This window comes from Streptomyces sp. XH2 (assembly GCF_049725035.1).
Classification (GTDB): domain Bacteria; phylum Actinomycetota; class Actinomycetes; order Streptomycetales; family Streptomycetaceae; genus Streptomyces; species Streptomyces roseoverticillatus.
Genome location: NZ_JBMMMZ010000011.1, coordinates 124,701 through 180,779, shown reverse-complemented (window position 1 = coordinate 180,779; position 56,079 = coordinate 124,701). Strand labels below are relative to the sequence as shown.

47 protein-coding genes and 2 riboswitches (1 of these 49 cut by a window edge) are annotated in these 56,079 nt (G+C 74.9%); of the genes, 23 read left to right on the top strand and 24 right to left on the bottom strand.

The features are described 5' to 3' along the window. Positions 1–1,519 carry the 3' portion of an FUSC family protein gene (locus tag ACOTKD_RS23130; RefSeq protein ID WP_424890910.1) on the top strand. Its footprint begins 71 nt before the window's first position, so the window shows 1,519 of its 1,590 coding nt (coding positions 72–1,590); its start codon lies beyond the left edge, outside the window; it ends in the stop codon at positions 1,517–1,519. 71 nt (positions 1,520–1,590) lie between these two features. Then, positions 1,591–2,097 (top strand): MarR family winged helix-turn-helix transcriptional regulator, encoded by a 507-nt coding sequence (locus ACOTKD_RS23125; RefSeq protein ID WP_424890909.1) that lies wholly within the window; start codon positions 1,591–1,593, stop codon positions 2,095–2,097. A gap of 190 nt (positions 2,098–2,287) precedes the next feature. Here the strand turns inward: ACOTKD_RS23125 and ACOTKD_RS23120 are convergent, their stop codons facing one another. From ACOTKD_RS23120 to ACOTKD_RS23105, 4 genes are all read right to left on the bottom strand, one after another. Then, complete coding sequence (locus ACOTKD_RS23120) at positions 2,288–2,842, bottom strand: hypothetical protein (RefSeq protein WP_424890908.1); 555 nt, start codon at positions 2,840–2,842, stop codon at positions 2,288–2,290. Continuing rightward, a complete protein-coding gene (locus tag ACOTKD_RS23115) occupies positions 2,839–4,338 on the bottom strand; it encodes an ATP-binding protein (RefSeq protein WP_424890907.1) in 1,500 nt (499 codons plus the stop codon). Before ACOTKD_RS23115 ends, ACOTKD_RS23120 begins: the two co-directional genes overlap by 4 nt. Next, positions 4,335–5,033 carry a response regulator gene (locus ACOTKD_RS23110; protein WP_424890906.1) on the bottom strand — a complete coding sequence of 233 codons (699 nt, stop codon included), beginning with the start codon at positions 5,031–5,033 and terminating at the stop codon, positions 4,335–4,337. The genes ACOTKD_RS23115 and ACOTKD_RS23110 overlap by 4 nt, the downstream gene beginning before the upstream one ends. 144 nt (positions 5,034–5,177) lie before the next feature. After that, complete coding sequence (locus ACOTKD_RS23105) at positions 5,178–5,927, bottom strand: PaaX family transcriptional regulator C-terminal domain-containing protein (protein ID WP_424890905.1); 750 nt, start codon at positions 5,925–5,927, stop codon at positions 5,178–5,180. A 125-nt stretch (positions 5,928–6,052) separates the two neighbouring features. Here ACOTKD_RS23105 and ACOTKD_RS23100 point away from each other — a divergent pair, with 125 nt between their 5' ends. The 4 genes from ACOTKD_RS23100 to ACOTKD_RS23085 all read left to right on the top strand — a co-directional run bounded on the left by ACOTKD_RS23100 (position 6,053) and on the right by ACOTKD_RS23085 (position 10,527). Further along, on the top strand, positions 6,053–7,699 hold the full coding sequence (locus ACOTKD_RS23100; RefSeq protein WP_424890904.1) for an acyl-CoA dehydrogenase family protein: 1,647 nt from the start codon (positions 6,053–6,055) through the stop codon (positions 7,697–7,699). After that, positions 7,696–8,598, top strand: a complete 903-nt coding sequence (locus tag ACOTKD_RS23095; RefSeq protein ID WP_424890903.1) for a crotonase/enoyl-CoA hydratase family protein — start codon at positions 7,696–7,698, stop codon at positions 8,596–8,598. The genes ACOTKD_RS23100 and ACOTKD_RS23095 overlap by 4 nt, the downstream gene beginning before the upstream one ends. An 83-nt stretch (positions 8,599–8,681) precedes the next feature. Continuing rightward, a complete protein-coding gene (locus ACOTKD_RS23090) occupies positions 8,682–9,650 on the top strand; it encodes a hypothetical protein (RefSeq protein ID WP_424890902.1) in 969 nt (322 codons plus the stop codon). Positions 9,651–9,771: 121 nt separating this feature from the next. Continuing rightward, positions 9,772–10,527 (top strand): DUF4239 domain-containing protein, encoded by a 756-nt coding sequence (locus ACOTKD_RS23085; RefSeq protein WP_424890901.1) that lies wholly within the window; start codon positions 9,772–9,774, stop codon positions 10,525–10,527. 16 nt (positions 10,528–10,543) lie between these two features. On the opposite strand, the gene ACOTKD_RS23080 is transcribed toward ACOTKD_RS23085, so the two are convergent. Beyond that, entirely contained in the window at positions 10,544–11,836 is a 1,293-nt protein-coding gene (locus ACOTKD_RS23080; RefSeq protein WP_424890900.1) for a cytochrome P450, read from the bottom strand. A 96-nt stretch (positions 11,837–11,932) separates the two neighbouring features. On the opposite strand from ACOTKD_RS23080, the gene egtA reads away from it, so the two are divergent. Genes egtA through egtD form a run of 4 tightly spaced genes read left to right on the top strand, consistent with a single transcriptional unit; the run spans position 11,933 to position 16,297 of the window. Next, positions 11,933–13,231, top strand: coding sequence for an ergothioneine biosynthesis glutamate--cysteine ligase EgtA (gene egtA / locus ACOTKD_RS23075; RefSeq protein ID WP_424890899.1), 1,299 nt, complete (start codon positions 11,933–11,935; stop codon positions 13,229–13,231). After that, the gene (egtB, locus tag ACOTKD_RS23070; protein ID WP_424890898.1) at positions 13,228–14,553 is read left to right on the top strand and encodes an ergothioneine biosynthesis protein EgtB; all 1,326 of its coding nucleotides are present in this window, start codon (positions 13,228–13,230) and stop codon (positions 14,551–14,553) included. The genes egtA and egtB overlap by 4 nt, the downstream gene beginning before the upstream one ends. Further along, positions 14,553–15,308, top strand: coding sequence for an ergothioneine biosynthesis protein EgtC (egtC, locus tag ACOTKD_RS23065; protein ID WP_424890897.1), 756 nt, complete (start codon positions 14,553–14,555; stop codon positions 15,306–15,308). Before egtB ends, egtC begins: the two co-directional genes overlap by 1 nt. Continuing rightward, a complete protein-coding gene (gene egtD, locus ACOTKD_RS23060; RefSeq protein ID WP_424890896.1) occupies positions 15,305–16,297 on the top strand; it encodes an L-histidine N(alpha)-methyltransferase in 993 nt (330 codons plus the stop codon). Before egtC ends, egtD begins: the two co-directional genes overlap by 4 nt. Here egtD and ACOTKD_RS23055 read toward each other — a convergent pair. Further along, positions 16,294–16,440, bottom strand: coding sequence for a hypothetical protein (locus ACOTKD_RS23055; protein ID WP_424890895.1), 147 nt, complete (start codon positions 16,438–16,440; stop codon positions 16,294–16,296). The two genes, egtD and ACOTKD_RS23055, sit on opposite strands and share 4 nt — an antisense overlap. Positions 16,441–16,469: 29 nt before the next feature. Here ACOTKD_RS23055 and ACOTKD_RS23050 point away from each other — a divergent pair, with 29 nt between their 5' ends. Next, the gene (locus ACOTKD_RS23050) at positions 16,470–16,685 is read left to right on the top strand and encodes a dodecin (protein ID WP_030364930.1); all 216 of its coding nucleotides are present in this window, start codon (positions 16,470–16,472) and stop codon (positions 16,683–16,685) included. A gap of 30 nt (positions 16,686–16,715) precedes the next feature. Here the strand turns inward: ACOTKD_RS23050 and ACOTKD_RS23045 are convergent, their stop codons facing one another. Next, positions 16,716–18,038 (bottom strand): NAD(P)/FAD-dependent oxidoreductase, encoded by a 1,323-nt coding sequence (locus ACOTKD_RS23045; RefSeq protein WP_424890894.1) that lies wholly within the window; start codon positions 18,036–18,038, stop codon positions 16,716–16,718. A 268-nt stretch (positions 18,039–18,306) separates the two neighbouring features. Between ACOTKD_RS23045 and ACOTKD_RS23040 the strand changes: the two genes are divergently transcribed. Beyond that, a complete protein-coding gene (locus ACOTKD_RS23040) occupies positions 18,307–19,008 on the top strand; it encodes a PAS domain-containing protein (RefSeq protein ID WP_397945296.1) in 702 nt (233 codons plus the stop codon). Here the strand turns inward: ACOTKD_RS23040 and ACOTKD_RS23035 are convergent. Then, positions 18,939–19,661, bottom strand: a complete 723-nt coding sequence (locus tag ACOTKD_RS23035; protein WP_424890893.1) for a (2Fe-2S)-binding protein — start codon at positions 19,659–19,661, stop codon at positions 18,939–18,941. The genes ACOTKD_RS23040 and ACOTKD_RS23035 overlap by 70 nt on opposite strands. Before the next feature lie 77 nt (positions 19,662–19,738). Between ACOTKD_RS23035 and ACOTKD_RS23030 the strand changes: the two genes are divergently transcribed. From ACOTKD_RS23030 to ACOTKD_RS23020, 3 genes are all read left to right on the top strand, one after another. After that, a complete protein-coding gene (locus tag ACOTKD_RS23030; protein ID WP_424890892.1) occupies positions 19,739–22,165 on the top strand; it encodes an ABC transporter in 2,427 nt (808 codons plus the stop codon). A gap of 491 nt (positions 22,166–22,656) precedes the next feature. Next, the gene (locus ACOTKD_RS23025; RefSeq protein WP_424890891.1) at positions 22,657–23,820 is read left to right on the top strand and encodes an FAD-dependent monooxygenase; all 1,164 of its coding nucleotides are present in this window, start codon (positions 22,657–22,659) and stop codon (positions 23,818–23,820) included. Between the two features lie 363 nt (positions 23,821–24,183). Then, positions 24,184–25,050 carry an Fpg/Nei family DNA glycosylase gene (locus ACOTKD_RS23020; protein WP_424890890.1) on the top strand — a complete coding sequence of 289 codons (867 nt, stop codon included), beginning with the start codon at positions 24,184–24,186 and terminating at the stop codon, positions 25,048–25,050. A 141-nt stretch (positions 25,051–25,191) separates the two neighbouring features. Here ACOTKD_RS23020 and ACOTKD_RS23015 read toward each other — a convergent pair whose 3' ends face one another. Both ACOTKD_RS23015 and ACOTKD_RS23010 read right to left on the bottom strand, forming a co-directional pair. Next, positions 25,192–26,634 carry an amino acid permease gene (locus ACOTKD_RS23015; protein WP_424890889.1) on the bottom strand — a complete coding sequence of 481 codons (1,443 nt, stop codon included), beginning with the start codon at positions 26,632–26,634 and terminating at the stop codon, positions 25,192–25,194. A 99-nt stretch (positions 26,635–26,733) separates the two neighbouring features. Further along, a complete protein-coding gene (locus ACOTKD_RS23010; protein ID WP_424890888.1) occupies positions 26,734–29,061 on the bottom strand; it encodes a GH92 family glycosyl hydrolase in 2,328 nt (775 codons plus the stop codon). 313 nt (positions 29,062–29,374) lie between these two features. Here ACOTKD_RS23010 and ACOTKD_RS23005 point away from each other — a divergent pair, with 313 nt between their 5' ends. Then, positions 29,375–30,586 carry an MFS transporter gene (locus tag ACOTKD_RS23005; protein WP_424890887.1) on the top strand — a complete coding sequence of 404 codons (1,212 nt, stop codon included), beginning with the start codon at positions 29,375–29,377 and terminating at the stop codon, positions 30,584–30,586. Positions 30,587–30,605: 19 nt separating this feature from the next. Here ACOTKD_RS23005 and ACOTKD_RS23000 read toward each other — a convergent pair whose 3' ends face one another. Both ACOTKD_RS23000 and ACOTKD_RS22995 read right to left on the bottom strand, forming a co-directional pair. Next, a complete protein-coding gene (locus ACOTKD_RS23000) occupies positions 30,606–31,718 on the bottom strand; it encodes a HoxN/HupN/NixA family nickel/cobalt transporter (protein ID WP_424890886.1) in 1,113 nt (370 codons plus the stop codon). 29 nt (positions 31,719–31,747) lie between these two features. After that, a riboswitch (cobalamin riboswitch) is annotated at positions 31,748–31,967 on the bottom strand. A gap of 244 nt (positions 31,968–32,211) precedes the next feature. After that, positions 32,212–33,441 (bottom strand): FAD-dependent monooxygenase, encoded by a 1,230-nt coding sequence (locus ACOTKD_RS22995; RefSeq protein WP_424890885.1) that lies wholly within the window; start codon positions 33,439–33,441, stop codon positions 32,212–32,214. 173 nt (positions 33,442–33,614) lie between these two features. On the opposite strand from ACOTKD_RS22995, the gene ACOTKD_RS22990 reads away from it, so the two are divergent. Both ACOTKD_RS22990 and ACOTKD_RS22985 read left to right on the top strand, forming a co-directional pair. Then, positions 33,615–35,189 (top strand): APC family permease, encoded by a 1,575-nt coding sequence (locus ACOTKD_RS22990; RefSeq protein ID WP_424890884.1) that lies wholly within the window; start codon positions 33,615–33,617, stop codon positions 35,187–35,189. An 11-nt stretch (positions 35,190–35,200) separates the two neighbouring features. Next, positions 35,201–35,800, top strand: coding sequence for a YIP1 family protein (locus ACOTKD_RS22985; protein WP_424890883.1), 600 nt, complete (start codon positions 35,201–35,203; stop codon positions 35,798–35,800). Between the two features lie 133 nt (positions 35,801–35,933). Here ACOTKD_RS22985 and ACOTKD_RS22980 read toward each other — a convergent pair whose 3' ends face one another. The 4 genes from ACOTKD_RS22980 to ACOTKD_RS22965 form a co-directional block, all read right to left on the bottom strand. Then, the gene (locus ACOTKD_RS22980; protein ID WP_424890882.1) at positions 35,934–37,145 is read right to left on the bottom strand and encodes a cytochrome P450 family protein; all 1,212 of its coding nucleotides are present in this window, start codon (positions 37,143–37,145) and stop codon (positions 35,934–35,936) included. 223 nt (positions 37,146–37,368) lie between these two features. Next, a complete protein-coding gene (locus tag ACOTKD_RS22975; protein WP_424891063.1) occupies positions 37,369–38,580 on the bottom strand; it encodes an MAB_1171c family putative transporter in 1,212 nt (403 codons plus the stop codon). Continuing rightward, positions 38,573–39,229 carry a hypothetical protein gene (locus tag ACOTKD_RS22970; RefSeq protein WP_424890881.1) on the bottom strand — a complete coding sequence of 219 codons (657 nt, stop codon included), beginning with the start codon at positions 39,227–39,229 and terminating at the stop codon, positions 38,573–38,575. The genes ACOTKD_RS22975 and ACOTKD_RS22970 overlap by 8 nt, the downstream gene beginning before the upstream one ends. Beyond that, positions 39,226–39,708: a helix-turn-helix domain-containing protein gene (locus tag ACOTKD_RS22965; protein WP_424890880.1), complete on the bottom strand. Its 483-nt coding sequence runs from the start codon at positions 39,706–39,708 to the stop codon at positions 39,226–39,228. The genes ACOTKD_RS22970 and ACOTKD_RS22965 overlap by 4 nt, the downstream gene beginning before the upstream one ends. 408 nt (positions 39,709–40,116) lie before the next feature. Here ACOTKD_RS22965 and ACOTKD_RS22960 point away from each other — a divergent pair, with 408 nt between their 5' ends. Then, a complete protein-coding gene (locus ACOTKD_RS22960; protein ID WP_424890879.1) occupies positions 40,117–41,055 on the top strand; it encodes a trypsin-like serine peptidase in 939 nt (312 codons plus the stop codon). 39 nt (positions 41,056–41,094) lie between these two features. Here the strand turns inward: ACOTKD_RS22960 and ACOTKD_RS22955 are convergent, their stop codons facing one another. The 5 genes from ACOTKD_RS22955 to cobN all read right to left on the bottom strand — a co-directional run bounded on the left by ACOTKD_RS22955 (position 41,095) and on the right by cobN (position 47,825). Further along, entirely contained in the window at positions 41,095–41,865 is a 771-nt protein-coding gene (locus tag ACOTKD_RS22955) for a hypothetical protein (protein ID WP_424890878.1), read from the bottom strand. Continuing rightward, a complete protein-coding gene (locus ACOTKD_RS22950; protein ID WP_424890877.1) occupies positions 41,865–43,136 on the bottom strand; it encodes a VWA domain-containing protein in 1,272 nt (423 codons plus the stop codon). The genes ACOTKD_RS22955 and ACOTKD_RS22950 overlap by 1 nt, the downstream gene beginning before the upstream one ends. Positions 43,137–43,146: 10 nt before the next feature. Next, positions 43,147–43,365, bottom strand: a complete 219-nt coding sequence (locus tag ACOTKD_RS22945; RefSeq protein WP_424890876.1) for a hypothetical protein — start codon at positions 43,363–43,365, stop codon at positions 43,147–43,149. Positions 43,366–43,489: 124 nt separating this feature from the next. Then, positions 43,490–44,206, bottom strand: coding sequence for a Crp/Fnr family transcriptional regulator (locus tag ACOTKD_RS22940; RefSeq protein ID WP_424890875.1), 717 nt, complete (start codon positions 44,204–44,206; stop codon positions 43,490–43,492). 10 nt (positions 44,207–44,216) lie between these two features. Next, positions 44,217–47,825, bottom strand: coding sequence for a cobaltochelatase subunit CobN (cobN, locus tag ACOTKD_RS22935; RefSeq protein WP_424890874.1), 3,609 nt, complete (start codon positions 47,823–47,825; stop codon positions 44,217–44,219). A gap of 112 nt (positions 47,826–47,937) precedes the next feature. Continuing rightward, positions 47,938–48,013, bottom strand: a riboswitch (cobalamin riboswitch). Positions 48,014–48,173: 160 nt separating this feature from the next. Between cobN and ACOTKD_RS22930 the strand changes: the two genes are divergently transcribed. From ACOTKD_RS22930 to ACOTKD_RS22920, 3 genes are read left to right on the top strand one after another with little or no spacing between them, the layout of a single operon-like run. Then, positions 48,174–49,586, top strand: coding sequence for a cobalamin biosynthesis protein CobG (locus ACOTKD_RS22930; protein WP_424890873.1), 1,413 nt, complete (start codon positions 48,174–48,176; stop codon positions 49,584–49,586). Beyond that, the gene (locus ACOTKD_RS22925; protein ID WP_424890872.1) at positions 49,583–50,233 is read left to right on the top strand and encodes a precorrin-8X methylmutase; all 651 of its coding nucleotides are present in this window, start codon (positions 49,583–49,585) and stop codon (positions 50,231–50,233) included. Before ACOTKD_RS22930 ends, ACOTKD_RS22925 begins: the two co-directional genes overlap by 4 nt. Continuing rightward, a complete protein-coding gene (locus tag ACOTKD_RS22920; RefSeq protein ID WP_424890871.1) occupies positions 50,230–51,753 on the top strand; it encodes a precorrin-2 C(20)-methyltransferase in 1,524 nt (507 codons plus the stop codon). Before ACOTKD_RS22925 ends, ACOTKD_RS22920 begins: the two co-directional genes overlap by 4 nt. A 201-nt stretch (positions 51,754–51,954) precedes the next feature. Here the strand turns inward: ACOTKD_RS22920 and ACOTKD_RS22915 are convergent, their stop codons facing one another. After that, entirely contained in the window at positions 51,955–52,713 is a 759-nt protein-coding gene (locus tag ACOTKD_RS22915; protein WP_424890870.1) for a cobalt-precorrin-6A reductase, read from the bottom strand. A gap of 99 nt (positions 52,714–52,812) precedes the next feature. Between ACOTKD_RS22915 and ACOTKD_RS22910 the strand changes: the two genes are divergently transcribed. Beyond that, complete coding sequence (locus ACOTKD_RS22910; RefSeq protein ID WP_424890869.1) at positions 52,813–54,018, top strand: cobalt-precorrin-5B (C(1))-methyltransferase; 1,206 nt, start codon at positions 52,813–52,815, stop codon at positions 54,016–54,018. On the opposite strand, the gene ACOTKD_RS22905 is transcribed toward ACOTKD_RS22910, so the two are convergent. Together ACOTKD_RS22905 and cobM are read right to left on the bottom strand one after the other, a co-directional pair. Continuing rightward, positions 54,002–55,225 carry a serine hydrolase domain-containing protein gene (locus ACOTKD_RS22905; RefSeq protein WP_424890868.1) on the bottom strand — a complete coding sequence of 408 codons (1,224 nt, stop codon included), beginning with the start codon at positions 55,223–55,225 and terminating at the stop codon, positions 54,002–54,004. The two genes, ACOTKD_RS22910 and ACOTKD_RS22905, sit on opposite strands and share 17 nt — an antisense overlap. 41 nt (positions 55,226–55,266) lie before the next feature. Next, positions 55,267–56,028, bottom strand: coding sequence for a precorrin-4 C(11)-methyltransferase (cobM, locus tag ACOTKD_RS22900; RefSeq protein WP_424890867.1), 762 nt, complete (start codon positions 56,026–56,028; stop codon positions 55,267–55,269). Positions 56,029–56,079 lie beyond the last annotated feature (51 nt).

Sequence of the window (56,079 nt, the reverse complement as noted above, 5' to 3'; positions counted from 1 at the left end):
GCACAAGTCGGCCCTCAGCGCCGTCGTGGCCATGGCCGTACCGGACGCCGCCCTGCTCGCGACCGGCCGGCTGGACCTCGCGCTGTACACCTCCGCCGGGGCCCTGTGCGCGCTGTACGGCCACGACCGGCCGTACGCCGACCGCGCCCGGGCCCTCGCCCTCGTGGTGCTCGGCATGACCGCGGGCGTCGGCACGGCCCTGGGCGCCGCGGCCCTCACGCACTCCCCCGCCGTACTCGTCCTGGTCGCCGCGGCGCTCGCGGCCGTGCAGAAGACGGTCTGCGACGCCACCCGTACGGGCCCGCCCGGCAACATCGTGCTCACCTTCGTGTCGGCGTCGGCCTGCTTCGTACCGCAGCGGGCCGCCGACCTGCCGCTCCACCTCGGGCTGACCCTGGCCTGCGGGCTCTGGGCGTGGCTGGTCTGCATGGCGCCGGCCCTCGTCCGGCCGCACGGGCCCGACCGGATCGCCGCCGCCCGCGCCCTGGAGGCCGCGGCGCGCGCGGTCCGCGCGGACGCGGCGGCCGCTCCCCGCGCCCGGCACGCCGCCTGGCAGGCGCTGCTGCGGGCGCCCGCGCAGGTGCGCGCCCACGTGCACGGCGGACTTATCCGCACGGAGCCGGAGGCGCAGGGCGGCCACGGCCGGCCGGTATCCCCGGACGCCGCGTCCGGCCTCGCTCCGGACGCCGGGCGCTGGGAGGCCTGGGCGCGGGACCTGCGCAAGGGCCGCGCCCTGCCCGGGGGCGCCCCCGCCGCACCCGGCCCGGGCGCGCTGCCCCCGCCCCCGCCCCGGCTGCGCCCGCACCTTCCCGCGGGCGCCCGCGTGCTCACCGGCTCCGCCCTCGCCGGCTGGGCGTCGCTCGCCTGCGGCGTCGGGCACCCCTACTGGGCCGTGGTCACGGCCGCCTCCGTCATACAGGCCAACTCCGCGCTGTCCTGGCACCGCGCGCTGCAGCGCACGCTGGGCAACCTCCTCGGCGTCGTGCTCTTCGCCGCGCTCGTGCCGGTGGTCCGCACCGGCGCCGTGGCCATGGTGCTGACCGCACTCGCCCTGCAGGCGGGCGCCGAGGCGCTCATCTCCCGCAACTACTGGCTCGGCACGGTCTGCGTCACCCCGATGGCCCTGCTCCTGACCGAATTCGGCGGCAGCCACCCCGCCCGGGAGCTCGTCGGCGACCGCTGGACCGATACGCTCGTCGGCGCGGCGACCGGCCTGCTCGCCTGCGCGCTGGTCGGCAACCGGCGGGCGGCCGAGCGGGTCGAGGCCGCCGTGGCCCGGGTGGACCGGGCGCGCACCGCGGCCCTCGCCGTGCCCGCCGGTGCGGACCGGGACCGCGAGACCGCCCGCGACCGGCTCGCGGCCGCCCTCGTCGAACTGCGGGAAGCCGCCGACACCGCCGCCGGCGAGTGGCGGCGGACCCCGCCCGGGGACCGGGTGGCGCGCGCCGAGCGCGACGGCCACCGGGCGCTGGCCTCGCTCGTACGGGGGCACGCCCCCGGCGGCGCGGCGGCGTTCTGAGCCTCCCTCCGGACGGGCACCGGCGGGGCGGCAGAATCTACCCGGAGCACCGACTGGAAAGGATCACCACCGTGACCGAGGACATCGTCGCGCGCGTGCTGCGGCAGTGGCAGCAGGTCCACCCCGGACTCGACACCGCGCCGATGGCCGTGATCGGCAGGCTCAACCGCTGCGCGGCGCTGCTCCAGCAGGCCACGGACGCCCCGCTGGTGCGGGAGGGGCTGACGCGCGCGGAGTTCGACATCCTCGGCACCCTGCGGCGCACGGGCCGGGAGCTGACGCCGGGCCAGATCGCCCGGGAGACCTTCGCCTCGGGGGCCGCGGTGACCAAGCGGCTGCGGGTGCTCGAAGCGCGCGAGCTCGTCGCGCGCCGCGCCGACGAGCGGGACCGGCGCGTGGCGCACCTGTCCCTGACGGAGGAGGGCCGGGAGCTCATCGACCGCCTGATCCCGCATCAGCTGAGCTACGAGAACGCGCTGCTGGAAGGGCTCGGCGGGGAGCGCCGGGCCGAGCTGGCGGAGACGCTCGCCGAGCTGCTCGTCCTGCTGGAGGGCCGGCTGGGCGGCCTCCAGCCCTGAGCCCTTCCGGCGGATTGCGCCGCACGCCCGGCCGCTGTGGCCGCACATGCCGCCGGACCCCCGCCGTGGTGGACTTCCCGCCGTGGCGGCTTCTCGCCGTTGCGGCGGGGAACCGTCTCCCGCCGGTGAACCCGGCGATCGCCGGGGCGGCGACGGCCTCGTGAAGGCCTGGGGCCTCCCCCCGCCGCCGTCAGTGCGACGGGGCCGGCGTCGGCAGCTTGGCCGCGGGGAAGGCGTTGTTGCTGTCGCAGACGAGGTCCGAGATCACGAGTCCGCCGCCGCTGAGCTCGACCTTCACGTCGTGGATCTGCCGCCCGCGCGGCACCTCGTTGGCGGCCGCGGTGCACACGAACTGGCTCCGGGCGACCGGCGAGAGCCGCGTGACGTTGTACGGCATCTGGATGCCCACCCGCAGCGTGCCGGTGGTGACGTGGACCTCGCCCTTCATCTTGGGCACGTCGGTGTACAGGCCCCGGATCCGCTGGTCCTCGTCCGGCCCCTCCAGCAGGAGCACGATGGCGTCCTCCGCGCCGAGCTTGGCCTTGGCCTGGCGGGTCACCTGCGTCACGCCGGTGGGCGACATGAAGTAGAGCTTCGCCTCCGCCGCGTTGGCCTCTCCCTGCCGTTTGGCGCCCGTCGCGGGCTGGCCCACGTCGATGACGTCGGTGGTCGTCACGCCGCAGCCCGCGAGGGCGGTCAGCAGCGCGGTGGCCAGGGCGGCGCGCCGCAGTCGCCGTGCCGTCATGCCGTCTCGCCCCCGCCCTGCCGCAGCGGCAGCTCCACCGTGAACACGGCGCCTCCTCCGGGCCGGTTGGCCGCCCGTACGGTCCCGTCGTGCAGGCGTACGTTCTCCAGGGTGATCGCGAGGCCGAGCCCGCTGCCCTCGGAGCGGGCGCGGGAGGAGTCGGCCTTGAAGAACCGCTCGAAGACGTGCGGCAGCACGTCGGGGTCGATGCCCTCGCCGCGGTCGGCGATCTCGATCAGCAGGCGCCGGCCCTCCTCGCCGTGGGCCACCCGGACCGCGACGTCCACCGGTTCGCCGCCGTGCTTGAGGGCGTTGCCCACGAGGTTGGCGACGACGACGTCGATGCGGCGCGGGTCCAGCCGGGCGCGGACGCCCTCGGGCAGGTCCGCGGCGACCTTGTCCTGCCAGCCGCGGGCCTGGACGGTCTTGCGGATCGTCTCGGAGACGTCGACCTCGTCCAGGTGGAGGGCGGCGGCACCCGCGTCGAAGCGGGAGATCTCCATCAGGTCCTCGACCATCCGGGCGAGCTTCCCGGTCTCCTCGCTGATGAGGCGGACGGCGTAGGCGGTGTCGGGGTCGAGGGAGGCGGCGTCCTCGTCGAGGACGTCGACGACGGCGGTCATGGCGGCCAGGGGGGTGCGCAGCTCGTGCGAGACGTCGGCGGCGAAGCGCCGCGAGTTCGCCTCCATGCGGCGCAGTTCGGCGACGTTCTCCTCCAGGGCCTCGGCCATGTCGTTGAAGGTGCGGGAGAGGTCGGCGAGTTCGTCGCGGCCGGTGACCTTGAGGCGGGTGTCGAGCTCGCCGGCGGCGAGCTTGCGGGAGGCGCGGCGCAGCTCGCGCACGGGCCGCAGCACGCCGCGCGCGGCGATCAGGGCGGGCACGGCGGCCAGGGCCACGGCGGGCAGGGCGCCGCTCTGGGCGGCCTTGACCAGGGCCTGGACGTTCGCCTCGTCCTCGCGGAGCGGCATCTGCGCGTACACCTCCAGGCCGGAGGCCTCGCTGGTGCCGCGGTAGGTGACGGGCAGGCCGATGGCGAGCCACGGTTCGCCGCCGCTGTCGAGGCGCTGGAAGGCGGGGATGCCCGCGCGGACCTTGTCCTGGACGCCCTGCGGGATCCGCCCGGGGTTGCCGCCGGGCACGAGCCCGCCGCCCCGGTAGCGCAGGTGGATGGTCCAGCGCTGGGCCCCGCCCGCCGCGTTCAGCCGGTGCTGGAGGTCCTGGAGGGACTGCTGGGACAGCGGGAAGGTGTAGTCGGGGACCTGCGAGTTCACCTGGGAGCGCAGCGCCTCGATGGCCGTGTCCTGGGTGCGCTTGAGGATGGCCGTGCGGGCCTCGCGGAAGGTCAGGGCCGCCGTGGTGAGCGCGCTGAGCGCGGCGACCAGGAGGAACGCGAGCACGAGGCGGGCGCGGAGGCCGGCGGCGACGGCGCGCAGGGACGGGCGGCGGAAGGCGGAGCGGCGCAGGACGGGCCGGCGCAGGAGGGCGGGGCGGGTCACAGGGGTCCGAAGCGGTAGCCGAAGCCGCGGACGGTCTGGATGTACTTCGGCGACCGGGTGGATTCCTCGACCTTGGTGCGCAGCCGCATCACGCACGCGTCCACGAGGCGGGCGTCCCCGTGGTAGCTGTGCTCCCACACGTGCTCCAGGAGCTGCTGGCGGCTGAAGACGCGGCCCGGGGTCGCGGACAGGTAGAGCAGCAGCTTCATCTCGGAGGGGGCGAGCGGCAGGTCCTGGCCGTACTTGGCGACGAGGAGGCCCTTGCGGTCGATGGTCAGGTCGCCGTGGGTCTCCACGGGCTGGAGGGCGGCCGGGTCCGGTCCCCCGTCGCCGGGGGCGGCCCGGCGCAGCACGGCCCGGATCCGGGCCTCCAGGACCTCGCCGCGAGCGGGCTTGACGATGTAGTCGTCGGCGCCGGCCTCCAGCCCGAGGACGACGTCTATGTCGTCGCCGCGCGCGGTGAGCATGATGATCGGGATCTGCTGGGTGGCGCGGATGCGGCGGCACACCTCGAAGCCGCTCTTGTCGGGCAGCATGAGGTCGAGCAGGACGAGGTCGGGACGGAAGGTCTCCATGGCGGCGAGCCCGGCCTCGCCGGTGGCCGCGCCCTCCACCTCGTGGCCGCGGCGGCGCAGGGTGAGGGAGACGCCTTCCCGTACCGCGCGGTCGTCCTCGATCAGCAGCACCCGTGACATGCGGACAGTATCGTTCCCTTCCTCGCGCTCGTGCGCAGCAGGGCCCCCCGATCAGCGGATCTGTCACAGAGTGCTCATATTCCCCTCCCGCACCACCTTCCGGGCTGCTGCCGGACCGCCGCCCGGACCTGCGGCGGCCACCGGTCAGATGCCGAGGTGCCGCCGCAGCAGGGCCCGGAACTCCCGGTCGAACGCCTCGTAGCGGCGCCGCAGCCCCTCCCCCGGCCAGTCCGCGGGCAACAGGGCCGCCGGCAGGACCGGGTCCGCCAGGAGGTGGCGGAGGACGGCGGCCGAGACCGTGAAGCGCCCGGCCAGGTCCGCCGTGCGGTCCTCGCGGAGAGCGGCGTCCAGGGCCCGGGCGCGGGCCGCCCATCCCTCCAGGTCCCACAGGGCCGCCGCGAGGGCCGCCGGATCGCCCTCCGGGGCGCCGGTGAACAGCGCGCACTGGGCCGTGACGACCGGCGGCCGGTCGCGCGGCTCCCGCAGGAGGTTGGCGGGGCGCATCCAGCAGCCCTCGCGGAGCTCGCCGAGCCGGAGCGCGGCCATGGCCTGCCGGAAGGCGGCGCGGTCGGGCGCGGAGCGGCGGTCGGCGGTGACGACGGCGATCTCCCAGTCGCCCTCCCAGTGCAGGGTGCGGGGCGCCCTGCTGTCGTCCTGGCGGGCCTGGCGGGCGACGAGCCGGTCGGTGAGCCGGTAGGTGCCGTCGTGCTGCTCCAGGTCCCCCGCCGCGACCATCCGGGTCAGGGCCGTGCGCACCGTGCCCTCCGCGGTCCCGAAGAGCTCCCCCACGCGGACGAGGGCGCGGACGGGCAGGGCGGGCGGGTGGTGCCCCAGGAGCGTGGAGAGCACGACCGAGCGCGCGGTCAGGGGGCGCAGCGAAAGGGATTCGTCCATGTCCGGCCCCAACCTACCCACCGCCCCGCCTACTGCTTCTTACGGTCTCTCCACTCACGGTCTATCCATTACGGTCTCGGATCACGCATCATGAAAGTGTAATGCCGCCACCGCAGGAGGTCGCCGTGAGCGCCACGCACGAAGTCTTCAACCAGGCCCCGCCCCTGAGCGGCTTCACCACCGCCGACGACCCGGCTTTGCTGGAGGCGCTGCGGCGCGACGGGGGCGCGTGGGGCGAGGCCGGGGTCCGCGAGCTGGGCGCGCGGGCCGGGTCGGAGGAGGTGCAGGACTGGGCGCGCCTGGCCGAGGCGCACCCGCCGGTGCTGCGCACCCACGACCGGTACGGCCACCGCATCGACGAGGTCGAGTTCCACCCCGCCTGGCACCGGCTGATGGCCGCCGCCGTGGAGAGCGGTCAGCACGCCGCCCCCTGGGCCGATCCCCGCCCCGGGGCGCACCTGGTGCGGGCGGCGAAGTTCTACGCGTGGGCCCAGGCCGAGCCCGGCCACGGCTGCCCGGTCTCGATGACGTACGCCGCCGTCCCCGCGCTCCGCGCCCAGCCGGAGCTCGCCGCCGCCTACGAGCCGCTGCTGGCCTCCCGCACGTACGACTACGGGCTGCGCCCCCCGCTCGGCAAGCAGGGCCTGATCGCGGGCATGTCGATGACGGAGAAGCAGGGCGGCTCGGACGTCCGCGCCAACACCACCACGGCCGTGCCCGCGGGCGACGGCTCGTACGTCGTCACCGGCCACAAGTGGTTCACCTCCGCCCCGATGAGCGACGTCTTCCTCGTCCTCGCACAGGCCGGGGAGGGGCTGACCTGCTTCCTGATGCCGCGCGTCCTGCCCGACGGCACCCGCAACGCCATGCGCCTGCAGCGGCTCAAGGACAAGCTCGGCAACCGCTCCAACGCCTCGGCCGAGATCGAGTACGAGCAGGCCGTGGCCTGGCCGGTCGGCGAGCCGGGCCGCGGGGTGCGCACGATCGTCGAGATGGTGAACATGACCCGGCTCGACTGCGTCCTCGGCTCCGCGGCCGGCATGCGCGCGGGCCTGCGGCAGGCCCTGCACCACGCGGCGCACCGCAAGGCGTTCGGGGCGGAGCTGATCGACCAGCCGCTGATGCGCAACGTCCTGGCCGACCTCGCCGTGGAGTCGGAGGCCGCGACGGTCCTCGCGATGCGCCTGGCCGCGGCGGTCGACCGCTCGGTGGCGGGCGACGCCGCCGAGGGCGCGCTGCGCCGGCTCGCGCTCGCCGCCGGCAAGTACTGGGTCTGCAAGCGCGGCAGCACGCACGCCGCCGAGGCGCTGGAGTGCCTGGGCGGCAACGGCTACGTCGAGGAGTCCGGCATGCCGCGGCTCTACCGCGAGGCGCCGCTGCTGTCCATCTGGGAGGGCTCGGGCAACGTCGCCGCCCTCGACGTGCTGCGCGCGCTCGCCAAGGAACCGGCCGCCCTGGACGCCTACTTCGCCGAGGTCGGTGCCGCGGCGGGCGCGGACGCCCGGCTCGACGCCGCGGCCGCGCGCGTACGGGACCTGCTCGGTTCGCTCGGCGATCCCACCCGCGCCCAGCTCCTGGCCAGGCGCCTGGCCGAGCAGCTCACCCTCGTCCTCCAGGGCAGCCTGCTGGTCCGGTACAGCGCCCCGGCCGTGGCCGACGCCTTCTGCGCCTCCCGCCTGGACGGGGAGTGGGGCCACGCCTTCGGCACGCTGCCGCCGGGGGCGGACCTGGGGCAGATCCTCGACCGCGCCGCGCCGAAGGCCGAGCGGTGACGGCGGACGGGGGCGCGGGGCGGAACGGCCCCACGGGGCGGGGCAGTCGCCCGGACGGCGGGCGCGCCCCGGCGGTCCGCACCGAGCGCCGCGGTCCCGTCACCACCGTCATCCTGTCCCGGCCGGACGTCCGCAACGCCGTGGACGGGCCGGCCGCGCGCCTGCTCGCCGACGCCTTCCGCGCCTTCGAGGCCGACGACGAGGCCCTCGTCGCGGTGCTGTGGGGCGAGGGCGGCACGTTCTGCGCCGGGGCCGACCTGAAGGCGTTCGGCACCGAGCGCGGGAACCGGGTGGAGCCCGGCGGCGACGGCCCGATGGGGCCCACGCGGATGCGGCTGTCGAAGCCCGTCGTCGCGGCGGTCAGCGGGCACGCCGTCGCGGGCGGCCTGGAGCTCGCGCTCTGGTGCGACCTGCGGGTGGCCGAGGAGGACGCCGTCTTCGGGGTCTTCTGCCGCCGCTGGGGCGTGCCGCTGATCGACGGCGGCACGGTCCGCCTGCCCCGCCTGGTCGGGACGGGCCGCGCCCTGGACATGGTGCTGACGGGCCGCCCGGTCCCCGCCCCCGAGGCGTACGCCATGGGGCTCGCCGACCGCGTCGTCCCCACGGGCACGGCCCGTGCCGCCGCGGAACGACTGGCCGCGGAGATCGCCCGCTTCCCCCAGGACTGCCTGCGCGGCGACCGGGCCTCCGTCCTCGGCCAGGAAGGCCTCACCGAGGAAGCGGCGATGGCCGCCGAATTCGCCTGCGGCAAGGCGTCGTTGGCCGGAGCCGCCGAGGGAGCGGCGCGCTTCGCCGCCGGCGCAGGCCGGCACGGTGACTTCACGCCTCCGTCCCCTTCGTCTCCGCCCCCTTCGCCTCCGCCCCGTTCGTCCTTCTTGCCGGGTGAATCCCGCACATAAAACACACAGTTCTTCATCCCTTCGGTGGGATTGCCCCCGTCGCGGGGCAGTTGAGGGGTGGGCAACCGGCAGGATCTCTCCCCGTGAGCGGATGGGTGCGCGCGGGGCGTGCGGGGATCGTGGCCTTCGCGGCCGTACTGGCGACGACGGGCGCGGCGGCGGGGGCCGGACCCGTTCCGGGGGAGGATCCCGGTGCCGGCCGGGGCCAGGGCCGGGCCGTACAGGCCGGTGGACAGCGCCACGTCGATGAGCGGCACCGTGCGGACGGGCAACGTCCTGCGGACGGACCGCACCCGGTTCCAGCGGACGGATCGCATCCGGTCAGCGGGCGGCATCGCGCGAACGGACGGCTTCCAGCCGACGAGCAGCGTCACGCCGACCGGCGGCACGAAGCCGGCGATCAGCACCGAGCAGACCGGCCCCACGAGTACGGACCGCAGCGCGTCGGCGTACAGCTCCGGGACGGCGACCCGCAGCAGCGCCCGTCCGGCAGTCCGCCGCCCGTCCCCCGCCACCGCCCCGGCTCCGCCCGCGTCGAGTACGGTCCCGGCCGGCTCCGCGTGGTGGCCGGCGACCCCGGCGAGCCCGGGGACGACACCGCCGCCGCGGTGATCGTGAACAGGCCCGGCTGCCTCGCCCTCGCCGCCGGTGACGGGGCGGCCTCCGCGACGCTCGTCATCGGCTGCGACAGCACCCCGCCCCCGGTCCCGCAGGACGTCCCGCGGCCCGCGCCCCGGCCCGTACCGCCACCGCCGTCCCTGCCCGCACCGCCGCCTCCCGCGCCCCGGGTGCACCACGCACCGGCAGCGCCCGTGGCGGTCATCGCGCCCCGGGCCGCCGTGGCGGCGCCGCGCAGCGAGCCGTCCCCGGCGCCCGAGCCCACGCCGCCGGCGCCCCCGCACGTCATCCCGCGCGCCTATCACCAGTCCGCCGCGCCACCGCCCCCGGGCGGCGCGTCACTGGTCACGCTCACCCTGCTGCTGACCGCCCCGGCCGTGCTCGCCGCCGCCATGCTGCGGCCGCGGGGAAGCAGCAGCGGGCGCCGCGGCTGACCCCCGCCCTGCCCGGCCGTCCGTCCGGACCGGTGGCCGCGCGGTCCTCCGCACCGCCCGGCCGCCGGCGCCCTTCGCGCACCTCAGCCCGTACCCGCACTCTCGTCTCCGGAGGTTTCCCTTGTCCGAGTGGCTGGTCCTGGTCCTCGCCATGGCCGCGGCATGCACGGTCGTGCTGACCATCACCGTGCTCAGGGAGCGCAGGCTCAGCGAGGCCGACGACCCGAGCGAGACACCCGACGTCATCGAGTACATGACGATGATGGTCGGCGTCGTCTACGCCATCGTGCTGGGCCTGGCCATCGCCGGCGTCTGGGAGGCCCGCAACAGCGCCCAGGACGTCGTGCGCGCCGAGGCCCAGGCGCTGCACGAGGTCAGCGAGCGGGTGCAGGCGTACGCCCCCGCGGCGCGGGACCGCGCCCGCGAGGACGTCAACACCTACGTGACGTACGTGGTGCACAAGGAGTGGCCGGTGATGCTCAAGCGCGGCGAGCTCACCGACCGCGGGGCGATGCTGCTGGACAAGGTGCGCGAGGACCTCACCTCGTACGAGCCGCGCAACGACCACGAGGGCCAGTCCTACCAGCCGCTGCTGGACCAGGTCGGCGCCGCGGACACCGCGCGCAACACCCGGGCGCAGAACGCGGGCGACACGATGCCGGGCGTGGTGTGGTTCGGGCTGGTCGCAGGCGCGCTGGTGGCCGTGGGGCTGATCTTCACGCTGCAGATCCGGCGCTCTCCGCGCGAACTGCTCCTGGCCGGTCTCTACAGCGCCCTGATCGCCTTCCTGCTCTTCCTCATCTGGGACTTCAACTCGCCGTTCGGCCACGAGATCGCCGATGCGACGAGCCCGTTCACGGACTTGTTCGCCGTCTGAGCGAATCCGGCGGAATCTACGACCACCTGACGGGCAGGTGCTTGAGGCCGTTCTGGAAGTTCGACGTGAGCCGCACCGCCTCGCCCGCCCTCTCCAGGCCGGGCAGCCGGTCGAGGACCGCCCGCAGCAGGGCGCGCATCTGGGCTCGGGCGAGGTGGGCGCCCAGGCAGAAGTGCGGGCCGAAGCCGAAACTGACGTGGTCGTTGGGGCTGCGGGTGATGTCGAAGCGGTCGGGGTCGGGGAAGACGCGCTCGTCGCGGTTGGCGGACGGGTGGAAGACCACGACCTTCTCGCCGCGCCGGATGTGCTGCCCGCCGAGCTCGGTGTCGCGGGCGGCGGTGCGCCGGAAGTGCACGACCGGCGACCAGTAGCGCAGCATCTCCTCCACGGCCGGGGGGATCAGCTCCGGCCGGGAGCGCAGGAGCGCGAACTGGCCGGGGTGGTCGAGGAGCGCGAGCATCCCTCCGGGCAGGGCGTTCCGCGGAGCCTCGCTCCCCGCGACCGCGAAGAGGAAGAACATCATCTCGAACTCGTCCCGCGTCAGGCCCCCTTCGCGCATCAACGCCATCACGCTGCCGGGCGCGGGCCGCTCGGCGAGCGCGTGGGCGTAGTGGAACATGTCGGCCAGCGCCTCGCGCGAGCGCGGGTTGACCGGGTATCCGTCGGGCCGGGTGCGCGGGGCGGGGCGCCGGGCGAGGGCCGCGCGGCCCATCGGGGTGAGCCCGTCCGGGACGGCGGTGTCCGACCGTGCGTAGTCCGTGTCCTGGTAGCCGATGATCCGGTTCGCCCAGTCGTAGATCAGTGCGCCGTCCTCCTGCGGCACGCCCAGGAGGTGGGCGAGGGTCCGCACGGGCAGGTCGGCGGTGAGCGCCACGAAGTCGGCCTCGCCGCGGGCGGCGAGGCCGCCGACCAGCGCGCGGGCCCGTGACTCGATCACGGCCTCCAGTTCGCGCACGGCGCGCGGCGTGAGCGACGCGGCGACGATCCGGCGCAGCCCGCTGTGGCCGGGCGGGTCCTGGTTGAGCATGGTGGCCCGTACGAAGTGCAGGTCGGCCTCGGTGTCGGGGTCGCGCACCTGGGTGGCGCCCAGGTGCGAGGAGAAGGTCTCCGCGCTGCGCAGGACGTGCTTGACGTCGGCGTGCCGGAAGACCGCCCAGAAGCCGGGGCCCGGCGGCCAGGGGCCGACGGCCGGTTCGCCGATGCGGCACACGGGGCTCTCGTCCCGCAGCTCCCGGAAGCGCGCGTACGGCACGCCGCGGGCGTAGGTGGCGGGCAGGAAGACGTCGGCGGTCACCTGTTCTGCGGTCACGCGGGGACGGTAGACCCTCCTCTGGCGGGCGGGTCAAGGGCTCGCCACAATGTGTGGGGTGACCATCGGCCGGCACAACGGACGGAGGTACGGACAGTGACTGACATCAGGTCCGACAGGGCGGGCCCGCCCCGCGTCGTCGACGAGGCCGAGGCGGAGGCCCTGGTCCACGGGATCTGCTTCAAGACGGGCCCGCCGCGCTTCCTCGGTGTCGAACTGGAATGGCTCGTCCACGACCTGCAGGATCCCTCCCGGCCCGTCTCCCCCCGCCGCCTGGCGGTCGCCGCCGACCGGCTGCGGGCCCTGCCGCTCCGCTCCCTGATCACGATCGAGCCCGGTGGCCAGCTGGAGTTCAGCTCCCGGCCCGCGGAGTCCCTCACCGCCTGTGTGGAAGAGGTCTCCGCCGATCTGGCCGCGGCCCGCCCGGCGCTCCGCTCCCTCGGCCTCTCCCTCGCCGGTTACGGCAAGGACCCCTGGCATCCCCCGCGCCGCGTCCTCACCACGCCCCGCTACCGGGCGATGGAGGACTTCCACGACCACTGGGGCGGCGCCGGCCGCACCGTGATGACGAAGACCGCCTCGGTGCAGGTGTGCGTCGACGCCGGGCACGAGGAGCCCGGGCCGCTCGGCTTCGGGCGGCGCTGGCGGCTGGCCCACCTGCTGGGCGCGGTCCTCGTGGCCGCGTTCGCCAACTCCCCGCTGGACGGCGGCCGTCCCACCGGCTGGCGCTCCACCCGGCAGGCCTGCTACGAGCGGATGGACCCGAGCCGCACCACGGCCCCGGCCGAGGACCTCGACCCGCGGGCGGCGTGGGCCGCGTACGCCCTGGACGCGCGCGTCATGTGCGTACGGTCCGGGCAGGGCGCGTGGGAGCCGCCCTGGGGGCTGGACCTGCGTGGCTGGGCCCGTTCGGCGCGGCCCAGGCCGGCCACCGCCGAGGACGTGGCGTACCACCTGACCACGCTCTTCCCCCCGGTGCGGCCCCGGGGCCACCTGGAGCTGCGCATGATCGACGCCCAGCCGGGCGAGGACGGCTGGGTGGTGCCGCTGGCCGTCACGGCCGCCCTCTTCGACGACCCCGTGGCCGCCGAGACGTCCTACCGGGCCGTCAAGGCCCTGGCCGACACGGCGGGCCAGGAACCCGCCCCGCGCAACGCGCTCTGGCGCACCGCCTCGCGCCTCGGGCTCGCCGACCCCGAGCTGCGCGCCGCCGCCGTCGCCTGCTTCGCCGCCGCCCGCGAGGCCCTGCCCCGGCTCGGCGCCACGCCCCGCGTGCTGGCGGCCGTCGACGCCTTCACCGGGCGCTACGTCGACCGCGGCCGCTGTCCCGCCGACGACCTCCTGGACGGCCTCACCGGCGGGCCGGTCCGGGGAAGCAAGGAGAGCACCGCATGACCGCCCCCGGCCCGGACCCCGAGGTCCTCCGCCGGTGCGCCACGGACGCCCTGCTCCGCGCCCGTGCGCGCACCCGGCTCCTCACCGGCTGCGTCGACGACCACGACCTGACCGCGCAGCACTCGCCCCTGATGTCCCCGCTCGTGTGGGACCTGGCGCACATCGGCAACCAGGAGGAGCAGTGGCTGCTGCGCGCCGTGGGCGGGCACGAGGCGCTGCGCCCGGAGCTCGACCCGCTGTACGACGCGTTCCAGCACCCGAGAGCCGCGCGTCCGGCGCTGCCGCTGCTGCGGCCCGCCGAGGCGCGCGCCTACGTCGCGGACGTCCGCGGCCGGGTGCTGGACGTGCTGGACGCCGTCCCGTTCGAGGGGCGTCCGCTGGTCGAGTCCGGCTTCGCGTTCGGCATGATCGCCCAGCACGAGCAGCAGCACGACGAGACCATGCTGATCACCCATCAGCTGCGGCGGGGGGCGGCGGCGCTCGGCGCCCCCGAGCCGCCGCCGGCCGCGCCGGACGCCGGGCAGCTGCCGTCCGAGGTGCTGGTCGAGGGCGGCCCGTTCACGATGGGCACGTCGGCGGAGCCGTGGGCGCTGGACAACGAGCGGCCCGCACACCACCGTTTCGTGCCGTCGTTCTTCATCGACACGCTGCCGGTGAGCAACGGCGACTATCTGTGCTTCATCGAGGACGGCGGCTATAGCGACGCCCGCTGGTGGCACCCGGAGGGGTGGCGGCAGGTCCGGGCGAACAAGCTGGCGGCCCCGCTGTTCTGGCGGCGCTCGGGCTCGCGCTGGCTGCGGCGGCGCTTCGGCACCGTCGAGCCCGTGCCGCCCGGCGAGCCGGTCCTGCACGTCAGCTGGTACGAGGCCGCGGCGTACGCCGCGTGGGCGGGCCGGCGGCTGCCCACCGAGGCCGAGTGGGAGAAGGCCGCCCGGCACGACCCCGCTTCGGGCAGGTCCCTGCGCTATCCGTGGGGGGACGCCGATCCCGCCCCCGAGCACGCCAACCTCGGGCAACGGCACCTGCGGCCGGCGCCGGTGGGGGCGTATCCGGAGGGTGCCTCGCCACTGGGCGTCCGGCAGCTGATCGGCGACGTGTGGGAGTGGACGTCCAGCGACTTCCTGCCCTACCCGGGGTTCCGGGCCTTTCCCTACCGGGAGTACTCGGAGGTCTTCTTCGGCAACGCCCACAAGGTGCTGCGCGGGGGGTCCTTCGCCGTCGACCCGGTCGCCTGCCGGGGCACCTTCCGCAACTGGGACCTCCCGGTCCGCCGGCAGATCTTCGCCGGTTTCCGCACCGCGCGCGACGCCGAGCCCGCCTGATGTGCCGTCACATCGCGGTCCTCGGACCGCCGGAGCCGATCGGCGCGAGCGTCGCGGACCCGCCGCACTCCCTCGTGCGCCAGTCCTGGGCGCCGCGCCGGCAGCGCCACGGCACGGTCAACGCGGACGGCTTCGGCGTCGGCTGGTACGCGGACGGCGACCCGGTTCCCGCGCGCTACCGGCGCGCCGGGCCGGTCTGGGCCGACCTGTCCTTCGCCGACCTCGCCCGCGTCGTCCGCACCCGCGCCCTCCTCGCGGCCGTACGGGACGCCACCGGCGCGGGCGCCGACGGTGAGGCCGCCGCCGCGCCGTTCGCCGCCGGGCCGTGGCTGTTCAGCCACAACGGCGCGGTCGCCGGCTGGCCGGGCAGTGCCGCGCCACTGGCCGCCCTGCTGCCCGCCGAGGCGCTGCTGCGGCTCGCGGCCCGCTGCGACGCGGCCTTCGTGTGGGCGCTCGTCGAGCACCGGCTGCGCGGCGGCGACGCGCCCGGCGGCGCGCTGGCCGACACGGTCGCCGAGCTCGCCGAGGCCGCGCCCGGCTCGCGGCTGAACCTGCTGCTCACGGACGGCACCGCGATCGCCGCCACCACCTGGGGCGACACGCTCTGGTACCTGACGGACCCGGCCGGCCGCACCGCGGTCGCCTCCGAGCCCTACGACGACGACCCCCGCTGGACCGAGGTCCCCGACCGCACCCTGCTCACCGCGACCCGCACCGCCGTCACCCTGACACCGCTCAAGGAGCCCTGCCCGTGAGCCCGTTCGCCCTGACCCGCACCCTCCCCGCCGACGCGACCGCGGCCGCCCTGCGCGCCGACGTCGCCACGGGCCTGACCCGCACCCCCAAGGAACTCCCGCCGAAGTGGTTCTACGACGCGCGCGGCAGCGAGCTGTTCGACGAGATCACCCGGCTGCCCGAGTACTACCCGACGCGCGCCGAGCGCGAGATCATCATCGCCCGCGCGGACGAGATCGCCACGGCCACCGGGGCCCGTACCCTCGTGGAGCTCGGCTCCGGCTCCTCCGACAAGACCCGCCACCTCCTCAGCGCCCTGACCGCCCGCAACTCCCTCGGCCACTACGTGCCCGTCGACGTCAGCGAGAGCGCCCTGACCGGCGCGGCCGAGGGCCTGCTGGCCGACCACCCGGGGCTCACGGTGCACGCGCTCGTGGCCGACTTCCAGTACGGCCTGCACCTGCCCGCCACCCCCGCGCCCCGCCTGCTCGCCTTCCTCGGCGGCACCATCGGCAACCTCCGTCCGAAGGAACGATCCGCCTTTTTCGCCGCCGTCCGCGCCGAACTGGCCCCCGGGGACGCCCTGCTCCTGGGCACGGACCTGGTCAAGGACGAGGGGACGCTGGTGCGGGCCTACGACGACGCGGCGGGCGTGACCGCCGCCTTCAACAAGAACGTCCTCACCGTCATCAACCGCGAGCTGGAGGCCGACTTCGACCCGGACGACTTCGACCACGTCGCCCTCTGGGACGCGCGGGAGGAGTGGATCGAGATGCGGCTGCGGGCCCGCGGCGCCCTCGTGGCGAAGATCCCCGCGCTCGACCTGGCGGTCCACTTCGCCGCGGGCGAGGAGCTGCGCACGGAGATCTCCGCCAAGTTCCGCGAGCCGGGCGTACGGGCCGAGCTGGCGGCGGCCGGGCTGGAGACCACGCACTGGTGGACGGACGAGGAGGGGCGGTTCGCGCTGTCGCTGTCGGTGCCCGTGCCGGTGCCGGGCCGCGCGGCTTAGCCTCCGGGACGCCGGGACGCCGCCGCGAACGGCGGGGTGTCCCGGCGGCCCGCCGCGGTGAGCCGGGCGTACGCGCTCGCCTCGCGCGGGGGCGCGGGGTGCGCCACGGTGGTGGTGACCGCACCGCTTCGGCGGTGACCCACCGCTTCCCCCCGCACCTGGAGCAGCGCCCATGACGCACCACACCTACCGCGTGACCGAGATCGTCGGCTCCTCCCCGGACGGCGTCGACCAGGCCGTCCGCAACGGCCTCGCCCGCGCCTCCCAGACCCTGCGCAACCTCGACTGGTTCGAGGTCACGCAGATCAGGGGCCATCTCGTGGACGGCGCGATCGGGCACTACCAGGTGGGCCTGAAGGTCGGTTTCCGCTTGGACGACGGCGACTGACCGGACGGCGGCCGACAGGCCCCGTGCCCCCTATGCCTCCCAGTCGGGCGTGCGGGCCACCTCGGGGCTCTCCGTGTCCAGGGGGACGGATCCGGCGCGGACGAGCCCCAGCTGGACGCCCTGGCGGGGCAGGACCGCGTCCAGGAGCCAGTCGGCGGCCACGCGGACGCGGTTGCCGGGCATGGCCGCCAGGTGGTAGCCGCGGGTGACGGCACTGGCCACAGGCCCGGACAGCGGGACGTGCAGCGGGTCGGCCGCGGCCTGGACGCCGCCGAGGTCGACGGTGAAGCCCAGGTCGCGGTGGCGGTACGGGCGGCGCTCGCCGCGCCCGAAGGAGGCGGCGATGTTGCGGCCGGCGGTCCGGCCCTGCCGCTGGGCGTGCTGGGCGGTCATGGGGGTGTACTCGCCCGGCCGCGTGAGGTCGGGCACGGCGGCGGCGTCGCCGCAGGCGAGGACCTCCGGCCGGCCGGGCACGGCCAGGTACTCGTCCACGCACAGCCGCCCCTGCTCCGTGGGCAGGCCGAGGCCCGCGACCAGCGGGTCCGGGCGGACGCCCACGCACCAGACGAGGGAGCGGGTGGGGACGAACTCGCCGTCGTCCAGGTGCACGCCCTCGCGCGTGGCCTCCTTGACGGAGGTGCGCGTGCGGATCTCCACGCCGCGGCGGCGGAGCACGCGGTCCGCGGTGCGCGACAGGCGCTCGTCCAGCCCGGGGAGGAGGCGCGGGGCCAGGTCGAGCAGCAGCCAGCGGGGGCGGGCGCCCGCCGCGCGCAGGGCGCTGTTGCGGCGTACGAGGGAGTCCGTGAACAGCACGCCGTGCGCGGCCACTTCGGTGCCGGTGTAGCCCGCGCCGGCGACCACGAAGGTCAGCCGGGCGGCGCACTCGTCCGCGGAGGCCGCGGAGGCGGCCAGCTCGGTCTGGCGCACGACGTGGTCGCGCAGGTAGAGGGCCTCGGGAAGGCCGCGGAAGCCGTGGGCGCGCTCGGCCACGCCGGGCACGGGCAGCAGCTTGTTGACGCTGCCCACGGTCAGCAGGAGCCGGTCGTAGCGCAGGGACCCGCGGCCGCCCTCGGGGCCGGTGTACCCGACGCGCCGCCCGTCGAGGTCGACCGTGTCCACCTGTCCGAGGACCAGCCGCACGCGCGGCAGCGTCCCGGTCAGGGACACCGTCACCCTGCGCGGTTCGAGGACGCCGGCCGCGACCTCGGGGAGGAGGGGCAGGTAGAGGAAGTGGTCGTGCGGGTTGACGAGCACGATCTCGGCGGCGCCGCGCGCCCTGCGGGACAGCTCGCGGGCGGCCTGGTAGCCGGCGAATCCGGCTCCGACGATCACGATCCGGGGTCGGCTGTTCACGACCGCCTCCTGGGTTCCGGTTGCGTGGGTTCTCCGGTGGTCCGCGTTCTCCGGGTGTCCGCCGGGCAGCGGTCCAAACGGGGCCGGCCGAATGCCGGTGCCTTCGGACGCCGTGACCGGCCCGGCTACAAGTCGCTTATTCCGGTCGTATACAGAACTGCACGATTGTGCAGTGGTTCGCGGCCCGACGCTCCCGGGCGCGGCCCGCCGGGCAAGCACTGGACAGGCCCTTGGACGGGCACGGGACGAGCGAGGGGCCGGGCATACCGTGGTGAGCGACGAATACATCAGTTGGCGCAATCATTTCCTGCTGCTCCTCGACCGCATCCCGACGCCGATCGCGGTCTGCCGGCCGGACGGCGAGGTCACGGTCGCGAACCCGGCCATGGCCGCCGAGTGGGGCACGTCCCCGGGCCGGCTGCGCGGCCGGAACCTGCACGAGCTGTTCCGGCCCCGGCTGCCGGGCCGGCTCGACCGGCACATCGAGGCGCTGCGGCTCGGCCGCCGGCCGCGTCACCCGATCGAGGTGCGCTGGCTGGCGGGCGCGGGCGGCGTCGAGCGGGAGGGCGAGCTGCTCGTGGACCCGGTCGGCGACGGCTTCCCGCCGAGCCCGATGCTGCTCGCGGTGCTGCGGGTGCGGGCCGCCGCCGAAACGGTCCCCCGGCCGGCGGAGCCGGTCGCCGAGGTCAGCGTGGTGGAGGGGCACATCCTGGCCCTGGCCGCCGCGGGGGCGACGACGGCCGCCATCGGCAAGGCGGTCGGGCTGACCGTGGACGGGGTCAACTACCACCTGACCCGGCTCACCCGGCGCTGGCGCGTGCCCAACCGCACGGCGCTGGTGGCGAAGGCGTACGTCCTCGGGGTGCTCTCGACGCGCGAGTGGCCGCCCGCCCCGTTCCCTCAGCGCACGCGGGGCGGCGCGTGCCGCAGCACGCAGTCCCCGCACATCCCGCCGGGCAGCACGCGGTAGTAGAGGCAGCAGGTGCTGCGGACGAAGGACGGCTCGGCGTGCGGCGGGCCGCCCGCCGTGAGGGTGCCGGTGCCGCGCAGGAGCGGGTCGCCGAGGACGGCGCGGGCGAGGGCGGTCGCGCGGGCCGCGTCCCCGGGCCGGCCCCGGTCGCGGCACCAGGTGTGCAGCACGCGCAGGGAGCCCGCGAGCGAGGACGCGGCGTTGCCCCACAGGAGGCGGCCGGAGACCGCGACGACGTCGCGCGTGATGCGGTGCAGGTCGGCCAGGGGGCCGCGGAGGACGTGGTCGCGGATCAGGTCCGCGGGCCCGCCGTCCGCGGGGCGGGGCAGGGCCGCCGGCTCCGGCAGCCACAGGTCGTCCGGCGCGGTGCGGGCCGGGTGCCAGCGCAGCCGGTCGCCGGCGAGGGCGGGGACGTCGCCGGTGAGGACCGCCGAGCCCAGGGCGACCGACAGGAGCCGCCCCGCGATGCCCTGGTAGGCGACGGACGCGGCCACGCGCCGGTCCTCCGTGCCCAGCCGCTCCGCTACGGTCTCGACCCGGGCGCGCAGGGTCCGCTCGTCGAGCAGCGGCCCGTACTCCGCGGCGCCGGCGGGCGCCTCGCCGGTCCGCAGGGCGAAGAAGGGTCCCACGGAGGCGAGTTCGGTCAGGCGCATGAGGCGATGATCCCATTCCGCCGGGCGGGGACATAAACTCGGCACCGATCCCCGCCCGCGCGCCCCCGGAGTCCCCCATGCACGACCCCTACGTCCGGGTGCGCGGTGCCCGCGAGCACAACCTCAAGGCCGTCGACGTCGACATCCCGCGCGACGCGCTCGTCGTCTTCGCCGGGGTCTCCGGTTCCGGCAAGAGCAGCCTCGCCTTCGGCACCGTCTACGCCGAGGCCCAGCGCCGCTACTTCGAATCCGTCGCCCCGTACGCGCGCCGGCTGATCCACCAGGTGGGCGCGCCCCGGGTCGAGGAGATCACCGGGCTGCCGCCGGCCGTGGCCCTGGAGCAGCGCCGCTCCGCGCCCACCTCGCGCTCCTCCGTCGGCACGGTCACCACGCTGTCGAACTCCCTGCGCATGCTGTTCTCCCGCGCGGGCGACTACCCCGAGGGCGCCGCGCGCCTCGACTCCGACGCGTTCTCGCCGAACACCGCCGCCGGCGCCTGCCCGGAGTGCCACGGCCTCGGCCTGGTGCACCGGGTCACCGAGGAGTCGCTCGTCCCCGACCCCTCGCTGTCCATCCGCGAGGGCGCGATCGCCGCCTGGCCCGGCGCCTGGCAGGGCAAGAACCTCCGGGACATCCTCGACGCCCTCGGCCACGACGTCGACCGGCCCTGGCGTGAGCTCCCACAGGCCGACCGCGAGTGGATCCTCTTCACCGACGAGCAGCCGGTCGTCACCGTCCACCCCGTACGCGACGCCGAGCGCATCCAACGCCCCTACCAGGGCACGTACATGAGCGCCCGCCGCTACGTCCTGCACACCGTCGCCGACTCCAAGAGCGCCGCGCTGCGGGCCCGTGCCGAGCGGCACCTGGTCAGCGCCGCGTGCCCGGCCTGCCACGGCAGGCGGCTGCGCCCGGAAGCGCTGGCCGTCACCTTCGCGGGGCAGGACATCGCCGCGCTCGCCGCCCTGCCGCTGTCCGCCCTCGCGGAGACGCTCCGGCCCGCCCTCGGCGGCGACGGCGCCGCGGCGACCCTCGCCGGGGACCTCGTCGCCCGCATCGAGGTCCTCACCGAGCTCGGCCTCGGCTACCTCGCCACGGACCGGCCCACCCCCACCCTGTCCGCGGGCGAGCTGCAGCGGCTGCGGCTCGCGACGCAGCTGCGCTCGGGCCTCTTCGGCGTCGTGTACGTCCTGGACGAGCCCTCCGCGGGCCTGCACCCCGCCGACAGCGCCGCGCTCCTGACCGTCCTCGACCGGCTCAAGGCCGCGGGCAACTCCCTCTTCCTCGTCGAGCACCACATGGACGTCGTGCGCCGGGCCGACTGGATCGTCGAGGTCGGCCCGGGGGCCGGGGAGCACGGCGGGCAGGTCCTCTACAGCGGCCCCGTCGAGGGCCTCGCGGACGTCGGGGAATCCACGACCCGCCGCTTCGTCTTCGCCGAGGAGGCCCCGGCGCCGCGCACGCCCCGCGAGCCCTCCGGCGCGGTGCGGCTGCGCGGCGTCACCCGGCACAATCTGCGCGGCCTCGACGCCGAGTTCCCGCTCGGCGTGTTCACCGCGGTCACCGGCGTGTCCGGCTCCGGCAAGTCCACGCTCGTCGGGCAGGTCCTGGCCGACGCCGTCGCCGCCCGTCTGGAGGGCCGCGGGCCGGAGTTCGCGGCCGAGGGCCTGGCCGCCGTCGACCGCCTGGTGCGCGTCGACCAGAAGCCGATCGGCCGCACGCCGCGCTCCAACCTCGCCACGTACACCGGCCTCTTCGACGCCGTGCGCAAGGTCTTCGCCGCCACGGACGGCGCCCGCGAGCGCGGCTACACCGCGGGCCGGTTCTCCTTCAACGTCGCCTCCGGCCGCTGCGAGGCCTGCCAGGGCGAGGGCTTCGTCGCCGTCGAACTGCTCTTCCTGCCCGGCTCGTACGCCCCGTGCGACGCGTGCGGCGGGGCGCGCTACAACCCGCAGACGCTGGAGATCGCCTACCGGGGCGCGAACATCGCCGAGGTCCTCGGCATGACCGTCGACGCCGCCGCGGACTTCCTCGCCGACGTGCCCGCCGCGCGCCGCGGCCTGCGCACCCTCCAGGACGTCGGCCTCGGCTACCTGCGCCTCGGCCAGCCCGCCACCGAGCTCTCCGGCGGCGAGGCGCAGCGCATCAAACTCGCCACGGAGCTCCAGCGCACCCACCGCGGCCACACCCTCTACGTCCTGGACGAGCCCACCACCGGCCTGCACCCGGCCGACACCGAGCTGCTCATGCGCCAGCTGCACGGCCTGGTCGACGCCGGCAACACGGTCGTCGTGGTGGAGCACGACATGACGGTCGCCGCGGGCGCGGACCACGTCCTGGACCTGGGCCCCGGCGGCGGCGCCGCGGGCGGCCGCGTGGTGGCGTCCGGGACGCCACGGGAAGTGGCCGCGGCCGCGGGCAGCGTGACGGCGCGGTACCTGGCGGAGGCCTTGGCCGGGGGCGGGAGCCGGCCTCCGCGTGGCGCGGAGGTCCCCGCCCCGTAACAGCGTCCCGGCGCGCGCGGCGTGAAGGTGCCGGCGGGCGAGGGCGGCTGATCCCGCATCCAGCGGACGCCGGCGGACGACCGCGCGAGGTTCCTGTGCTGCCCGCACGTGCCGGCGGGCCGTCCGGCGCCCGGACAGGGCGCCGCTCGTGGCCGTGCCGGCGGACATACCGCCGCTGATCCGCCACGCCTCACCACGGCCCGGCGGCGAGCCGCCCGCGGCGGCCCGGGCCGCATGAAAACGTGCCCGCGGGCGACGGCTGCTGATCCTACGCTTGCGGGCGACGGCGGACAGACCGCCGCTCCCCGCACCGCCGCAGGCCGATGCCCGCCCCTCGCCGCGCTCGCGTCCGGCCCGGCCGCGCAGCGCACGATCCGCATCCTGCGCGGCCGCCGGCCGGTCCCCGCACCGCGGAAATCCGGGCCTGGAGCCGCGCGCAGCGCCCCCCGCGCTCTGGACGCACCGCCCCCCTCCCCCATTACGCTCGGGGCATGACCCACGCCCTGGTCATCGGCGGCGGCATCGCCGGACCCGTCACCGCGATGGCGCTGCGGCGCGCCGGCATCGAAGCGACCGTCCACGAGGCGCATCCGACCGGCGCCGACCATCTCGGGGCGTTCCTCGTCCTCTTCGCCAACGGCCTGGCCGCGCTGCGCGCCGTCGGCGCCGACGAACCCGTCCTCGCCTGCTCCTTCCCCGCGGACACCGTGGAGTTCCTCGGCCCCACCGGCACCCGGCTCGGCGCGCGGCCCCTCACCGGCGCGGGCGACGACGGCCTGAGCCCGCGCACCCTGCAGCGCGCCGCCCTCTACCGCGCGCTGCGCGACGAGGCCGTCCGCCGGGGCGTCCGCGTCGCGTACGGCAAGCGGCTCGTGGACGCCACGACCGGCCCGGACGGCGTCGTGGCGTACTTCGCGGACGGCACCCGCGCCGAGGGCGACGTCCTCATCGGCGCCGACGGCATCCACTCCCGCACCCGCACCCTCCTCGACCCCGCGGCGCCCCCTCCCCGCCACACCGGCCAGCTCACGGTCTGCGGCCGCACCCACGACGCCGGCCGCGCCGTCCCGGACCGCACGTACCGGATGGTCTACGGGCAGCGCGCCTTCTTCGGCTGCACGAGCGCGCCCGACGGCTCCACGTACTGGTTCGCCAACATCCCCGCCCCCGAGCAGCCCCGCCGTGCGCTCGCCGCGATCGGCCCGGCCGGCTGGCGGGAGCGCGTCCTCGCGGCGTTCGCCGGCGATCACACGCCCGTGGCCGAGCTCGTCGCCGCCACCGGCGATTCCGTCGTCGGCGTGAACGCCTACGACATCCCCACGCTCCCCGTCTGGCACAGCGACCGCGCCGTCCTCGTGGGCGACGCCGTGCACGCCACCGCGCCCAACGCCGCGCAGGGCGCGTCGATGGCCATCGAGGACAGCGTGGTCCTCGCCCGCTGTCTGCGCGACCTGCCCGGCCCGGCGGAGGCCTTCGCCGCGTACGAGCGGCTGCGGCGCGAGCGGGTGGAGCGGGTGGTGGCGCTCAGTGCCTCCATGGCGGGGCGGATCGCCGCCGCCCCGCCGCCCGGCGAGCGGCGGGCCCCCGCGAGCTCCGACGGGGCGGACGACTGGCTGACGTCCTACCGCGTCGAGTGGGACGCGCCCGCCGGATGACCGCGCGACCGGCCCCGCACCGCCGGACCGCACCGTCACAGCCGATCACCGCCCCCGCGGGAGAAGGCCGCTGCGGCCTACAGCCGTGCGCCGTATGACGGCCAGTGGCCTTGTCCGGCGCCGCCGGACCGCGCCGTAGTGGCTGATCGCCACGGCGGCGGAGGAACAGTGCCGTGACCAGATTCCCATGGAGCCGGACGGCCGAAGCGGGGCCCGGCACCGCCCGGCTGCACCGTCACGGCCGATCACCACCCCCGCGGGAGAAGGCCGCCGAGCCGCCCGGCCGGTGAACGCCGCCGGGGCCGCAGGCCGGCCGGGGTGCGCCCCGGTTGCCCCGTTCCCCCGCTTCGGCAGACTGGAGCCATGCCTGAGCTGCCGGAGGTCGAGGCCCTCGCCGGGTTCCTCACCGGGCACCTCGTCGGCCGTACGGTCGAGCGCGTGCTGCCCGTGGCCGTGAGCGTCCTCAAGACCTACGACCCGCCGCTCACGGCCCTGGAGGGCCGGGAGGTGACCGCCGTGCGCCGGTACGGCAAGTTCCTCGACCTCGCCACCGGCGGCGACGGACCGCACCTCGTCGTCCACCTGGCCCGCGCCGGCTGGCTGCGCTGGCAGGACACCCTGCCGGAGGCACCCCCGCGCCCCGGCAAGGGCCCGCTCGCGCTGCGCGTGCGACTCGCCGGGGGCGGTGGCTTCGACCTCACCGAGGCGGGCACGCAGAAGCGGCTGGCCGCCTACTGCGTGCACGACGTCGCGGACGTGCCCGGCATCGCGCGCCTGGGCCCCGACCCCCTGTCCCCGGACTTCACCCTGAAGGCCTTCGCCGCCCTGCTGCGCGACGAGCGGCGGCAGCTCAAGGGCGTCCTGCGCGACCAGGGCGTGATCGCCGGCATCGGCAACGCGTACTCGGACGAGATCCTGCACGCGGCCCGCATGTCCCCCTTCAAGCTCGCCGCGAGTCTGACGGAGGACGAGACCGCCGCCCTGTACGGGGCGTTGCGCACCGTGCTGCACGAGGCGGTGGAGCGGGCGCGGGGCCACGCCGCGGCCGAGCTGAAGGCGGAGAAGAAGAGCGGGCTGCGGGTGCACGGCCGCGCCGGGCAGCCGTGCCCGGTGTGCGGCGACACCATCCGCGAGGTGTCCTTCAGCGACTCCTCGCTGCAGTACTGCCCCACGTGCCAGACGGGCGGCAAGCCGCTCGCCGACCGGCGCCTGTCCCGGCTGCTGAAGTAGCAGGTCCGCCGGACCCTCGCCGCTGTGGTCGCACGCCGTGGCGGCGGTCATGCGGTGGTGTGCCGCAGGCGCATCCCTTCCGCCGCGGCGGCGAGGCAGCAGGACGCGTCCGGAGCGGCGACGGCGAACCGCCCCGGCTCCTCAGTCCCGCGGGATCCCCCGCGCGTCCGCGTGCCGGAGCTCCGAGTGCTTGTACGAGTACGCGAAGTACACCACCAGGCCGATCACGAACCACACCGCGAACCGCACCCACGTCTGCCACGCGAGATACGTGATCAGCCAGATCGACGCGGCGACCCCGACCCCCGGCACCACCGGCACCCACGGGCAGCGGAAGGAGCGCGGCAGTTCGGGCCGCCGGTAGCGCAGCACGATGACCGCCGTGCACACGACGGCGAAGGCCAGCAGGATGCCGATGTTGGTCAGCTCCGCCGCCTCCCCGATCGGGACGAGGCCCGCGATGGCCGCCGAGGCCACCCCCACGATCCAGGTCACGCGCGTCGGCACGTGCCGTGTCGGGTGGGTCTTGGCGAACCACTTCGGCAGCAGGCCGTCCCGGCTCATCGCGAACCAGACGCGGGTGACGCCGAGCATGAAGGTGAACATGACGGTGAGGATGCCGATGATCGCGCCCACCGCGATGACGTCCGCGATCCCCTCGAGCCCGACGGATTTGAAGGCGGTGGAGAAGCCGCTGGCCTTGTCGATGTCCTTGTAGTTCTGCATGCCGGTCAGCACCAGGCAGGCCAGCACGTACAGCACCATCGAGATCGCGAGCGAGTACAGGATCGCCCGCGGCATGTGGCGCTGCGCGTCCTTGGACTCCTCGGCGGCCGTGGACATCGCGTCGTAGCCGAAGACCGCGAAGAACACCGTGGCCGCGCCCGTGAACGCGCCCCCGAGGCCGAAGGGGAAGAAGGGGGTGTAGTTGTCGGTGTTGATGTGGAAGAAGCCGACGCCGATCACCAGCAGCACCACGAGCACCTTCAGGACCACGACCACGGTCTCGAAGCGGGCGGCGCTCTTGATGCCCATGTTGAGCAGCCAGGCGATCAGCAGGCACAGCAGCGCCGCGAACAGGTCCACCCGGTGCCCCGTGCCGGTGCCCGGCGCGCCGAGCATCCACGCCGGCAGGTGGGCGTTGGTCTCCCCGAGCAGGAAGTTGATGTACCCGGAGATGCCGATGGCGACCACCGCGACGATCGCGGTGTACTCCAGAAGCAGGTCCCACCCGATGAACCAGCCGCCGATCTCGCCGAGGACCGCGTAGCCGTAGGTGTACGCCGACCCGGCCCGCGGGATCAGGCCGGCGAACTCCGCGTACGAGAAGGCCGCCGCCGCGCTCGCGACGCCCGCGATGAGGAAGGAGACGAGCACGGCGGGCCCGGCGACGCCGTTGGCGATGGTGCCCGCGAGGCTGAAGATGCCCGCGCCGATGATGCCGCCGACCCCGATCGCCGTGAGCTGCCAGAGCCCCAGGGCCCGGGTCAGGTGCTCGCCGTGCGCCTCGGTCTCCTCCGCCTCCGCGATCGTCTCGATCGGTTTGCGGCGCAGAATGCCCTGTCCCGTCCGGAGCCCGGCCATGTCATGTCCTCTCGTCGGCGCTGACGGCGGATCATCGCGGTCATCATGGACCGCGCGGGGCGGCGACGGAAGGCGCCGCCCCGCGCCGGCGGGCAGGGTTCAGCCGATGGCGGGTGCCGCGGCGGCGGCCCGGGTGCCCCACACCGAGGGGTCGGCGCCGCCCCTGAAGTCGAGCCTTCCGCCCCCGGTGATCTGCCGTGACGTCAGGTACGTCCGCCCGTAGCGCTCGCCGTCGAGCCGCACCGACTGCACGTAGCGGTCGCGGTCCGAGGTGCCCGGGGCGGTCACGGTGAACCGGCGGCCGCCGAGGTCCGCGTCCACCCGGTCGAACACCGGCGTGCTGAGGCCCCACACGTCCGCACCGGGCTGCACGGGGAACACCCCGATGGCGGAGAGCACCATCCACGCGGACATCGTGCCCAGGTCGTCGTTGCCGGTCATGCCGGTGGGCGCGTCGGTGAAGAGGGTGAGCGCGGCGTGCACGACGTCCGTCGTCTTCCACGGCTGCCCGGTCGACAGGTACGTGTACGGGGCGATCAGGTCGGGCTCGTTCTGCGGGTTGTACTTGTCGGCGTTGTAGTAGTCGTACGGGCCGTGGACCCACACCTCGCGGGCCGTGCGCGCGGGGTCGCGCACCAGCCGGTCGTAGGCGAAGAAGGAGTCGAGGCGGGCGTTCGCCCGGTCCCTGCCGCCGATCAGGTCCACCATCCCCGGCAGGTCCTGCGGCACGAGCCACTGGTACTGCCACGCGGTGCCCTCGTGGAAGCAGATGCTCTTCGCCGGGTCGGCCGGGCCCGTGAACGCGCCGTCGGCGCCGCGGGCCCGGAAGAAGCCCGTCTCCGGGTCGTAGACGTTGCGGTAGTTCCGGGAGCGGGCGGCGTAGCGCTCGGCGTCCGCGTGGTGGCCGAGCGAGCGGGCCATCTTCGCGAGCATGCCGTCGGCCAGCGCGTACTCCAGCGTCGCCGATCCGCCCTGGTGCAGGTCGGAGTCGCCGGGCTTGTCCTTGGGTCTGGAGGGCGTGCAGGGGACGTAACCGTCCTTGACGTACCGGTCGTTGCCGTCGCGGCCCGCGTAGGGGGAGTCCTTGGGCGGCACGCCGTCGGCGTTCCGCTTCAACGCGCGGTACGCCTCCTCCTCGTGGCCCTTGAGCAGCCCGTGCTGGTAGGCGTTGGTGAGGAAGGGGGTCACCGGGTCGCCGGTCATGATGTTCGTCTCGACCGTGCCGTAGCCCCATTTGGGCAGCCAGCCGCCGTCCTCCTCCACTCGCAGCACCGACAGCGCCATGTCCCGCGACTCCTCCGGCGCGAGCAGCGCGAGCAGCTGTGCCTGGGTGCGGTAGGTGTCCCACAGCGACCAGTTCTGGTAGTAGGTGAAGCCGCGGGCGCGGTGGATCCGCTGGTCCCAGCCGGTGTAGCGGCCGTCGGCGTCGCTGCCGGTGTTGGGTGCCAGGAAGGCGCGGTACAGCGAGGAGTAGAAGGTGCGGCGCAGCGTTTCGGGGCCGCCCTGGACGCGGACGTCGCCCAGGCGGCGCTCCCACGCGTCGCGCGCGGCGCGGGCGGTGCGGTCGAAGCCGTCGTCCTCCGCGCGGAGGTTGCCGGCGGCACCGTCCGCGTCGACGTAGCTGAGGGCCGTGGTGGCTTCCACGGTGCGGTCGCGGGTGGTGTCGAAGCGCACCCAGGCGCCGTTGCGGCCGGTCGAGGTGGACTTCCGGGTGCCCTGGGAGACCTGGTCGCCGTTCCAGGTGCCGTAGGCGGTGAAGGGCCGGTCGAAGCGCGTGATCGTGTACACCGTGTACGGGCGGGTGTCCTGGCAGAAGCCGCGGCCGGTGATGGCGGAGCGGACGGTCCGGGAGTCGAGGACCTCGACGGTCGTGGAGACGGTGCGGTGCAGCGACTGCCCGGTGTTGAGCAGGACGTTGGCCTTGTTCGTGGCGGGGAAGGTGTAGCGCTGGTGGCCGGTGCGGCGGCCGGCGGTGAGCTCGGCGGTGATCCCGCCGTAGGAGGAGAGGCCGACCCGGTAGTAGCCGGGGCGGGCGGTCTCGTCACGGTGACTGAACTCCGCGGCGTAGCGGGCGTTGTCGGTCTGCTTCACGTCACCGGTGGTGGGCAGCACGGGCAGGTCGCCGCCGATGCGGCAGCCCACGCCCGAGAGGTGCACGGTGCTGAAGCCCCGGATGTGGTGGTGCTTGTAGTCGTAGCCCGTGCTGTGGCCGGTGTCGGGGGAGAGCTGCACCATGCCGAAGGGCACGGCGGCGCCGGGGAAGGTGTTCCCCTCGTTCTGGGTGCCGATGAAGGGGTTCACCAGGCCGGTGAGCCCGCCGGCCGCCGCGGCCGGCTCCGGGGTGGTGAGCGAGATCCCGCCCACTACCGCCGCGAGTGCGAGTGCGGCCGCGCAGGTGCGCGAGCGCAGGTGTCCGGTCCATCTCATCGTCCACGCCCCTCGGGTGACGCCACGCAGGATGCCGACATCGTTGTCAGCGCCGAGGGTAGCGAGTGGTTGACGTGCTGTCATGATGCCCCGCGCGACATGTGTGGCGACGACGGCCACCGGCGGCTCGCCCGGTGCGGCGTGAGCCCCTCCGCGCCGCGCGGTCGCCGCCGGACCCCGCACGGGCCTGCCGAAAATTTCTTGACGCTCCAGGTGTTACGTATAACGATCGCCTTGTGACCTCACCCACGAGCACGTTGCCACCGGACAGGGCCCTGCGGCCGGAGGATTCGGCGGACGGGGAGGTCTCCCCGTGAGCTACGCGGACCTGCTGCGCGGCCCCCATGTGATCAGGCTGCTCCTGGGCACGCTCGTCGGGCGGCTGCCGAGCGCGATGGCCGCCGTCGCGGTCCCGCTGGCGCTGCGTCAGGCGGGCGCGTCGTACGGCTTCGTGGGCGTGGCCGTCGGCGCGTTCGCGGTCGCCTCCGCCGTGGGCGGGCCGCTGCTGGGCCGGCTCGTGGACCGGGTGGGCCAGCCGCGCGTCCTGCTGCCGACGGCCCTCGTGGCGGCCGCGGGCTTCGCCGTCGTCGCCGTCGCGCCCGGCAGCACCGCGGCCGTCCTGGGCGGGGTCGTGCTCGCGGGCGCGGCCACTCCCCCGCTGGAGCCGTGCCTGCGGGCCCTGTGGCCGGACATCGTCGCGCCCGGGAAGCTGGAGTCGGCCTACGCGCTGGACTCCGCGTCCCAGGAGCTGGTCTTCGTCGGCGGGCCGCTGGTGGTGGCCGGCGGCGTGGCGGTCGCCTCGCCCGCGGCGGCGCTGTGGGCGGGCGCGCTCCTGGGCGTCGCCGGGGTGCTCGTCGTCGCCACCGCCCCGCCCGCCCGGGCCTGGAAGGCGCCCGCCCGGTCCGCCGGCCGGCTGGGGCCGTTGCGCAGCCGCGGCTTCGTCGTCCTGATCACGGGCCTCACGGGCGTGGGCGTCGCCATCGGCACCCTCAACGTCCTCGTCGTCTCCTACGCGGAGGGGCACCGGCTGCCCGGCGGCGCCCCGGCGCTGCTCTCGCTCAACGCTCTCGGGGCGCTCACCGGCGGGCTGGCCTACGGGGCCGTGCGGCGCTGGCGGGTGGCGCCGCCGCGCCGGACGCTGCTGATGATGCTGGGTCTGACGGCCGGGTACGGGCTGCTGTGCCTGCTGCCCGCCCCGCCGTACATGGCCTGCCTGATGCTCTTCACCGGGCTGTTCCTCGCACCCGTGCTGACCGTCGTGTTCGTGCTCGTGGGCGAGCTCGCGCCGGCGGGCACCGTCACGGAGGCGTTCGCGTGGCTGGTGACCCTGATGACGGCCGGCGTGGCACTGGGGTCGGCCGTCACCGGCACGGTCCTGGAGGAGGCGGGGGCCACGTGGGCCGCGACGTGCGGTGTCCTGGGGGTCGCCGTGGGCACGCTGGTGATCCTCGCCGGGCAGGCGCAGCTGGTGCCGGCGGCGGCGCGGGAGGAGGCCGGGGAGGCGTCCGCCCGCGCCGCCGCCTGACGGCGGGCCGGCGCGCGGGTCAGCTCTCGGCCGGGGCCGCCGGGCGGGCGGCCCAGCGCGGGTCGACCGTGCCGAAGCGCCAGTAGCCGAGGGCGGCCGCCCACACCACCACGAACAGGCCGACGATGACGAAGCCGACGTTGTCGAGGTTCAGGCCGGCGATCCAGCCGGTCACCGCGTCCTCCAGGCCCAGCTTCTCGTGCAGGACGCCGACCAGTTCGATGGTGCCGATGAGGAAGGCGACGGCGATCGACAGGCCCGTGATGGTGAGGTTGTAGTAGACCTTGCGGACCGGGTTGGAGAACGCCCACTGGTAGGCGAAGTTCATGAACGTGCCGTCGAGGGTGTCGAAGAGGCTCATGCCCGCGGCGAACAGCAGCGGCAGGCACAGGATCGCGTACCAGGGCACGCCCGCGGCGGCGCCGCTGCCCGCCATCACCATCAGCGTGACCTCGGTGGCCGTGTCGAAGCCGAGGCCGAAGAGGAAGCCCAGCGGGTACATCTGGCCCGGGCGGGTGATCGAGCGCGTGAAGCGGCCGAGGACGCGGTTCATGAAGCCGCGCGAGTCCAGGTGCTGCTCCAGCTCGGCCTCGTCGTAGCGGCCCTCGCGCATCGCGCGGAAGATCCGCAGGATGCCGGCGAGGGCGACGAGGTTGAGCGCGGCGATGAGGTAGAGGAAGCCGCCGGAGGCGGTCGTGCCGACGATGCCGAGCGTCTGGTGGGTGGTGGACTCCTCGTCCATCAGCGTGCCGGCCAGCCGCGTGCCGCCGGCCACCAGCAGGGTCAGCAGCACGACGACGCTGGAGTGGCCGAGCGCGAACCAGAAGCCGACGGAGACCGGGCGCTTGCCGTCGGCCATCAGCTTGCGGGTGGTGTTGTCGATGGCGGCGATGTGGTCGGCGTCGAAGGCGTGCCGCATGCCGAGGGTGTAGGCGGTGATGCCGAGGCCGACGCCGTAGACCTTGGAGCCGACGGCGTAGTGATGGGGGACGACGAGCAGGTAGAGCACGCCGAACGCGACGACGTGCAGGGCGGCGATGACGGCCAGCAGGCCGGCGGTCCGCACGGTGTCCTGGCGGCGCCAGCGGAAGGAGGGCGCGGGGCCGCCGGGAGAATCGGTGGGTCGGGACATGGGGTTGAACGCTCCAGCACCTCGTGGACCATTTGCGAGATGCCGTGGCCGGTCTCCTGGCTTACGGGTCCGTTCGCGCCCGTCCCCGCCTTCCCGGCAGCCGGCTGCGGCCAGTGGCTCCGCGCGCCCGTGGGGCGACGCGCGGAACGGGACGGTCACTCCCCGATCACAGTGGCGAGGGCCGCGCCGGGCTCGGACCTCGACGGTCCTTCACCGGTCTTCCCGAACACCACGGCCGGGTCACTTTAGCGCCCGGGGGACGCGAATGCGAAGGTTCAGCAGCTGCCAGCCCTTTGCAAGTGTGGTGCCAGGCGCCCCGGGCCGAGCGCACTGCGCCTGCGGCCCCGGGGCCCGCTCGGCCGGGCAGGCTCGCGGCCCGGCCCGGGGTCCGCCCGGCACCGCCGGACTCCGGCGTTTCGGCTCGGCGCCGTTGCGCCGGGTGGAGCGGCGCGGCCCGGAGCACAGGGCGTGCAACCCGCGGGCCGGTCCCCCCTCAGGGCTCCCGCCCGACGTCCAGCGCCTGGCCGCCGAAGCTTCCCTCGCCCTCGGACGCCCGCTTCCACCAGGCCTCCAGGGCGGCCTGGTTCATGGCCGCCCAGTCGGGCGTGGCCTGCACCTGGGCGCGGCCCAGGCGGCGGCCCAGGTCGACGACGGCGCGGCCGGCGGGCGTCCGCGCCGCGTCGTACGCGGCCACGGCCTCCTTCCAGCTCCCGGCGGAGGCCAGGCAGCGCTCCAGCACGGTCGCGTCCTGCAGGGCCTTCACGGCGCCGCTGCCGGAGTGCGGCCGGGCGACGGCGGCCGCGTCGCCGAGGAGGACGAGCCGGCCCTCCCCGTAGCGCGGCACGCACAGGTCGAGGACGGGCTGGACGTAGGTGGCGTCCTTGGGCGTGCGCCGGACGACCTCCTGCCAGTACGGCGGGAAGTGCTCCTCGACGACGGCGCGGTGATGGGCCGTCAGCGCGTCGGGCACCCGGCTCGGCGGGAGGCCCGCCGCGTCGTCGACGGACAGGGCGTGGGCCGGGTCGGCGGGCGCGGTGTAGAAGACCCAGTTGGCGCCGGTTCCGGTCCCGCCCGGCCCGGGGATGCGGTAGACGATCATGTGGCCGCCGGGGAAGGCGACGGTGGCGGCCTCGTCCCGGGCCCACGCGCCGGCCGGGCCGGGCAGTTCCTCCTCCGGGAGGATGCCGCGCCACGCCAGGTATCCGGCGTAACCGGGCACGGTCGCGTCCCGGGTTGCGGCCCGGACGGCGGAGCGGTATCCGTCGGCGCCGATGACGAGGTCGAAGCGCTCCTCACGGCCGCCGGCCAGGCGCAGCAAGGCCCCGTCGGGCCCGGGCAGCACCCGCTCGACCGCGCTCCCGCGCTCGTAGGCGACGCAGGAGGGGACGCGGGCCCGCAGCGCGCTCCACAACGACCCCCAGTCGTACGAACGGAACCCGAACGGCAGCGCCCCCACCCGCCGCCCGGCCCGGCGCGCGTCCTCCCGTACGAGCCAGGGGCGCGAGGTCAGCCGCACCCACGGTATGCCCGGGTCCAGGTGCCCGGCCGCCTCCAGCTCGGCGTAGCGCCGCTCGTGGACGGCGAGGCCGACGCCCCGGTCCGCAAGCCTTCCGGCCGCCCGCTCGAAGACCACCACCTCGCCGGCGCCCGCGCGCGCCACGGCCAGCGCGGCCGCGCATCCGGCGATCGAGCCGCCCACGACCGCCACCCGTCCTGCAAGCATCTCCCACCCCTTTCGTCGCGCCTGTCGCCGACGGAACCTACCCGGCCGTTTGCAGCCGCAGCCACCGGGCGTGTCGGAACGGTGGACGGGGCCGACACGCCGGTGCTACCAGTGCATTGAACGCATAATCAGGTCAGCCGGACCCCATCCGGCACGAGAAGGGGCTGACCGCCATGGCAGGTACGGGAAGACCGCCGACGGATCAGGTCGGCTTCGTGCGCCGGATCGGCCTGTTCCAGGCCACCGCCATCAACATGAGCCAGATGTGCGGCATAGGCCCCTTCGTCACCATCCCCCTGATGGTCGCGGCCTTCGGCGGCCCGCACGCCGTCATCGGGTTCGTCGCGGGCGCCGTGCTGGCCCTGGCCGACGGGCTGATCTGGGCCGAGCTCGGCGCCTCGCTGCCCGGCGCGGGCGGCAGCTACGTCTATCTGCGCCAGGCCTTCCAGTACCGCACGGGAAAGCTGATGCCGTTCCTGTTCGTCTGGACGATGATGCTCTACTTCCCGGTGGCCCTGTCGACGGGCGTCATCGGCTTCGTGCAGTACCTGACCTACCTCTGGCCCGGCATGACGCAGACGCAGGGCGACCTGACGGGCCTGGTGCTCATCGCCCTCGTCGTCGCGTCGCTGTGGGGGCGGGTGGAGAACCTGGCGCGGATCACCGCCGCCCTCTGGTGCGTGATGATCGCCTCCGTCGTCCTGGTGATCGTCGCCGCCTACACCCACTTCAGCCCGGACCTGGCCTTCACCTACCCGGTGGGCGCCTTCGAGCTGACGTCGAGTCACTTCTGGATCGGCTTCGCGGCGGGCCTGACCATCGGCATCTACGACTACGGCGGCTACAACACGACCGCGTACATGGGCGCCGAGATCAAGGACCCCGGGCGCAACATCCCGCGCTCCATCATCTACTCCGTCCTCGGCATCATGGCCATCTACCTGCTGCTGCAGATCGGCACGCTGGGCGTGGTCGACTGGAAGGACATGCTCGACCCGGAGAACTCCGCGTCCTCCTCCATCGCCTCCGCGGTGATGGAGACGACGTGGGGCAAGGGTGCGGCGGACGCCGTCACCGTGCTGATCCTCGTCACGGCCCTCGCCTCGGTCTTCACGGGGCTGCTCGGGGCCTCCCGGATCCCGTACAACGCGGCCCGGGAGAAGGTCTTCTTCCGGCCCTTCGCCATTCTGCACCCGCGCCACCGCTTCCCCGTGCTGGGCCTGCTGTCCATGGGCGGCATCGGCTGCGTCGCCTTCCTGATAGGGCGTCACACGGACCTGGCGACGCTCATCCAGCTGCTGCTGACGGTCATGGTGCTCGTCCAGGCGCTCGGCCAGATCGCGGCCGTCACGGTGCTGCGGCGGCGCCAGCCCGGGCTGCGGCGCCCGTACCGGATGTGGCTCTACCCGCTGCCCAGCCTGGTCGCGCTCGTCGGCTGGCTCGTCATCTACGGCTACGCGGACCGGAATTCCCCCGGACGGCACCCCATCGAATGGTCACTGGCCTGGGTCGGGGCCGGCTGCGTGGCCTTCCTGCTCTGGGCGCGCTACGAGAAGGTGTGGCCGTTCGGGCCGCGGGAGATCAGCGAGGAGTACCTGCACGGCGCCGACCCCGACACCGAACCGGCCGCGGGGGCGGGCTCGGTGCCCGATCCCCGTCCGGACGCCGAGGGCAGCACCGGCCCGGGCGCCGGTCCCGGCACGGACCCCGACGCAGACCCCGGCACCGGAGTCCCCGCCGAGCGGTGATACTTGCATTCATGCCTGTTTCTGCCTCCCCGCACTCACCTCCCGCCCCACGCACACCTGCCGCACGCCGCAGGCTGTACTGGCACCGCCTCTTCTTCGGGCTGTGGTTCCGCCCGGTCGAGATCCTCGACGAGGCACGGGACCGGAGCGTGTGGGGGGCGGCGGCGTTTCTGTGCGTGCTCTGCGGGGTGCTGGGCACGATGGGCCGGGACTCCTTCTGGGAGGGGTGGCGGGTGGGCCCCGCGTTCGCCCTGGAGGCCATGGCGATAGCCGACGTGGTCCTCGTCCTCGCGAGCCTGCTGCTGGGCATCGCCACGCAGGCCATCGCGCGCCGGCTCGGCGGCAACGGCAAGTTCGGCCCGACGGTCACGCTGTTCGTCGTGGTGTTCTGGGCGACGGACCTGCCGCGGCTCGCCCTGGACGCGTGCCTGCCCGGGGACTCCGTCCCCGTGCGGGCGGCCGCCTGGATCACCTCGGCCTTCGGCTACGCCTTCGCCACGCTGCTGATCCGCGGTCAGCACCACCTGCCCACGCACAAGGCCGTGGCGGCGGTGAGCATACAGATGCTGGCGGCGGTGGCCCTGCTGAAGTTTCCGGCCGCCACGGGCTGATGCGCCCGGAGATCCCCTTGAGGGAGTCGACGGCCCGCCCGGTGCGACGGGGGATGCACACCGGGCGGGCTCGAGGACAGTTCTACCTCATCAAGGATGGGTCATGCACCAAAAACCTGTTCGGCTTTGCCGGCTACCAGCGGACAGGGAGCGAAATCAGGCCACGCGCCCGCACCGAGGGCCGCCACGCCAGTTCCTCCCGCGCCACGTCGAGCGCGAGCCCCGGGAACCGCTCCAGCAGCGCTGCCAGCGCGGTTTCCGTCTCCATCCTGGCCAGTGGGGCTCCGAGGCAGTAGTGGATCCCGTGCCCCAGCGCGAGATGACCGGAACGATCACGGTCCAGATCCAGCCGATCCGGCTCGGAAAAGTGATGAGGGTCACGATTGGCGGCGGCGATGGACAGCAGCACGGTCTCCCCCGCCGGTACGGTCACCCCGCCGATCTCCACGTTCTCCAGCGGAAACCTGCGGATCGCGAGCGGCCCGGGCCCGTCCCACCGCATGAACTCCTCGACGGCCGCTGCGAGTCCGGCCGGATTCGCTCGCAAAGACTCCATCAAGACCGGGTGGTCCAGCAGCGCCAGCACGGCGTTGGCGATCAGGTGGACGGTGTTCTCGTAGCCCGCGAAGAGGATCAGGAAGGCGAGCGACGACAGTTCGTCCTCCGAGAGCCGGTCGGCCCCCTCGCCCCCGTCGCCGTCGCGGACCGCGATGAGGTCGGAGAGCAGGTCGTCGCCGGGGGTGGCGCGCTTGCTCGCGATGAGGCCGGTGAAGAAGCGCATCATGGTGCCGATGGCTTCCTTCGCGAGGTGCGGCCGCGCCGGGTCCGGGGTGATCAGCGCGTCCGTCCAGGACCGGAAGTCCTGCCGCTGGTCCTGCGGCACGCCCAGCAGGTCGCATATGACGGTGATGGGCAGGGGGCCCGCGTAGGACGCCAGCAGGTCCGTGCGGCCTTCGGCCTCGACCGCGTCGAGGAGTTCGTCGGCGACCTTGCGCACCGGCTCGCGGAGCTTGTCCACGCGACCGGGCGTGAAGGCCTTGACGACGAGGCGGCGGATGCGGGTGTGGTCCGGGGGGTCCATGTTGAGCAGGTTGGCGTCGAGGGCCGGAGGCAGCTTGAGCCCGGCGTAGTTGCCGGGCGCGGCGTTGCGCTTGTCCAGGGACAGCCGCGGGTCGGCGAGCGCCCGGCGGACGTCCTCGTAGCGGGTCACCAGCCAGGCGGGCCGGCCGTCGGGGCCGGTGAAGCGGTGGACCGGGCCGGCCTCGCGCAGCCGGGCGTAGGTGCCGTACGGGTCGTTGATGAGCGCGCTGACGTCGAAGGGCGCGGAAGGAGCGGGGTTCGGCATGGGAACCGACTCTAGAAGATCGGCCGCCCGGTGGCGGACGGACGGGTGTGAGGCCGGGGGCAGGGGTACCGGGGTGCGCGGCGTGCCGTCGCCGGTGCCCCCGCCGGAGGCGGACGCGCACGGGCGGCGCCGGGGCCGTCGTGGTGACGGACCCGGCGCCGGCCTGTGGCGCAGGCGGCCTTGACCCCCGTCCCGGGCCACCTCGTCCATGGGCCGCACGCCGTCAGGAACGGCGTGCCGCGCTCATCTCCCGTAGTTCTTCGAGGACCGCGTCGACCACCGGGTCGTGGTAGACGTCCGCGACGAGGGCCAGGTGCTCGTGCTCCTCGGCCGGATCGGCGCTGACGGTGATGACGACGCTGTCGGCGTGCGGTGCGGGCACGTGCCCGGTGACCTGGTTCTGCAGGCCGCGCCGGAGGGCCGTGGCCTCCACGACCGCGGCGAGCCGGCGCTCGTCGAGCGCGGCGCCGGTCGCCTTGCGGCGGGCGATGTCCAGGGCGGCGGGCTCGACGTGGCGGCGGATGCCGCGCTGGATGTCGCGGATCTCCGCCATCTGCCGGTTGGCCCGCCACTCCAGGTCGGCGAAGGGCCAGCGGCCCGTCAGGCCGCGCCCGGTGAGGGTGACCTCGGGGGCGTGGGCGGTGACGTCCTGCCAGAGCGGCTGCAGCCGGCGGAGCCGGCGCCACGCGGCGACCCGGGGCCCCGCGGCGGGCAGCGAGAAGCCGAGCAGGACCAGCAGGGCGGCCACCGAGGCGCTCATCGGGGCGACGCCGTTGGACAGCCAGTAGGCGTCGTGGCCCATCCAGGTCAGCACGAAGCCGGTGAGCTTGCACAGGCAGTAGAACAGTCCGAGCCAGCAGCCCGCGGCGAGCGTCCGCAGGCCCTTGGCGAGCCAGCCCGGGCCCAGCTGGGCGGCGTAGCGCGGGCAGAGGGCGCCGAGGCCGGCGAGGCTCGTGCCGAAGATGGCCAGATACAGCACCAGGAAGGCGACGACTCCGGGCGCGTCGGCGTAGGCGGTGCTGAAGTCGCGGGGGTGCTCCACGGCGTCGGGGCGGCCGACGGCGAAGCACACGACGGCCGCGGCCCACGCGGCGGTCACGACGGCCACGGCGAACCGGCAGCGCGCGGCGGCCCGCGCGCGGGCGGCGGCGTCGCCGCGGCTGGTCCAGCGCAGCAGCAGGATCGTGGCGCCGGAGGCGAACAGGACCACGGCCGAGTAGAGGAAGACCATGGCCAGGTTGGCGACGCCGGTCAGCCGGTCGAAGGCGCGGTAGACGCTCGGCGCGGAGAACAGGAAGACGACGGGAACGCCGGAGGTCATCAGGGCGGTCAGGCCCAGGTCGACGTTGCCGCGGTCGCGGAACCACGCGCGGGCCTTGTAGCCGACGATGGCCCAGGTGATCGCGCTGAAGGTCAGGTAGAGGGCGTCAAACAACGTCGCCTCCGCCACTCGCGCCGGCTCCGCCGTGCTCCCGGATCCGCCGCCGGACGTGCTGCAGGGCGGGGCCGAGGGAGGCCGCCAGCTCGGCGGCCTCGCCCTCCAGGCGGGCGTCCTGGCCGGGCGGCGGGGGCACGACCTTCTCCATGAGGAGGGTGCCGAGGATCTCGGTCTCGCGCTCGGTGAGGTTGTCGTAGCAGTGGTGGCGGGCGAGGCCCATGGTCAGGCCCATGCGGCGCATGGCGGTCGCCACGTCGACGGAGGGGGTCCACACCTTGAGGGCGTCCTCGGTGACGGCCGGGTCCTGGTCGTGGCCGAGGAGCAGGTGGCCGATCTCGTGCAGCACGATGTGGACCTGGTGCCAGGGGGACGTCTTCTGCTCGTAGATGACCCAGTACGCGTCGTCGGTGGTGGCGGTCATGCCGGAGACGACGCCGTCGAGGCTCATGGGAACCAGGCGGATCGGGCGGCCGACGCGGCGCGCGACGACGTCGCACAGGCCCTGCAGGTCGGTGGACGCGGGCAGTGCGAGCTCGTGGATGAGCTGCTTGCACCGGCGCCGTATGCGCCCCACTCGCATGCCTGCACCGTCCTCGTCCTCGGTACGCCGCCAGTACGTGAAGAGCCGGTCATCCGTGACGGTCACGGGCGCTCCTCACCACCCGCGTCGGGCGGGTCGGACGGAAGGTTCATCTGCTGCCGGAACTGGCTGATGATGGTGGTCAGGCTGTCCTGCACCTCCGGGGGCAGGCCGACCGAGCGCAGGGCGATGGCCCGCACCCGCTGGTCGCGCATGGCGACGAGGAAGCGGACCTCCTCCTCCACGCGCTCGGCCTGCGAGGCCGAGAGGTCGCCCATCAGATAGCCGACGGGCACCGCGAAGAACCTGGCCAGGGCGCGCAGCACGTCCGGGCTGGGGTTGGCGCGGCGGCCGTTGCGCAGCATCGACAGATACTGCTCGGTGAGACCGGTCTCGCCGTACTCCTCGCCGTTGGTGATCTCGTCGGCGACGTGGCTGTTGGTGTAGGGCGCGCCGGGCGGGTGCATGTTCGCGAACAGGTAGTTGAGCCGCGCCGCGAGCGTGCCGCGCTCGTCGCCCGCCGCCCTGTCGCCCCCCACTGCCATCTGCTCCCGTCCTCACCGGCCGACGTTCCCCCACTCACCTCACGGCCAGTTAAGCCGGAGGCGACTGCGAGACGCATCCTGTCATGGCCTAGGCCTGTAGCACTAGTCCACCCGGGGTTTCATCTCGGTGACGGACTTAACCACGAGTTGATGGCGCGGTGAACAACCGGGCGGTTCCGGGCCGCGGGCGCTCCGCTCGCCCGCAAGGACAGCGCTGAGCCCGCCGCAGGAATTCCGCCGGATCTCCGGGCCGGGCCCGTCCGCCGGGCGAAGTCCGCCGGAGCGGGGCACACTTGCCGGCCCGCTCCGGGGGTCCCACGTCCTCGTGAATCCTGTCGCGTCCTGGCCTGTTCACCCCGGTCCCGCCCGTAGGACGATGACACGCTCGCCACGAGGAGGTATCCGACCATGCCCAGACCTCACAGACCCCGCACCCTGCACGGCCTGGCCGCCGCCCTGCTGTCGGGGCTGCTGGTCGCCGCCGCGTCCGGCACGGGCGCGGCCGCCGCCGGCGGGCCTCCGCGGCGCGCCGCGGCCGAGGCCGACGCCTACTGGACACCGGAGCGCATGGTGGCCGCCCTGCCGGCCGGGCAGCGCGCGGGAGGGGCGGGGGGCCGGGCGCACGCCGGTGACGTGCCCCCCAGCCGTCCGTTCGACGGGCTGCCGCAGGTGGGCACGTTCTTCTGGACCGACGGGAACAACACCGGGCGCTTCTGCGGCGGCACGGTCGTCCGCAGCCCGCACCGGGACCTGGCCGTGAGCGCGGCCCACTGCCTGCGCTCGCCGGACCCCAAGAAGCGGCTGACGTTCGTGCCCCAGTACCACGACGGCCTGAAGCCCCACGGCGTCTTCCCCGTGGAGGACATCCACATCGACCAGCGCTACTACGACCTGGGGACGGACCGCGGCGCGCGCTGGGACTACACGGTGCTGCGGCTCGGCGAGCGCGACGACGGCGAGAGCGTGCAGGACGTCGTCGGCGGCTTCGGGCTCGGGATCCGTCCGGGGTTCGCGCACCGCGACGTGCGGCTGATCGGCTATCCGGGCAGCAGCGACGCCAAGTACCCCAAGCCGCTGGACTGCTCCTCCTCCACGCACCGCTACACCAGCACCGATCCGAACGCCCCGGGCGACTTCCTGGAGATCGCCTGCGCGGGCTACGTCGGCGGCACGTCGGGCGGGCCGTTCCTCGTCCGCGGGGAGGACGGGTACGAGGTCATCGGCGTGATCGGCGGCTACCACACCGGGGGTGACACCCCGGACATCTCGTACAGCTCGTACTTCACGCACGACCTGCTGGAGCTGTATCTGGACGCCGTGGACGGCGACCGGCCCGCGGGCCGGTGAGCGGGGCGCCGTAGCCCCGCCCGCCGGCCGCGCGGGGCGCTACTGCCGCGCGGGGCGCCGCGGGTGGCGGGTCAGCACGTAGCCGCCGATGGCCGCGAGCGCGCCGAGGACGGCGCCGCCGACGGTCCACGCCCAGCGGTCCGACCACCAGCTGCCGTTCCAGCCGTCCTCCGGCTCCCCGACGGCCGCGGCGTGCAGCGGGGCCACCTCGCCGCCCTCGGCGCGGGCGCCGCCCGCGTCCTTCGCCGTCGCCTCGACCTCCGCCTTCACGGGCAGGCCGTGGTCCCGGTCCGGGCCTTCGGTCAGCGTGAGGCGGATGTAGTAGGCGCCGGGCAGCGGGTCGTTCGCCCAGCGTTCGGACCACGGGCGGACGGTCCGCAGCGTGCAGGTCAGGGTCACCGAGGCGTCGTGCTCGGAGGCGCGCTGCGTGGGCTCGCCGGAGGCGCAGGCCTGGCGGCGGCGCAGCCCGTCGTAGACGTCGAGCTGCCAGACGGCCGAGCCGTGCCGCGCGGACGCCTCCGGCAGGTTCACGGTGGCCTTCACCTGCGGCTGCTGCCCGGCACCGGCCGGGAACTGCCAGTAGAGGTAGTCGCCCGTGGAGGCGTCGGCCGTGGCCTTCTGCCCCTGCTTGAGGACGGTGGCCGTGCGGAAGCCCGTACCGGCCTCCGTGGGCGCGCTGTCCTCACCGGCGGAGGCCCCGGGGCTCGGGGACGCGGCAGCGGCGGCGCCGGCCGAGGTGAACAGTGCGGCGGCGGCGAGCAGTCCGGCCGCGGCCGCGCGGGCCGCGGGGGTCATCAAGGGAAGTCTCATCAGTTCGCCCTCCACACCGAGACGCGCCAGCGGGAGACCCAGCCCCACACCAGCCCTGCGATCAGCCCGGTCAGGGCCAGGACGCCCAGCAGCACCCAGCCCCGGCCGAGGCCGAAGGCGGCCAGGTCGGAGGGGTCGTCCGGGGCTTCGGCGAGGTCCACGGCCAGCTCGACGGGCAGGCCCGGGTCGCGCTTGACGTTCGCGGGGGCCGAGAAGGAGCTGGAGACCTCCAGGCAGACGGTCCGCGGCTCCTTGCCCTTCTCGTCCTCGTCGCCGGACTGGCCGTTGGCGTAGCGCAGGCCGGACGAGACGACGTCCGTGCGCCCGCTGCCCGCCTCCGCGCCGCGGACGAGCTCCTGGCCGCCCTCGCTCACCGCGCGCACCAGCACGCCGTAGTCACGGTCGACGGCGCGGTCCGCGCCGATGCTCACCGACGTCCGCAGCTCCTGGCCCGGCTTCACCTTGACGCGGTACCAGCGGTGCTCGGAGAACGTCTCCCGGTCGGTCCACAGGCCGGCGCCGATCTCGGGGGCCTTGGCGCAGGAGTCCGTGCCCTGGACGGGCTTCGGGGTCTCGACGGGCGTCTCGGAGCGGCGCACGAGCTGCTTGATCCGGCCGGACAGCTCCTTGGTGTGCCGCACGGTGCTGTACGTGCCGCCGGTGGCCTCGGCGATGCAGCTGAGCTGCTCGCGCGTCTTGTCGTCCTGGGCCAGACCGAGGGTGTCGATCGTCAGGTGCGTGCCCTTGGCCGCGAGTTCGCGGGCCACGTCGCACGGGTCCGGCTGGCCGCAGGAGTCCTCGCCGTCGGTGATGAGGACGATCCGGCGGGTGCCGCCGTCCGTGCCGAGGTCCTGGTCGGCGCCGCGCAGGGCGTAGCCGATGGGGGTCCAGCCGGTGGGCCGCAGCGTCGCGACGGCGGCCTTGGCCTCGGTGCGGTCGACGCGGCCGACGGGGTAGAGCTGCTTGCTGTCGCGGCAGCCGAGCTCCTTGCTGTCACCGCCGTAGTCGGCGCCGAGGGTGCGGATGCCGAGCCGTACGCCCTCCGGGACCGCGTCGATGACCTCGTTGAACGCCTGCTGTGCGGCCGCCATGCGGGTGCGGGTGCCGCCGTCCACGTCCTGGGCGCGCATCGAGCCGCTGACGTCCAGCACCAGCTCGACCTTCGGGGAGTCCTTCGGGGGGCTGTCGGCGGCGTTCGCCGGCGCGATCCCCCCGGCCAGGGCGGCGAGGAGGGCGCACGCGCCCGCTGCCAGCCGTTTTCTGATGATCATCCAAACGATCCTACTGACCGCCGGAGGCCGACACTCCCGGGGACGGCTGCCGCACCGGCCCGCCGTGCGGATCGTCGTGCTCCTGACCGCCGTTCAGCAGCCCCCAGCCGAGGAGGGCGGCGACGGCGAGCGCGATCCAGCCTCCGCCGCTCTTGCGTCTTTTGTCTCGTGCCGGCGGCTCCGTGCAGGCGCATCCGGCGTGCCGGCAGCAGCAGGTGTGGTCGGTCATCGGGCACTCCGCTCCTCGGTCCGGCCGGTGCCCCTTCCCCCCGCGAGGGGCACCGGTACGGTCAAGGCTCGGTGCAACGGCCGGGAAAGAGTGCACCGCGCGTGCACAGTGGACGTGGCACGCGTCACACGTTCCGGGGACCGCTGCGGGCGAACGCACGCAGCCCGGCCAGGTCGTGGACGACGATGCACTTGCGCCCCGCGCCGACGACACCGCCGCCGATCTCGCGCAGCCGGGCGCTGACGGTGTTGCGGGAAACGCCCAAGTACTGGGCCAGGTCGGACCTGGTGACGGCCAGTTCGACGCCGGAACCGGCGGCGGCCGCGGCCTCGCCCATGGCGGCCACGAGCACGAGCAGCGCCTGCGCGACCCGCTCGCAGGAGCCGCCGCGGCCGGCCCGCGCGCGGTCGGACTCCCCGAGCCGGGCCAGGGCGTGCTCGTGCAGGACCGGGGACAGCCCGTGCCGCTCGACGAACCGCCGGAAGCGGTCCTTCTCCACCACGGCGACCGCGCAGGCAGAGATGGCCTCGACCGTGGCCAGCCGGGCCGCGCCGCCCCGGACGACCGCGGCCTCGCCGACCACGTCGCCCGCGCCGCGGAACGCCAGCACGCGCACCGTGCCGTCCCGCTCCGCGTAGGTCACCTTGACGACCCCGCCGGCCAGGGCGAGCGCGTGCGTGCCGGGGGCGCCCTGCCGCAGCAGCACGTCCCCGGCGCGGTGCGCCCGCCGGTGTCCCTCGGCGAGCAACGCCTCCCACATGGGGGCGCCGATCAGCTCGGCGAGGGTCACGCCCAGGGCGTGCCCGGGCGGTTCCTCCGCCGCGTACGACCGTCCGCCCATGGGGCAGACCTTAGCCCTCCGTGCCCTCCTCCAGCGATCCTTCGGTCTCCAGGAAGACCTGCCGCAGCGCTTCCAGCGTCTCCGCGTCGGGCTTGGCCCACATGCCGCGGCTCTCCGCCTCCAGGAGGCGCTCGGAGATGCCGTGCAGGGCCCAGGGGTTGGCCTCCTGCAGGAAGGCGCGGTTCTCCGGGTCCAGGACGTAGGTCTGGGCGAGCTTGTCGTACATCCAGTCCGCTACGACGCCGGTCGTGGCGTCGTAGCCGAACAGGTAGTCCACGGTGGCGGCGAGTTCGAACGCGCCCTTGTAGCCGTGGCGGCGCATGGCCTCGATCCAGCGCGGGTTGACCACGCGGGCGCGGAAGACCCGCGAGGTCTCCTCGACGAGGGTGCGGGTGCGGATCGTCTCCGGGCGGGTGGAGTCGCCGATGTACGCCTCCGGGGCCTTGCCCCGCAGCGCCTTGACCGTGGCGACCATGCCGCCGTGGTACTGGAAGTAGTCGTCGGAGTCGGCGATGTCGTGCTCGCGGGTGTCCGTGTTCTTGGCCGCGACCGCGATGCGCTTGTACGCCGTCTCCATCTCCTCGCGGGCCGGGCGGCCTTCGAGGCCGCGGCCGTAGGCGTAGCCGCCCCAGACCGTGTAGACCTCGGCGAGGTCGGCGTCGGTGCGCCAGTCACGGCTGTCGATCAGCTGGAGCAGGCCGGCGCCGTACGTGCCCGGCCGGGAGCCGAAGATGCGGGTGGTGGCGCGGCGCTCGTCGCCGTGCACGGCCAGGTCGGCCTGGGCGTGGGCCCGGATGTGGTTCTGCTCGGCGGGCTCGTCGAGGGAGGCCGCGAGCCGTACCGCGTCGTCCAGAAGGCCGATCACGTGCGGGAAGGCATCACGGAAGAAGCCGCTGATGCGGAGGGTGACGTCGATGCGGGGGCGGCCGAGCTCCTCAAGGGAGACGGCCTCCAGGCCCGTCACGCGGCGCGACGCCTCGTCCCACACGGGGCGGACGCCCAGCAGGGCGAGGGCCTCCGCCACGTCGTCGCCCGCCGTGCGCATCGCGCTCGTGCCCCACAGGGACAGGCCGACCGACTGCGGCCAGTCGCCGTTGTCGGTGCGGTAGCGCTCCAGGAGGGAGTCCGCGAGGGCCTGGCCGGTCTCCCACGCGAGACGGCTGGGGACGGCCTTGGGGTCGACGGAGTAGAAGTTGCGGCCGGTCGGGAGGACGTTGACGAGACCGCGGAGCGGCGAGCCGGAGGGGCCGGCGGGGACGAAGCGGCCGGCCAGGGCCTTGACGGCGTTGTCAAGCTCGCTCGTCGTCCCCGCGAGGCGGGGGACCACTTCGCGTGCCGCGAAGTCCAGGACGGCGGCGACCTGGTCGCCGTGTCCGGCCGGGACGGCCGCCGGGTCCCAATGCGCCGCTTCCATGGCCTCCACCAAAGCGCGGGCCTCGGCTTCCGCCTGGTCCGCCGTCGTCCGCGTCGCGGCCGACTCGTCCAGGCCGAGGGCCTCTCGCAGGCCCGGCAGCGCCGTTTTGCCGCCCCAGATCTGACGGGCTCGCAGAATCGCCAGGACCAGGTTCACGCGATCGGCGCCCACCGGGGCGGAGCCCAGGACGTGCAGGCCGTCGCGGATCTGCGCGTCCTTGACCTCGCACAGCCAGCCGTCGACGTGCAGCAGGAAGTCGTCGAAGCCGTCGTCCTCCGGGCGCTCCTCCAGCCCCAGGTCGTGGTCGAGCTTGGCGGCCTGGATGAGGGTCCAGATCTGGGCGCGGATCGCCGGCAGCTTGGCCGGGTCCATGGCCGAGATCTGCGCGTACTCGTCGAGGAGCTGCTCCAGGCGCGTGATGTCGCCGTAGGACTCGGCGCGCGCCATCGGCGGCACGAGGTGGTCGACGAGCGTGGCGTGGGCGCGGCGCTTGGCCTGTGTGCCCTCGCCCGGGTCGTTGACGAGGAAGGGGTAGACGAGCGGGAGGTCACCGAGCGCGGCGTCGGGGCCGCAGGCGGCGGACAGGCCGGCGTTCTTGCCGGGCAGCCACTCCAGGTTGCCGTGCTTGCCGAGGTGCACCATCGCGTCGGCGCCGAAGCCGCCGTCCTCGCGGGCGGCCGCGATCCAGCGGTACGCGGCGAGGTAGTGGTGCGACGGCGGCAGGTCGGGGTCGTGGTAGATGGCGATGGGGTTCTCGCCGAAGCCGCGCGGCGGCTGGATGAGGATCAGCAGGTTGCCGCGGCGCAGGGCGGCCAGGACGATGTCGCCCTCGGGGTTGCGGCTGCGGTCGAGGAACATCTCGCCGGGGGCCGGGCCCCAGTGCTCCTCGACGGACTCGCGCAGCTCCTGCGGCAGCCGTGCGTACCAGCGCTTGTAGTCGGCGGCCGGGATGCGGACGGGGTTGCGGGCGAGCTGCTCCTCGGTGAGCCAGTCCTGGTCGTGGCCGCCGGCCTCGATGAGGGCGTAGATGAGCTCGTCGCCGTCGCCGGACGCCAGGCCGGGGACCTCTTCCGTGCCGAAGTCGTAGCCCTCCTCGCGCAGCCGGCGCAGGAGCGCGACGGCGCTGGCGGGGGTGTCGAGGCCGACGGCGTTGCCGATGCGGGAGTGCTTGGTGGGGTACGCGGAGAGGACGAGCGCGATCCGCTTCTCGGCGGCGGGGACGTGGCGCAGCCTGGCGTGGCGGACGGCGATGCCGGCGACGCGGGCGGCGCGCTCGGGGTCGGCGACGTAGGCGGGCAGGCCGTCCTCGTCGACCTCCTTGAAGGAGAACGGGACGGTGATGATGCGGCCGTCGAACTCGGGCACGGCGACCTGGGTGGCGGCGTCGAGCGGCGAGAGGCCCTCGTCGTTCTCCTCCCAGGCGCTGCGCGGGCCGGTCAGGCACAGGGCCTGCAGGATCGGCACGTCGAGCGCGGCCAGCGCGCCGGCGTCCCAGGACTCGTCGTCGCCGCCGGCGGAGGCCTCGGCGGGCTTGGTGCCGCCCGCGGCGAGCACGGTGGTGACGACGGCGTCGGCGCCGCGCAGGGCGTCGATCAGCTCGGGCTCGGGGGCGCGCAGCGACGCCACGTACAGCGGCAGGGGGCGGCCCCCGGCGTCCTCGACGGCGGCGCACAGGGCCTCGACGAACGCGGTGTTGCCGCTCATGTGGTGGGCGCGGTAGTAGAGCACCGCGACGCGCGGGCCCTCCGCGTTCCCGGCGCGCGCCTCCCGCTCCAGCTCGCCCCAGGCGGGGGCGGCGGCGGGCGGCTCGAAGCCGTGGCCGGTGAGGAGCACGGTGTCGGAGAGGAAGCGGGCGAGCTGTTCGAGGTTGGCCGGGCCGCCGTGGGCGAGGTAGGCGTGGGCCTCGGCGGCGATGCCGACGGGGACGGTGGAGGCCTCCATCAGCTGGGCGTCGGGCGCCTGTTCGCCGGTCAGCACGACGACGGGGCGGTCGCCGGCGAGCAGCAGGTCCAGGCCCTCCTGCCAGGCGCGGATGCCGCCGAGGAGGCGGACGACGACGAGGTCGGTGCCCTCCAGGAGCTCCGGGAGGTCGTCGAGGGCGAGCCGGGCGGGGTTGGCGAGCCGGTACGGGACCGGGCCCCCGTGAGCAGCAGCCGCGCGGGCGCTGAGCAGGTCGGTGTCGGACGTCGACAGGAGAAGGATCACGCGGCGCTCCCCAGGGCATCGTGGGTCGCCCGGGGTGCCCGGCACCGGAATGTGCGCATGCGGCGGCAAGCCTTCCTCGGGGTCCGCGCCCCGGGCGGTTGGAGGACGGCGGGAGTTCCTGACTCACCCGGCAGGGACTGCCGGGCTCACAGTGGCGGGACCGTGCCGGATTCTCACCGGACTTCCTCCCCTGTCGCCGTCGCTGGCGTTTGGCGGAGCGGCGCCCGCGGAGCGGGCGCTGTTCCACCGTGGAGCATAGTAAAGCCCAGGCAGACGGCCGTGCGGGAGTGTGCGGGGCGTGCGGTAGGGGGCCGTGCGCCGGGCAGGGGCGTCGGTATGCTCGCGGCCATGTCCACCACCCCCGCACCTCCCCCGGACCGGGCCGCCGGCGCTGCCGGCGCACCCTCCGCGGGGCCCGTCCGCGAGCGGGGCGACGCCTGCCCCGGCGCGCTGCGGCTGCACGCCGCGGACGACGGGGCGCTGGCCCGGATCCGGTTGCCCGGCGGGTTGTTGACGGCTCGTCAGGCGCGCTTGCTGGCCGATCTCGCGGAGACTCCGGGCGACGGGCACCTCGACCTGACCTCGCGCGGCAACGTCCAGCTGCGGGGCCTGCCGGCCGGCTGCGGCGGCCCGCTCGCCGAGCGGCTGCGGCTGCGGGGTCTGCTGCCGTCGGAACGGCACGACCGGATCCGCAATGTGGCGGCCTCGCCGCTGTGCGGCCTGGACGGCTTTTCCCCTGATCTGGACGGCTTTTCCCCTGATTCCGCTTCCGGCGTGGAAGGGGCACCGGCCGACGTCCAGGCATGGGCCCGTGAGCTGGACGGACTGCTCTGCAGCGACGACGCGCCCGCAGACCTGACGCGCCTCTCCGGAAGGTTCCTCTTCGGACTGGACGACGGGCGGGGCGACATCGTGGCCCTGCGGCCCGATGTGACATTGATCGCAAGCGGCGCCGGGCGGGCCCTCCTGTGCTTCGGCACCACCGGGCCCGGCCTGCGCGTCCCCGCCGCGGACGCCCCGCGCGCGGCCGTGCTGGCGGCGGCCGAGTTCCTGGCGGCGCGGGAGGCCTCCGGCAGCGGGGCGTGGCGCGTACGGGAGCTGCCCGCCGGGCAGCGGCCGGCCGCCGGGCGGCTCGCGGAGCGGCTCACCGCGGCGGGCATCGCCTCCGCGGTGCTGCCCGCTCCCCGGATCCCCCTGGGCGGCCCGGCCGTTCCGGGCCTGGTGACGGGACCGGACGGCACCTGCTCCCTGTCGGTGACGGCGCCGCTGGGCCGGCTGACCGCCGCTCAGTGGCGGCTCGTCGTCCGCATGGCCGTCAAAGAGGGGAACCAGACGATCCGGGTCACGCCCTGGCGCGGCCTCGTCGTCCCCGGCTTCCCCGCGGAAGAGGCCCCCGGCCTGCTGGCGGACCTCGCCGGCGCGGGGTTCGTCACCTCCGCGGAGTCCGCCTGGCACCGCGCGGGCGCGTGCGCCGGGCGCCCCGGATGCGCCAAGTCCCTCGCCGACGTGCGGGCGGACGCGGCGGCCTGCCTCGCGAGCGGGCAGGCTGCTGGTGCGGCGGCGCTCCCGGTCTACTGGTCCGGGTGCGAGCGGCGCTGCGGGCACCCCGGGGGCGGCCCGTGGGTCGACGTCCTGGCGACGGGCGAGGGCTACCGGGTGACGGTGCGGGACGAGGACGGCGGCCGGCAGGACGCCGGGCCCCGGACGGTGCCGGCGGCAGGGCTCGCCGGCGCGGTGGCGGCGGCACGTACCACGACATGAACGAGGACAACGAGGCCACAGTGTTCGACTACGACAAGGACGGCGCGTCCATCTACCGCCAGTCCTTCGCCACCATCCGCGCCGAGGCGGACCTCGGCGGGCTGCCGCCCGACGTCAGCCGGGTCGCGGTGCGCATGATCCACGCCTGCGGGATGACGGACCTCGTCAAGGACCTCGCCCACTCCCCCGGCGTCGTGGCGAAGGCGCGCGCCGCGCTCCTCGCCGGGGCGCCCGTCCTGTGCGACGCGAACATGGTCGCCAGCGGCGTCACCCGCAAGCGCCTGCCCGCGGACAACGAGGTGCTGTGCACGCTCGCCGACCCGGCGGTGCCCGAGCTGGCGCGGCGCATGGGCACGACCCGCAGCGCCGCGGCCCTGGAACTGTGGCGCGACAAGCTGGACGGCGCCGTCGTGGCGGTCGGCAACGCGCCCACCGCGCTCTTCCGGCTGCTGGAGATGGTGGCCGAGGGCGCGCCCCGGCCGGCCGCCGTGCTCGGCATACCGGTCGGCTTCATCGGCGCCGCCGAGTCCAAGGACGCCCTGGCCGCCAGCCCCTTGGGGCTGGAGTACCTGGTGGTGCGGGGGCGGCGCGGCGGCAGTGCCATGGCCGCGGCCGCGATCAACGCGATAGCGAGCGAGGAAGAGTGAGCGAGCAGCATCCGCATCCGCAGACGACGACGGGCCGGCTGTACGGGGTGGGGCTCGGCCCCGGCGACCCGTCGCTGATGACCGTACGGGCCGTCGAGGTCATCGCGGCGGCGGACGTCGTCGCGTACCACAGCGCCCGGCACGGCCGCTCCATCGCGCGCTCCATCGCCGAACGCCACCTGCGCCCCGGCCACATCGAGGAGCGCCTGGTCTACCCGGTCACCACCGAGACCACGGACCACCCCGGCGGATACCGGGGCGCCATGGAGGAGTTCTACGAGGAGGCCGCGGCGCGGCTCGCCGCGCATCTGGACGCCGGGCGCACGGTCGCCGTCCTCGCGGAGGGCGACCCGCTCTTCTACAGCTCGTACCAGCACATGCACAAGCGCCTCGCCCACCGCTATCCGACGGAGGTCGTGCCGGGCGTCACGTCGTTCAGCGCGGCGTCGGCCCGCCTCGGCGAGCCCCTCGTCGAGGGCGAGGAGGTCCTGACGATCCTGCCGGGCACGCTGCCCGAGGAGGAGCTCGCGGCACGGCTCGCCGCCACCGACTCGGCCGTCGTCATGAAGCTCGGCCGGACCTTCCCCGCGGTGCGGGGCGCGCTGGAGCGCTCGGGGCGGCTCGCGGACGCGCGGTACGTCGAGCGGGCGACGATGAGCGGCGAGCGCACGGGGCGGCTCGCCGACGTGGACCCCTCGTCGGTGCCGTACTTCTCGGTCGCCGTCCTGCCGAGCCGCGTCGACGCCGCGCCCGGCGCGGAACGCGGCGAGGTCGTGGTCGTCGGGCTCGGCCCGGCCGGCCCGCTGTGGCTCACGCCCGAGGCGCGCGGCGAGCTCGCGGCCGCCCAGGACGTCGTCGGCTACAGCACCTACGTCGACCGGGTGCCGGCCCGCCCCGGCCAGCGCCGCCACGCCTCCGACAACAAGGTGGAGTCGGAGCGGGCCGAGTTCGCGCTGGACCTGGCGCGGCAGGGACGGCGCGTCGCCGTCGTCTCCTCCGGCGACCCCGGCGTCTTCGCCATGGCCACGGCGGTCCTGGAGGTGGCCTCCGAAGGCCCCTACCTCGACATCCCGGTACGGGTGGTCCCCGGCATGACGGCCGCCCACGCGGCCGCCTCCCGCGCGGGTGCCCCGCTGGGCCACGACTACGCCGTCCTCTCCCTCTCCGACCGGCTCAAGCCGTGGGAGGTCATCGCCGGACGACTGCGCTCCGCCGCCTCCGCGGACCTGGTCCTCGCCCTGTACAACCCCGGCTCCCGCAGCCGCGTCTGGCAGGTCGGCAAGGCCCGCGAACTGCTCCTGGAGTTCCGCGCCCCGGACACGCCGGTGGTCGTCGCCCGCGACGTGGGCGGCCCGGAGGAGAACGTACGCATCGTCCCCCTCGGCGAACTCGACCCCGCTGAGGTCAACATGCGCACGATCCTGCTCGTCGGCTCGACGCAGACGCGGGTGGCATCCCGCACGGCGGACGGCTCGCCGGAGACGATCGTCTGGACGCCGCGGCGGTATCCGGAGGCGTGACGGAGGACTGAGGGCGGGCTCGGCACCGCCGAGCCGGTAGGCGACGGTTGCCCGCCGTCGCGGCGGAAACGCCCTGCCGGGCCTGCAGCCGGAACGCCGCCTCGGCGGCAGGAGCGGGCTGCGTAGCGGTGGCACGGCAAGCCGGGCACGGGCCCCGCCGGAGCGGCGAACAGCCGCTGCCTGCGGAGCCGGCGGTCCCGCTCAGGGGCTCGGGAACTGCCGGCGCAGCCACTCCCGGGCCTCCGCCGGGCCCGCGGCCGTCGGGACGCCCTCCGGGGCCGGCGGCCGGCGGACGACCACGACCGGTATGCCCGCTTCGCGGGCCGCCGTCAGTTTGGCCGCCGTTGCCGCCGCACCGCTGTCCTTCGTCACGAGCACGTCGATCCGGTGGCGCCGCAGCAGCTCGCGCTCGCCGTCGAGCGTGAACGGGCCTCGGTCCAGGACGACTTCCATGCGGGGCGGGGCCGGCGGCTCGGGGGCGTCCACGGAGCGGACGAGGAACCACATATCCTCGAGGTGCGCGAAGGCCGCCAGGCCCATCCGGCCCGTGGTCAGGAACGCGCGCTCCCCCAGCGCGGGCAGCACTCCGGCGGCTTCCGCCAGGGAGGTGACCGGGTGCCAGCGGTCGCCCGGGCCGGGCTCCCAGCCGGGGCGGCGCACGGCCAGCAGGGGAACGCGGACGGCCGCGGCGGCCTCCGCCGCGTTGAAACTGATCGTGCCGGCGAAAGGATGGGTGGCGTCGATGAGCGCGTCCACCTGCTGCTCGCGCAGCCACCGGGCGAGGCCCTCGGGGCCGCCGAACCCTCCGACGCGGACCTCTCCGGCGGGCAGGCGCGGCTGCGCCACGCGGCCGGCGAGGGACGTGGTCACGCGGAGCCCGGGGTCGCCGGCGAGTTCACCGGCCAGCCGGCGCGCCTCGGTCGTGCCGCCCAGGATCAGGATGTGGCGCTCGGCCCCCACGTCGTGCCTTTCCGTTCGCGTCGCGGACGGTTCCGCACCGCCGGTCCCCCACATTGTGGTCGCTCGCCGTCGCGGCGGGAAAATCTCCGGGAGCACCCCGTGACCGATGTCACCGAAGCGGCCGGCGCCACGGCCGGCGAAGCCACCGGCGGGCGCGCCGCCCAGCTGCAGCACACCGGTCTGCGCCACGGCTGGACCACCGGCGCCTGTGCGACCGCCGCCACCACCGCCGCGTACACGGCGCTCCTCACGGGCGAGTTCCCCGACCCCGTGACGATCACCCTGCCCAAGGGGCAGACCCCTGCGTTCGCGATCGCCGCGGAGCAGCTGGTTTCCGGGGACGCCGGTCCCTCCGCCATGGCCGGCATCGTCAAGGACGCCGGTGACGATCCGGACGTCACCCACGGTGCGCTGATCCGTGCGACGGTACGGATCCTCCCGCCCGGTTCCGGGGTCGTGTTCCGGGCCGGGCCGGGCGTGGGGACCGTCACGCGCCCCGGGCTGCCCCTGGACGTGGGCGAGCCCGCCATCAACCCCGTGCCGCGGCAGATGATCCGCGACCACGTCGCCGGGGTCGCGGCCCGGTACGGCGGGTCGGGGGACGTCGAGGTCGAGGTGTCGGTCGATCACGGCGCGGAGATCGCCCGCTCCACCTGGAACCCGCGCCTGGGCATCCTGGGCGGCATCTCGATCCTGGGCACGACCGGCATCGTCGTGCCGTACTCGTGCTCCGCCTGGATCGACAGCATCCGCCGCGGCGTCGACGTGGCCCGCGCGGCGGGCCGCCGCCACGTCGCGGGCTGTACGGGGTCGACGTCGGAGAAGGTCGCGGTCGCCGTGCACGGCCTGCCGGAGGACGCCCTGCTGGACATGGGCGACTTCGCGGGCGCGGTGCTGAAGTACATCCGCCGGCACCCGGTGGACCGGCTCACGATCGCGGGCGGCTTCGCCAAGCTGTCGAAGCTGGCCGCCGGCCACCTCGACCTGCACTCGGGGCGGTCCCAGGTCGACAAGGGGTTCCTCGCGGAGCTGGCCCGCCACGGGGGTGCCGGCGAGGAGCTGGCGGCCGCCGTGGCCTCCGCCAACACGGGGCTGGAGGCCCTGCGGCTGTGCGAGGCCGCCGGCGTGCCGCTCGGCGACCTGGTCGCCGCCACCGCCCGCGACGAGGCGCTCGCCGTGCTGCGCGGCGCGGCCGGCGCGGGCGCCGTCCTCAGCATCGCCCCCGCGGGCCCCCACGGGGGGCGGGCGGGGCCGGTGGGGCCGGCAGGCCCGCAGGGCCCCGCGGGGGTTAGCGGAGCGCGTTGACCGTTGCCGCGGCGGCCGGCTTCTTGTCCTTCGCCGGCTTCGGCAGCGCCCCGCAGAACTCGCCCTCAAACATGTTCTCGAAGGGCGGGCTCTCGTTGAGCCAGTCACCGTTGATGTTGAAGGTGAGCATGTGCTTGCCGTCGCGCGTGCCCGCGGCGCCGGTGAGGGAGCCCCAGACGACGCCGTCGTGGCCGTACACCTGCACGCCGCAGGACAGCTTGCGGGAGATGATGCCGAGGCCGTACGTGTAGTGCTCGCCCGTCTCGACGGTGGTGAGCATCTCGTCCAGCTGCTTCTTCGGCAGCAGCTTGCCCTGCAGGAGGCCGCTGTAGAAGCGGTTGAGGTCGCCGCTCGTGCTCACGACCTCGCCCGTGGCACCGGACCAGGACGGGCGGTACTCGGTGGCGTCGTAGACCTCCGGGCCCGGGTCCGGCACGTAGAGCTTCGAGTAGCCGACCGGGTGCGGGGCCGGCAGCTTCGGGTCCGTGCCGGGGAAGGTGGTCTCCTTCAGGCCCAGCGGCTTGACGATGCGGCGCTCGGCCTCGCGGGCGTACGGCGTCCCCGTCACCTTCTCGATGATCATGCCGCCGAGGACGAAGTTGGTGTTGGAGTACCGCCAGCCCTTGCCGGGCTCGAAGTCCGGGCCGTACTTGGTGCCCATGGCCACGATCTGCTCGGGCGTCTTGATGTCGTAGCGGTGCTCGAAGAAGCCCTGGCCGTTCATCTGCTCGTTCCACTCGGGCGTGGACACCATGTCGTGCACGCCGCTGGTGTGGTTGAGGAGGTGACGGATCGTGATCTTGTCGGCGTCGTAGCCGTTGCCCTTGACCACGCCCGGGAGCCACTTCCCGACGGAGTCGTCGATGCTCAGCTTCCCCTCCGCCTCCAGCTGCAGCAGGACTGTGGCGACGAAGGACTTCGTGATGCTGCCCGCGCGGAAGTGGTCGTCGGCGGTGCGCTTGCGCTTCGTGGCGGTGTCCGCGTAGCCGGCGGAGCCGGACCAGGTGCCCTTGGGCGTGAGGGTTCCCGCGGCGACGCCGGGCATGCCGGCGGCGACGAGGCCGTTCAGGGCGGCCCGGGTCGCGGCGTGGCTCTCGGCGCCGGCCGGATCCGCCGCGGCGGCCGGGGCGATCGCCGTTCCGGCGAGTGCGGTCACCGCGGCTGCTACGAGTGCGGCTCGTACGGTCTTTGACGTGCGCTTCGGCATAGGGGTCCCCCCTGGGATGATCATGTGCGAGTAAGCATAGGCTAACCTTCCTTTCCGCAGGCGTTCCGGTCCCGGCCCACCGAGTACAGGTAGCTGTCCGGGAACTGCTCCGCCGCCAGCGTCCGGCCCACGACGATGACCGCCGTGCGGACCACTCCGGCCTCCTCCACCTTCCCCGCGATGTCGGCGAGCGTCCCGCGCAGGACCAGTTCGTCCGGGCGGCTGGCCATCGCGACGACAGCGGCGGGGCACTCGGCGCCGTAGTGCGGGAGGAGCTCCGCGACGACCTGGTCGGTGTAGCGGGCGGCGAGGTGCAGGACGAGCAGGGCGCCGCTGCGGCCCAGGGTGGCGAGGTCCTCGCCGGGCGGCATGGGGGTGGCCTGGCGGGCGATCCGCGTGAGGATCACCGTCTGACCGACCGTCGGCACGGTCAGCTCACGGCCGAGGGCGGCGGCGGCCGCGGCGAAGGCGGGGACGCCGGGCACGATCTCGTACGGGATGCCCGCCGCGTCCAGGCGGCGCATCTGCTCGGCCACCGCGCTGAAGACGGAGGGGTCGCCGGAGTGCAGGCGCGCCACGTCCTGGCCCGCCTCGTGGGCCCGGGTCAGCTCCTCGGTGATCTGATCGAGGTTCAGGCCGGCGGTGTCCACCAGGCGTGCGTCCGGCGGGCATTCGGCGAGGAGTTCGCGCGGGACGAGGCTGCCCGCGTAGAGGCAGACGCCGCAGCGGGCGAGGGTGCGGGCGCCGCGCACGGTGATGAGGTCGGCGGCGCCGGGACCGGCGCCGATGAAGTACACGGTCACGGGGCGGGGTCTCCTGTCGGTGGGAGCGGTGGGGGGTCGGTGCCGGGGCGG

Excerpts from the sequence above, each read along its gene's own strand:
- ACOTKD_RS22985 (WP_424890883.1), top strand. The coding sequence starts at position 35,201 with ATGCCTGTTTCTGCCTCCCCGCACTCACCTCCCGCCCCACGCACACCT.
- ACOTKD_RS22955 (WP_424890878.1), bottom strand. The coding sequence starts at position 41,865 with ATGAGACTTCCCTTGATGACCCCCGCGGCCCGCGCGGCCGCGGCCGGA.
- ACOTKD_RS23000 (WP_424890886.1), bottom strand. The coding sequence starts at position 31,718 with ATGTCCCGACCCACCGATTCTCCCGGCGGCCCCGCGCCCTCCTTCCGC.
- ACOTKD_RS22940 (WP_424890875.1), bottom strand. The coding sequence starts at position 44,206 with ATGGGCGGACGGTCGTACGCGGCGGAGGAACCGCCCGGGCACGCCCTG.
- ACOTKD_RS22995 (WP_424890885.1), bottom strand. The coding sequence starts at position 33,441 with ATGCTTGCAGGACGGGTGGCGGTCGTGGGCGGCTCGATCGCCGGATGC.
- ACOTKD_RS23110 (WP_424890906.1), bottom strand. The coding sequence starts at position 5,033 with ATGTCACGGGTGCTGCTGATCGAGGACGACCGCGCGGTACGGGAAGGC.
- ACOTKD_RS22950 (WP_424890877.1), bottom strand. The coding sequence starts at position 43,136 with ATGATCATCAGAAAACGGCTGGCAGCGGGCGCGTGCGCCCTCCTCGCC.
- ACOTKD_RS22905 (WP_424890868.1), bottom strand. The coding sequence starts at position 55,225 with ATGCCGAAGCGCACGTCAAAGACCGTACGAGCCGCACTCGTAGCAGCC.
- ACOTKD_RS23020 (WP_424890890.1), top strand. The coding sequence starts at position 24,184 with ATGCCTGAGCTGCCGGAGGTCGAGGCCCTCGCCGGGTTCCTCACCGGG.
- ACOTKD_RS23030 (WP_424890892.1), top strand. The coding sequence starts at position 19,739 with ATGCACGACCCCTACGTCCGGGTGCGCGGTGCCCGCGAGCACAACCTC.
- ACOTKD_RS22945 (WP_424890876.1), bottom strand. The coding sequence starts at position 43,365 with ATGACCGACCACACCTGCTGCTGCCGGCACGCCGGATGCGCCTGCACG.
- ACOTKD_RS23010 (WP_424890888.1), bottom strand. The coding sequence starts at position 29,061 with ATGAGATGGACCGGACACCTGCGCTCGCGCACCTGCGCGGCCGCACTC.
- ACOTKD_RS23025 (WP_424890891.1), top strand. The coding sequence starts at position 22,657 with ATGACCCACGCCCTGGTCATCGGCGGCGGCATCGCCGGACCCGTCACC.
- ACOTKD_RS23035 (WP_424890893.1), bottom strand. The coding sequence starts at position 19,661 with ATGCGCCTGACCGAACTCGCCTCCGTGGGACCCTTCTTCGCCCTGCGG.
- ACOTKD_RS22925 (WP_424890872.1), top strand. The coding sequence starts at position 49,583 with ATGAACGAGGACAACGAGGCCACAGTGTTCGACTACGACAAGGACGGC.
- ACOTKD_RS23105 (WP_424890905.1), bottom strand. The coding sequence starts at position 5,927 with ATGGACGAATCCCTTTCGCTGCGCCCCCTGACCGCGCGCTCGGTCGTG.
- ACOTKD_RS22965 (WP_424890880.1), bottom strand. The coding sequence starts at position 39,708 with ATGGCAGTGGGGGGCGACAGGGCGGCGGGCGACGAGCGCGGCACGCTC.
- ACOTKD_RS22960 (WP_424890879.1), top strand. The coding sequence starts at position 40,117 with ATGCCCAGACCTCACAGACCCCGCACCCTGCACGGCCTGGCCGCCGCC.
- ACOTKD_RS22990 (WP_424890884.1), top strand. The coding sequence starts at position 33,615 with ATGGCAGGTACGGGAAGACCGCCGACGGATCAGGTCGGCTTCGTGCGC.
- ACOTKD_RS23015 (WP_424890889.1), bottom strand. The coding sequence starts at position 26,634 with ATGGCCGGGCTCCGGACGGGACAGGGCATTCTGCGCCGCAAACCGATC.
- egtC (WP_424890897.1), top strand. The coding sequence starts at position 14,553 with ATGTGCCGTCACATCGCGGTCCTCGGACCGCCGGAGCCGATCGGCGCG.
- ACOTKD_RS23120 (WP_424890908.1), bottom strand. The coding sequence starts at position 2,842 with ATGACGGCACGGCGACTGCGGCGCGCCGCCCTGGCCACCGCGCTGCTG.
- egtB (WP_424890898.1), top strand. The coding sequence starts at position 13,228 with ATGACCGCCCCCGGCCCGGACCCCGAGGTCCTCCGCCGGTGCGCCACG.
- ACOTKD_RS22930 (WP_424890873.1), top strand. The coding sequence starts at position 48,174 with ATGTCCACCACCCCCGCACCTCCCCCGGACCGGGCCGCCGGCGCTGCC.
- ACOTKD_RS22980 (WP_424890882.1), bottom strand. The coding sequence starts at position 37,145 with ATGCCGAACCCCGCTCCTTCCGCGCCCTTCGACGTCAGCGCGCTCATC.
- ACOTKD_RS23050 (WP_030364930.1), top strand. The coding sequence starts at position 16,470 with ATGACGCACCACACCTACCGCGTGACCGAGATCGTCGGCTCCTCCCCG.